Source organism: Micromonospora sp. NPDC004704, from assembly GCF_053601675.1.
The window spans coordinates 56,598-114,268 of the sequence record NZ_JBSGCD010000010.1; the positions used below are offsets into that span (position 1 = coordinate 56,598).

The 57,671-nt window shown below is 71.6% G+C and carries 37 protein-coding genes (2 of these 37 cut by a window edge); 21 read left to right on the forward strand and 16 right to left on the reverse strand.

Annotation, left to right across the window (positions count from 1 at the left end):
* The 3 genes in view from ACWEFB_RS16350 to ACWEFB_RS16360 are tightly spaced (at most 20 nt apart) and all read left to right on the forward strand, a layout consistent with a single transcriptional unit that may run on beyond the window.
* Positions 1–47, forward strand: partial view of an alpha/beta fold hydrolase gene (locus ACWEFB_RS16350; protein WP_452286160.1) — the 3' portion only. 751 nt of this gene lie to the left of the window's left edge; only the last 47 of its 798 coding nucleotides appear in the window; its start codon lies off the left edge, out of view; it ends in the stop codon at positions 45–47.
* A 20-nt stretch (positions 48–67) separates the two neighbouring features.
* The gene (locus ACWEFB_RS16355) at positions 68–2,251 is read left to right on the forward strand and encodes an MMPL family transporter (protein WP_452286162.1); all 2,184 of its coding nucleotides are present in this window, start codon (positions 68–70) and stop codon (positions 2,249–2,251) included.
* Between the two features lie 19 nt (positions 2,252–2,270).
* Positions 2,271–3,893, forward strand: coding sequence for an FAD-dependent oxidoreductase (locus ACWEFB_RS16360; protein WP_452286164.1), 1,623 nt, complete (start codon positions 2,271–2,273; stop codon positions 3,891–3,893).
* A 363-nt stretch (positions 3,894–4,256) separates the two neighbouring features.
* Here ACWEFB_RS16360 and ACWEFB_RS16365 read toward each other — a convergent pair whose 3' ends face one another.
* Together ACWEFB_RS16365 and ACWEFB_RS16370 are read right to left on the reverse strand one after the other, a co-directional pair.
* Complete coding sequence (locus tag ACWEFB_RS16365) at positions 4,257–5,345, reverse strand: FG-GAP repeat domain-containing protein (protein ID WP_452286166.1); 1,089 nt, start codon at positions 5,343–5,345, stop codon at positions 4,257–4,259.
* Between the two features lie 198 nt (positions 5,346–5,543).
* Positions 5,544–5,786, reverse strand: coding sequence for a hypothetical protein (locus ACWEFB_RS16370; protein WP_452286168.1), 243 nt, complete (start codon positions 5,784–5,786; stop codon positions 5,544–5,546).
* 113 nt (positions 5,787–5,899) lie between these two features.
* On the opposite strand from ACWEFB_RS16370, the gene ACWEFB_RS16375 reads away from it, so the two are divergent.
* Positions 5,900–6,124, forward strand: a complete 225-nt coding sequence (locus tag ACWEFB_RS16375) for a hypothetical protein (RefSeq protein ID WP_326557389.1) — start codon at positions 5,900–5,902, stop codon at positions 6,122–6,124.
* 36 nt (positions 6,125–6,160) lie between these two features.
* Here the strand turns inward: ACWEFB_RS16375 and ACWEFB_RS16380 are convergent, their stop codons facing one another.
* Positions 6,161–6,955 (reverse strand): helix-turn-helix domain-containing protein, encoded by a 795-nt coding sequence (locus ACWEFB_RS16380; RefSeq protein WP_452286170.1) that lies wholly within the window; start codon positions 6,953–6,955, stop codon positions 6,161–6,163.
* 136 nt (positions 6,956–7,091) lie between these two features.
* Between ACWEFB_RS16380 and ACWEFB_RS16385 the strand changes: the two genes are divergently transcribed.
* Positions 7,092–7,436, forward strand: coding sequence for a DUF1330 domain-containing protein (locus ACWEFB_RS16385; RefSeq protein ID WP_452286172.1), 345 nt, complete (start codon positions 7,092–7,094; stop codon positions 7,434–7,436).
* Between the two features lie 71 nt (positions 7,437–7,507).
* Here the strand turns inward: ACWEFB_RS16385 and bla are convergent, their stop codons facing one another.
* Positions 7,508–8,458, reverse strand: a complete 951-nt coding sequence (gene bla / locus ACWEFB_RS16390) for a class A beta-lactamase (RefSeq protein WP_452286174.1) — start codon at positions 8,456–8,458, stop codon at positions 7,508–7,510.
* A gap of 132 nt (positions 8,459–8,590) precedes the next feature.
* Between bla and ACWEFB_RS16395 the strand changes: the two genes are divergently transcribed.
* The 3 genes from ACWEFB_RS16395 (at position 8,591) to ACWEFB_RS16405 (ending at position 10,773) form a co-directional block, all read left to right on the forward strand.
* Complete coding sequence (locus tag ACWEFB_RS16395) at positions 8,591–9,484, forward strand: LysR family transcriptional regulator (RefSeq protein ID WP_452286176.1); 894 nt, start codon at positions 8,591–8,593, stop codon at positions 9,482–9,484.
* Positions 9,481–10,383, forward strand: coding sequence for a serine hydrolase (locus tag ACWEFB_RS16400; protein ID WP_452286177.1), 903 nt, complete (start codon positions 9,481–9,483; stop codon positions 10,381–10,383). Before ACWEFB_RS16395 ends, ACWEFB_RS16400 begins: the two co-directional genes overlap by 4 nt.
* Before the next feature lie 84 nt (positions 10,384–10,467).
* Positions 10,468–10,773, forward strand: coding sequence for a hypothetical protein (locus tag ACWEFB_RS16405; RefSeq protein WP_452286179.1), 306 nt, complete (start codon positions 10,468–10,470; stop codon positions 10,771–10,773).
* 54 nt (positions 10,774–10,827) lie between these two features.
* Here ACWEFB_RS16405 and ACWEFB_RS16410 read toward each other — a convergent pair whose 3' ends face one another.
* On the reverse strand, positions 10,828–11,379 hold the full coding sequence (locus tag ACWEFB_RS16410; RefSeq protein WP_452286181.1) for a hypothetical protein: 552 nt from the start codon (positions 11,377–11,379) through the stop codon (positions 10,828–10,830).
* Between the two features lie 212 nt (positions 11,380–11,591).
* Between ACWEFB_RS16410 and ACWEFB_RS16415 the strand changes: the two genes are divergently transcribed.
* Positions 11,592–12,467, forward strand: coding sequence for an RNA polymerase sigma-70 factor (locus tag ACWEFB_RS16415; protein WP_452286183.1), 876 nt, complete (start codon positions 11,592–11,594; stop codon positions 12,465–12,467).
* Positions 12,468–12,585: 118 nt separating this feature from the next.
* A complete protein-coding gene (locus ACWEFB_RS16420) occupies positions 12,586–12,954 on the forward strand; it encodes a siderophore-interacting protein (protein WP_452286185.1) in 369 nt (122 codons plus the stop codon).
* 88 nt (positions 12,955–13,042) lie between these two features.
* Here ACWEFB_RS16420 and ACWEFB_RS16425 read toward each other — a convergent pair whose 3' ends face one another.
* The 3 genes from ACWEFB_RS16425 to ACWEFB_RS16435 all read right to left on the reverse strand — a co-directional run bounded on the left by ACWEFB_RS16425 (position 13,043) and on the right by ACWEFB_RS16435 (position 15,480).
* Positions 13,043–13,777: an SDR family oxidoreductase gene (locus ACWEFB_RS16425; RefSeq protein ID WP_452286187.1), complete on the reverse strand. Its 735-nt coding sequence runs from the start codon at positions 13,775–13,777 to the stop codon at positions 13,043–13,045.
* Positions 13,778–13,874: 97 nt separating this feature from the next.
* Positions 13,875–15,245: a peroxidase family protein gene (locus ACWEFB_RS16430; RefSeq protein ID WP_452286189.1), complete on the reverse strand. Its 1,371-nt coding sequence runs from the start codon at positions 15,243–15,245 to the stop codon at positions 13,875–13,877.
* Entirely contained in the window at positions 15,238–15,480 is a 243-nt protein-coding gene (locus ACWEFB_RS16435) for a hypothetical protein (protein ID WP_452286191.1), read from the reverse strand. The genes ACWEFB_RS16430 and ACWEFB_RS16435 overlap by 8 nt, the downstream gene beginning before the upstream one ends.
* Before the next feature lie 261 nt (positions 15,481–15,741).
* Between ACWEFB_RS16435 and ACWEFB_RS16440 the strand changes: the two genes are divergently transcribed.
* The 7 genes from ACWEFB_RS16440 to ACWEFB_RS16470 all read left to right on the forward strand — a co-directional run bounded on the left by ACWEFB_RS16440 (position 15,742) and on the right by ACWEFB_RS16470 (position 20,881).
* A complete protein-coding gene (locus ACWEFB_RS16440; RefSeq protein ID WP_452286193.1) occupies positions 15,742–16,356 on the forward strand; it encodes a TMEM175 family protein in 615 nt (204 codons plus the stop codon).
* Positions 16,357–16,497: 141 nt separating this feature from the next.
* Positions 16,498–17,478 carry an alpha/beta hydrolase gene (locus ACWEFB_RS16445; RefSeq protein WP_452286195.1) on the forward strand — a complete coding sequence of 327 codons (981 nt, stop codon included), beginning with the start codon at positions 16,498–16,500 and terminating at the stop codon, positions 17,476–17,478.
* Positions 17,479–17,487: 9 nt separating this feature from the next.
* Positions 17,488–18,048: a hypothetical protein gene (locus tag ACWEFB_RS16450; protein WP_452286197.1), complete on the forward strand. Its 561-nt coding sequence runs from the start codon at positions 17,488–17,490 to the stop codon at positions 18,046–18,048.
* Between the two features lie 282 nt (positions 18,049–18,330).
* A complete protein-coding gene (locus tag ACWEFB_RS16455; RefSeq protein WP_326557403.1) occupies positions 18,331–18,693 on the forward strand; it encodes a DUF2089 domain-containing protein in 363 nt (120 codons plus the stop codon).
* Positions 18,690–18,950, forward strand: coding sequence for a hypothetical protein (locus ACWEFB_RS16460; protein ID WP_452286199.1), 261 nt, complete (start codon positions 18,690–18,692; stop codon positions 18,948–18,950). The genes ACWEFB_RS16455 and ACWEFB_RS16460 overlap by 4 nt, the downstream gene beginning before the upstream one ends.
* A 22-nt stretch (positions 18,951–18,972) precedes the next feature.
* Positions 18,973–19,404 (forward strand): SHOCT-like domain-containing protein, encoded by a 432-nt coding sequence (locus ACWEFB_RS16465; RefSeq protein WP_326557405.1) that lies wholly within the window; start codon positions 18,973–18,975, stop codon positions 19,402–19,404.
* A gap of 403 nt (positions 19,405–19,807) precedes the next feature.
* Entirely contained in the window at positions 19,808–20,881 is a 1,074-nt protein-coding gene (locus ACWEFB_RS16470; protein WP_452286201.1) for a serine/threonine-protein kinase, read from the forward strand.
* A 145-nt stretch (positions 20,882–21,026) separates the two neighbouring features.
* Here the strand turns inward: ACWEFB_RS16470 and ACWEFB_RS16475 are convergent, their stop codons facing one another.
* Positions 21,027–21,632: a TetR/AcrR family transcriptional regulator gene (locus tag ACWEFB_RS16475; protein WP_452286203.1), complete on the reverse strand. Its 606-nt coding sequence runs from the start codon at positions 21,630–21,632 to the stop codon at positions 21,027–21,029.
* Positions 21,633–21,678: 46 nt separating this feature from the next.
* Between ACWEFB_RS16475 and ACWEFB_RS16480 the strand changes: the two genes are divergently transcribed.
* Positions 21,679–22,593, forward strand: a complete 915-nt coding sequence (locus ACWEFB_RS16480) for a tautomerase family protein (protein WP_452286205.1) — start codon at positions 21,679–21,681, stop codon at positions 22,591–22,593.
* Between the two features lie 19 nt (positions 22,594–22,612).
* On the opposite strand, the gene ACWEFB_RS16485 is transcribed toward ACWEFB_RS16480, so the two are convergent.
* Together ACWEFB_RS16485 and ACWEFB_RS16490 are read right to left on the reverse strand one after the other, a co-directional pair.
* Positions 22,613–24,094, reverse strand: coding sequence for an AMP-binding protein (locus ACWEFB_RS16485; RefSeq protein WP_452286207.1), 1,482 nt, complete (start codon positions 24,092–24,094; stop codon positions 22,613–22,615).
* 22 nt (positions 24,095–24,116) lie between these two features.
* Positions 24,117–25,358 (reverse strand): hydroxymethylglutaryl-CoA synthase family protein, encoded by a 1,242-nt coding sequence (locus ACWEFB_RS16490; RefSeq protein WP_452286209.1) that lies wholly within the window; start codon positions 25,356–25,358, stop codon positions 24,117–24,119.
* Positions 25,359–25,472: 114 nt separating this feature from the next.
* Between ACWEFB_RS16490 and ACWEFB_RS16495 the strand changes: the two genes are divergently transcribed.
* The gene (locus tag ACWEFB_RS16495) at positions 25,473–26,012 is read left to right on the forward strand and encodes a DUF1697 domain-containing protein (protein ID WP_452286211.1); all 540 of its coding nucleotides are present in this window, start codon (positions 25,473–25,475) and stop codon (positions 26,010–26,012) included.
* A gap of 2 nt (positions 26,013–26,014) precedes the next feature.
* Here the strand turns inward: ACWEFB_RS16495 and ACWEFB_RS16500 are convergent, their stop codons facing one another.
* The 5 genes from ACWEFB_RS16500 to ACWEFB_RS16520 form a co-directional block, all read right to left on the reverse strand.
* Positions 26,015–27,280 (reverse strand): cation:proton antiporter, encoded by a 1,266-nt coding sequence (locus tag ACWEFB_RS16500; protein ID WP_452286212.1) that lies wholly within the window; start codon positions 27,278–27,280, stop codon positions 26,015–26,017.
* A gap of 57 nt (positions 27,281–27,337) precedes the next feature.
* Complete coding sequence (locus tag ACWEFB_RS16505; RefSeq protein ID WP_452286214.1) at positions 27,338–28,252, reverse strand: Crp/Fnr family transcriptional regulator; 915 nt, start codon at positions 28,250–28,252, stop codon at positions 27,338–27,340.
* 943 nt (positions 28,253–29,195) lie between these two features.
* A complete protein-coding gene (gene fabD / locus ACWEFB_RS16510) occupies positions 29,196–31,346 on the reverse strand; it encodes an ACP S-malonyltransferase (protein WP_452286216.1) in 2,151 nt (716 codons plus the stop codon).
* A 5-nt stretch (positions 31,347–31,351) separates the two neighbouring features.
* Positions 31,352–32,113, reverse strand: a complete 762-nt coding sequence (locus tag ACWEFB_RS16515) for an enoyl-CoA hydratase-related protein (protein ID WP_452286218.1) — start codon at positions 32,111–32,113, stop codon at positions 31,352–31,354.
* 26 nt (positions 32,114–32,139) lie between these two features.
* Positions 32,140–33,021, reverse strand: a complete 882-nt coding sequence (locus ACWEFB_RS16520) for a DUF6039 family protein (RefSeq protein WP_452286220.1) — start codon at positions 33,019–33,021, stop codon at positions 32,140–32,142.
* Positions 33,022–33,218: 197 nt separating this feature from the next.
* On the opposite strand from ACWEFB_RS16520, the gene ACWEFB_RS16525 reads away from it, so the two are divergent.
* A complete protein-coding gene (locus ACWEFB_RS16525; protein WP_452286222.1) occupies positions 33,219–39,002 on the forward strand; it encodes an SDR family NAD(P)-dependent oxidoreductase in 5,784 nt (1,927 codons plus the stop codon).
* 25 nt (positions 39,003–39,027) lie between these two features.
* A protein-coding gene (locus ACWEFB_RS16530; protein WP_452286224.1) for an SDR family NAD(P)-dependent oxidoreductase crosses the window boundary here: on the forward strand, positions 39,028–57,671 show its 5' portion. Its footprint extends 2,179 nt past the window's final position; the window shows 18,644 of its 20,823 coding nt (coding positions 1–18,644); it begins with the start codon at positions 39,028–39,030; its stop codon lies off the right edge, out of view.

Consider the following 57,671-nt stretch of genomic DNA (forward strand, 5'->3'; position numbering starts at 1 on the left):
CGCAGCCCGCCGCGACGGCGGACCTCATCAAGCGCGCCGCGCGCTGACGAAGGGGCCGGGGGCAGCGATGTTCGAGCGTCTCGGGCGGACGATGGTCCGTCGACGGTGGTGGGTGATCGCCGTCGCGGTGGCCTTCATCGCGTTCGGCGGCATCTGGGGAACGCAGGTCTTCGGCTCCTTGATCACCGAGGGGTTCGACGACCCGGCCAGTGAGAGTTCCCGTGCGGTCGAGCGCGCGCAGGCGACGCTGGGCCGTGAGGGCAACGACGTGGTGGTGCTCTACCGCAACCCCGAGATGACCGTCGACGACCCGGCTTTCCAGCGGGCCGTCAACGAGACGCTGGACGCACTCCCGGGCGAGGTGGTGACCAGGACGGTCACCTACTGGAGCACGAACAGCCCGGCTCTGGTCGGCGAGGACCGCCGTTCCACCTACGCGGTGCTGACCCTCGCCGGCGACGACGAGACGCAGCGCGGTGAAGCACTGGAGGAGATAGAGGAGGACCTGGCCGCCCCCGGCCTGCAGACCCAGGTCGGGGGCATCACCGCGGTCAGTCGCGACATCCGTGAGCGGGTCGCCGCGGACATCGCCCTCGCCGAGACGATCTCCATACCGGTGCTGCTCGTCCTCCTGGTGCTCGTGTTCGGCAGCGTGGCCGCGGCGAGCCTGCCGCTCGCGATCGGCGTTCTGGCCATCCTGGGGGCGTTCGCCGCGTTGCGTGCCATGAGCTACGTGATGGACGTCTCCGTCTTCTCGATCAACGTGGTGACGATCCTCGGGCTGGGCCTGGCGATCGACTACGGCCTGTTCATGGTCGGTCGGTTCCGGGAGGAGATCGCCCACGGGCGCAGCACCGAGGACGCGGTCGCCCGCACGATGGCCACTGCCGGCCGTACCGTCGCGTTCTCCGGGGTCACCGTCGCGGTCTCGCTGGCCGGATTGCTGATCTTCCCGATGACCTTCCTCCGCTCGATGGGTTTCGGTGGTCTGTCCGCGGTCGTGGTGGCGATGGTGGCGGCGCTGACCGTGCTGCCGGCGCTCCTCGGCGTCCTGGGCCCCCGGGTGGAGGCACTGTCCGTGCGGCGGCTGCTGCGCCGCCCGGCGGCGGCTCCCGTGGTGGGCAGGGTCGAGCACGGGTTCTGGTACCGGCTCGCGCACAGCATCATGCGGCGCCCGGTCATATACGCGGCCGGGGTGTTCGCGGTCCTGCTCCTGGCCGGCGCGCCGTTCCTGCGCGTCGAGTTCGGCGGCATCGACCCCAGGGTGCTTCCGGCGGGTACGGAGAGCCGGGTGGTCTCCGAAACCGTCGACCGTGAGTTCGTCCAGAACAGCCAGTTGCCGATCGAGGCGACCGTGACCTCGTCCGACCGGGCCGGTCTGGAGGGGTACGTTGCCGCCGTCCGGGACGTCGACGGGGTGACCGAAGCCGACGTCACCGGCCAGGCCGGTGACGTCGCCCGGCTCACCATCCACTACCTGGGCGACCCCATCTCGGCGGAGACACGCGACCTCGTGAGCCGGATCCGGGCCGTTCCGGCCCCGCCCGGCGGCGAGGTGCTGGTGGGCGGCCTGACCGCGCGGTTGGCCGACCAGCTCGACGCCGTGGGTGATCGGCTGCCCTGGATGGCGCTGATCATCGTCGGCGCGACGTTCATCCTGCTGTTCCTCGCTTTCGGCTCGGTCGTGCTGCCGATCAAGGCGATCGTGATGAACGTCCTGTCGCTCGGCGCCTCGTTCGGCGCCCTGGTCCTGATTTTCCAGGACGGCCACCTGTCCGGCCTGCTGAACTTCACCTCCACCGGGACCCTGGAGGCGACCCAGCCGATCCTCGTGCTCGCGGTCGTTTTCGGGCTGTCGATGGACTACGAGGTCTTCCTGATGTCCCGGATCCGCGAGGAGTACGACCGGACCGGCGACAACACCACGGCGGTCGCCGTCGGGCTACAACGCAGCGGCCGGATCATCACCAGCGCCGCCCTGCTCATCCTGGTCGTGATCGGGCTGTTCTCCATCTCCGGCATCACGTTCATCAAACTGATCGGGGTGGCGCTGATCATCGCCGTCCTGGTCGACGCGACGATCGTGCGGGCGCTGCTCGTCCCGGCCACCATGCGCCTGCTCGGGGACACGAACTGGTGGGCACCGGCGCCACTGCGGCGCTTCTACGACCGCCACGGCTTCCACGAAGGTGGCGACCCGCCGCCCACGCCTGATCCGCACCCCGCACCGGCCCGTACGCCGGCCGGCTGACTGTCTTGGGGACCCGATGATGAACGACGACCCGGCGCCGCGCGGACCTGTCCTCGACGACGGGCAGTTCCGCCGGCTGGCCGCGTACGGCGAGGAGGAGCACGCCGTGGCCGGCCGGGACCTCTACGCGTCCGGCGACGACTCCTACGACTTCTTCCTGCTCGTCGGCGCGACCGTCGACATCGTCCGGGACGCGACGGCGATCGAGCCGGAGCGTCTGATCTACCAGGGTGGGCCGGGAGATTTCCTCGGCGAGCTCAACCTGCTCACCGGTCAGCACGTCTACCTGACCGCCCGGGTGGTGTCCGCCGGAACGGTCGTCCGGATCGGCGCGGCGATGCTGCGCCGGGCCCTCGCCGAGCAGGTCGACATCGCCGACATCCTGGTCGAGGCGTTCCGGGAGCGGCGCGAGGTCATTGGCGCCGCCGCCGGCAACGCCCTGCAACTCGTCGGCCGCCCCGACGCCGCGGACACGCTGGACCTGCGCACCTACGTGACGCAGATGCTCCTCCCGCATTCCTGGCTCGATGCGGCGTCGGACCCCGGGCGCTCGCTGATGAGACTCGCCGGGCTCGGCGAGGACGAACTTCCGGCCGCGATGGTCAACCGTACGGTGCTCCGGCGGGCGACACCCAGATCCGTTGCCGAGGTGCTCGGTCTGACCTACCGGGCCGACGGACGTCCGGTCGATCTCGTCGTCGTGGGCGCCGGCCCGGCGGGTCTGGCCGCTGCCGTGTACGGGGCGTCCGAGGGTCTCGTCACCGTGCTGCTGGACCGCACCGGGCTCGGCGGCCAGGCCGCCAAGAGCGCCCGCATCGAGAACTACCTGGGCTTCCCGCATGGAATCAGCGGCGAGAGCCTGACCCGACTGGCCATGGTCCAGGCGCTCAAGTTCGGGGTACGGATCCACTCGCCCTGTGCGGTCACCGGTCTGGACCTCTCCGACGACCGACGGCCGGCCGTCCTGCTCGAGGACGGTGCACGCATTCAGTGCCGCGCGGTGATCGCCGCTACCGGTGCGCACTACCGTCGCCTCGACATTCCGCGATGGACCAACTTCGAGAGGACCGGCTGCATCCGGTACGCCGCCACCGAGCTGGACGCCCGAGGCTACGAGAATCAGCCCGTGACCGTCGTCGGGGGCGCGAACTCGGCCGGACAGGCGGCCCTGTCCCTCGCCGCCCACGGTGCGACGGTGAACCTGATCATCCGCGGCGCCAGAATCGGGTCTCGGATGTCGTCCTACCTCACCGACCGGATCCAGGCGCATCCCCGGATCCGGGTCCACACCCGCAGCACGGTCCGCGAACTGGCCGGCGACGACACCCTCACGTCGATCGTCGCCGAGCGGTCCGGCGGGCGCCAGGACCGGCTGGACTGCCGCGCGCTGTTCTGCTTCATCGGCGCGGACCCGGTGTCGGGCTGGCTCACGGGGGTGGCCAAGGACACCGACGGGTTCGTCCTCACCGACAGCCGGCTGCCCGCCGGATCGCCCGGTAAACCCCTGCCGTTCGAGACAACCGCGCCTCGGATCTTCGCGGTCGGCGACCTCCGCTCGGGCTCGACGAAACGAGTGGCCACCGCCGTCGGGGATGGGGCAAGCGCGGTCTCCTCCGTCCACGCGGCCCTGGCCAGCGACTGAACCGGGCGTCCGCGGCGCGTGGTGGCCGCGTCCGGGTCGTCGATCAGCCCTCGGGCGGACGCGAGCCCCGTCGCCGCCCGCCGCTGTCGAGATAGCGCAGTACGGCGACCACCCGCCGGTTGTCTGCTCGGGATCATGCTGATCGGCAGCGCGATCCTGCAGGATCTGGCGGTGCGCGCCCACGAGATGGGCGAGGTCACCCGGTCCGGGACCCGGGGGAGCGGTGCGCCGGATTCCAATCCTGCTGCCGGGAGCCGGCAACGGGACCACCCACTCCGGATCGCCCCCTGAGACGATCCGGAGTGGCAGCCGGGCGTGGGCGGCCCGGTGGTGGACCGTCCGGATGCCGCCCTTGCCGACGGATCAGTCCTTCATGTTGACGGTGACCGTGCCGGTGTCGGTGAGTCCGTCCTGGGTGAGGCGGTAGACGAAGGTGTCCGGCAGCTTGTGGGTCGCGGTGCGCTGGTAGACCACCTCGTACCGGGGGTCGTGGTTGGTCAGGAAGCCGTAACGGGGTGGTACGACGATGGTCAGGGCGGCGCTGGGGCTTGCGATGTCGTTGTCCCGCACCTTGATTACCTTTGCCGCGGCACGGTACGCGTGTGCCAGGTCGTCGTTGGCGATCGGCCCGGTGCCGAACGTGCGGTCACCACGGTTCAGGAAGCTGGTCGCCGCGCCGCCGTTGTTGGTTCGTACGTCGGGGCGGCCGTCCCCGTTGGCGTCGACGACCTCGACGTCCCAGCCGTGGTCCTCGCCCTGTTGCAGCCACACTTTGGTGCCGTCGTCGAAGATGACCGCCACGCCCATGTGCGGTGCGGTTGTGGCCGTGTGGAAGGCGACCACGACGTCCATCGCGCCGTTCCCGTCGAAGTCCGCCACCTGGTGATCGTTGATTTCGCCCTGGTCCTGCTGGATCGGTCCGGGGACCAGTTGTCCGGCCGCCGTGTTCAGGTAGGTGCCGAATCCCGCGCCCTGGTTGGTCCACCAGAAGACGTCGGTCCGGCGGTCGCCGTTGAAGTCCGCCGTCCCGATCTCGTTCAGCTGGATGTTCGACGGCTCAAGTACCTCGGGGACGAAGTTGCGCAGGACGAAGATGGAACCCTGGGCGCCGCTCGGCCTGCCTTCGAACGACCCGACGATCAGTTCCACGCTTCCGTTGCCGCCCAGGTCAGCCGCCACGCCCATGTCGGGGCAGTGCGGGACCGGTACCTGTGCGCCCGGCGGCAGATACGGGTGCTCCTCGAACGTACCGGTACCACCCCACTGGACGTTGATGGCGCACTGCGTACCGTCGCTGGAGGCGTCGGGGTGGACGCGGTCGAGCCGTCGGTCGCCGTTCAGATCGGCCCAGATCGGGTCACCGGATCCTCCGGCCTGGGCGGCTGGTACGGCGACCATCAGTGAGCCGAGCAACGCGACGCTCATCAGCGCGGCGAGCCGTCTTCTCCACATAGGAACTCCCGTCGGTGGTGTGGTGGGTCGTGGTTCGGGGGAACCGATCTGGAATCTATGGTCACTTAGAGCGAACATTTCATTGCTGACAGTGTTCCGACAGGTACTCTCGACCTTGGGATGAACTCGAGTTGGCCTCCTGGCCAGCGTGCGGCGATGGTCGCGGCCCCTTGCCGGACGAACAGGCCCTCATCCTGGCTACCAGGGCAGCGCGACACCCGCGCACCGGCCGGGCCCAGATCGCCCGGAGGACTTCGGGCAGACGTCGGGCACATCCGTGGTGGTGATCTGCCCCATGACGCCGCCCACGGTGATCTGTGCGTTGTCGTTCACGTGCGCCAGCAGCACCGGGAACTGCGAGGCGCCCACGTTGTCGTAGATGGTGTCGATCCCGTCCGGCAGGGCAACCGCGAGCAGCTCCTCGAAGTTGGAGGACTGCACCCGGGTCAGTGGATCGTGGTTGCACGAAGGACAGCCGTACCGGAAGATCGTGAGCCGATCCCGGAGGAGCCATGCGCCTGTCTCGTCGACCACATCCCGCCGATCGTCCGATCATGCCGTTGGCCATGGTCGCCTGCCTCATCGTCGGCGGCTGGTTGTGGGCGACGAGGCACGATGTTGGGGAACTCGGTGACCTCGCAGCCTTCGCGGCAGCCGTGGCGTTGGGATGCTTTCTTGTTCTCCTCGGCACCTGGGGGACCGCCTGGGTGCTTCGCGAACATGAAATCTGGGTCAATGAACAGCGGGAACCACAGGATCCGGACACCGGTCCGGAATGAGGGCTGGGTGGTTTTGGTGCACCTGCCCGAGCCGGTTCATGCCCTGCCGAGGGCGTGGATCGCTTCGGTGGTTGCCGGGTCGGCAGGGAAGAAGGCCTCGATGGCCAGCCCCGAGACGGTGACGTCCAACGGGGTGCCGAACAGGGTGGTGGTGCTGAGGAAGGACAGCACCCGGTCGTGGTGGCGGTACTGCAGCGGGATGACGACGCTCGAGACAGCGTCGCCGATCGGGGCCGCGTGGCCATCGCCGCCGGGATAGCCGCGAAGCTCCTCGTGCAGCGCGTACAGGGCAGGGTCGTTGGTTGTCACGGCCTGGCGGCGTAGCCGGTTGAGCAGGTGGGCGCGCCACTCGGACAGGTTGAGGATTCGCGGGGCCATGCCGTCGGGATGCAGGCTGAGTCGCAGTACGTTGATCGGCGGGGCCAGGAGGCGGGGCTCGGCGCCGGCAGTGAACAGGGCGACGGCAGGGTTGGCTTCGACGAGGTGCCAGTGCCGGTCGACGAGCGCCGCGGGATACGGGCTGTGCCCGTCGAGGATCTGCCGTACGGCGGCGCGTACCGGAGCCAGTTCCGGGTCGCCGAGCTCGTGGCTGGGATAGGCGGGCGCGTGGCCGCCGGCGAGCAGCATCGTGTTGCGCTCCGCCAGCGGTACGTCCAACTGCTCCGCCAGCCGCAGGATCAGTTCCGGGCTCGGCCGGGACCGCCCGGTTTCCACGAAACTCAGGTGCCTGGCCGAGACCCCCGCCTCGATCGACAGGTCGAGCTGACTCATTCGGCGACTGCGGCGCCAGTCGCGCAGCAGTTCCCCGACCGGTTGCCCCGGTCTGGCCATGGTCCTCACGCCACCGACCCTAGTGACCATGCCGGCGCACCCACCATTACCTGCGAGGTAATCGACAGCCCGTCACGGTGCCGGGAAGGATCTCCTCCACAGGCCGCCAACCTGCACCCGTAACGGACGGAGAACCATGACCGCGTACGCCCTTGCCCACCTGCGCAGAGCACCCCTCCACGGCGAGGTGCTGGAGTACCTGGAGCGCATCCAGTCCACGCTCGGCCCCTTCGGCGGGCGGTTCATCGTTCACGGCGGACCCGTCGACGTGCTCGAGGGCGACTGGCCGGGCGACGTGGTGATGATCGAGTTTCCCGACCTGACCAAGGCCCGTTCCTGGTACGGCTCCAGCAGCTACCAGGAGATCAAGCCCTTGCGGACCAGGCACCTCACCGGTGAGGTGATCCTTGTCCAGGGTGTCGAGCCCGGCCACAGCTCATCGCGGTTGGCTGCCGAACTCCGTGCGGCCAATGGTCTGTAGCGTCGGGAAGGGCCGCTGATGTCGCCGGCCGCCCCGCCGGGTGTTCCCGACGAGGCGGCCGGGGTCCCGGATTACCGGCGCAGCGCCTCGGTCACCACCTTCGCCGCCTCCGCGATCAGCGCGTCGTCGTACTCGGCGTCCTGCTTGTCCCGGCTGGACAGGATGGCCAGCACGAGAGGCTGACCGTCGGGCGGCCACACCACGGCAATGTCGTTGCGGGTGCCGTACCCGCCGGAACCGGTCTTGTCGCCGACGGTCCAGTTCGCCGGTACGCCGGCCCGGATCGCCTTGTCGCCGGTAGTGTTGCCGCGCAGCCATCCGGTCAGCACCGTCCGGTCCTCGGCGTCGAGCGCCGAACCGAGGGCGTACGCGCGCAGGTCGGTGCCGAGGGCCCGTGGAGTGCTGGTGTCCCGCCGGTCGCCCGGTGTGGCCTCGTTGAGCGTGGTCTCGGTCCGCTCGGGGTCGGTGACCTGGTCGCCGAGGCCGCGTAGCGCCTGCTCGAGACCGTCGGGACCGCCGAGGTGCCGCAGCAGCAGGTTCCCGGCGGTGTTGTCGCTGTACCGCACCGCGGCGTCGGCAATCGCCCGCAGCGTCATGCCGGTACTGACGTGCTTCTCCGTAACCGGCGAGTAGGTCACCAGGTCCGCGCTGGTATAGCGGACCACCTGGTCGAGTTCGGGCGTCGAGGTCGACGCCAGCACCGCGCCCGCAGCCAGTGCCTTGAAGGTCGAGGCGTACGCGAACCGCTCGTCCGCGCGGTGCTCCACCGTACGACCGGACCCGGTGTCGAGGGCGTAGACGCCGAGCCGGGCGCCGAACCTCGACTCCAGCCGTTCGAACTCGGGGCCGAGCCCGGCAACCGGCGTCGGGATTGTCGCCGCGGACGCGGCAGCGGTGTTGGTGGTGGTCGTTCCGGTCGGCGTTCCGCTCGCCGAGCAGGCGGAGAGCGGGAACAGCGCGAGCGCGGCCGAGACCACGATCGCGACCCGTCTGGTCGGGGGGACCAGGAGGCGGATCAGCATCGTCGACCCTTCCTTTCGTTCGGTGTGGGTTGGTGCCCGGCCAGGACGACCTGAAGCCTCGCATTGCAGGATGGATGCTGTCCAAGACAGAAGTGTGCGGATCAATGCTGATCCGGCATAGACTGCCCCGCCATGGATCTCGTACGGGCCTGTGAGGCATTTGTGGCCGTCAGCGGGCACGGCAGTTTCACCGTCGGCGCCGCCGCGGCCCGGATCCCGCAGTCGGTCGCCAGTCGTCGCGTCGCCGCCCTGGAACAGCACTTCGGGGCCCGGCTGTTCGAGCGGTCGTCGCGCAGCGTCCTGCTCACCCCGTTCGGCCGGGACATGCTGCCGTCGGCGAGGCGGCTGGTCGAACTCGCCGAGACGTTGGCGCACGACGCCGAGCGGGCGAAGCTCCGGCCGTTCCGGCTGGCCGTACCCGTGGTCTGCGCGGCACGGCCGCTGGCCCTCCTGGTCGCCGAGGCCCGACGGCACGACCTGCATCTCGAACCGCATCCGGCCGGACCGGGGGAGCGGGTCGAGCTCGCCCGTGCGCTGGAGGTACGGTCGGCGCTCGTGGCGGTGCCACCGACCGGAAGCACCTGGCGGGTCCCGCTCGGCCTCGCCGGCCGGGACGATGCCGGGGCCACCGCCGTCTACCTCGAGACGCTGCGGGCGGGTCGGGCCGACCGGGGAGCGCGCCGACGACGCGCCTGGATCCAGCCGGAGGACGACGTGCCACACGTACGCGACCGGCTGACCCGGCTGGCCGACACGGTCGGCCTGCAACCCGCGCAGGTCACGGTCTCGACCGCACTCGTCGATGCGGCGGCCGAGGTGCTCGACTCGACCGACCTGCTGCTCTGCTCGCGGAGCCAGGCCGACGACCTCGGACTGCACTGGCGCCCGCTCGGCGAGCTGGACCTGGCACGCGGCTACGACGTCGCGGCGGCGTCGCGTGAGGACGCCCACCGGATCCGGACGCTGCTGCCGGCCGCGATCGGGCGGTGCCTCGGGGTTCCGGACAGTGCCGGGGTACGGGCGTGAGCGCCGTGCGGATCCTGGGCGAGGCCCGCAGGACACTGAGCCACGGCGGCCTGCGCGGCTCGTTCCTGGTACGCGACCTGGACTCCGGCGACGAACTCGGGCTCGACCCCGACCTGGAGTTCCCGGTGGCCTCGCTGGTGAAGGTGCCACTCGCGGTGGCCACGTTGGAACGGGTCCACCGGGGTGAACTGGACGGGGCGACACCGGTTCCGGTGGCACCCGGTCGGATCACCACGGCGGGCCCGACCGGGCTGAGCAAGTTCCGGCACCCGGTCACGGTCGCCATCGACGACCTGCTCTATCTGAGCACCTCGGTGAGCGACAGTGTGGCCGCCGACGCCCTCTTCGACCTCACCCCACCGGCCGAGGTCACCGCCGAGCTGCGGCGTCTCGGCTTCGACGGCATCACGGTACGTCAGTTCGCCAGCGAACTCACCCGGACGCCGGCCGAGCGACTCGGCCCGACGGAGGCCCACCTCGTGCACTCCCTGGCCATCGCGGCGGCGACCCCCGGACACGGCCACCCGGTGCCCCAGCTCGACGTCACCCGCGCCAACGCCGGATCGGCCAGGGCCTTCGTGGAACTGCTCCAGGGCCTGTGGCGACCCTCGTCCGTGCATCCCGCGACCGCCGCCCGGATCCGTGGGTTGATGGCCGACAACGTGCACCGGCAACGGCTCGCGCCCGACTTCGCCTCGGACGCGTCGCGCTGGTCGTCGAAGACCGGCACCCTGCTCAATCTCCGCCACGAGGTCGGGGTGGTCGAGCACGCCGACGGATCGGCGTACGCGGTCGCCGCCCTCACCGAGTCCTGCGTACCGGCCGTTGTCCAACCCGAGGCGGAGGCGCTGATGGCGCAGGTCGCCCGGACCCTGCGTGACCACCTCCGGATCTCCTGACCGCTGGATCATGGTGACTACAGTCGGCCCTGCCCGCAGGAGATCCGAGATCGACGCGGCCGGTGGCGGACGAAGGGGAGGACCATGGACGAGCTGGGCTGGTACGTGATCGTCGAGGAGAACCTGAGCCACGGTGACTACCGCAACTGGCGGGTGTCCGAGGTGAAACCCGCCGGCCACGACCTGGTGGCAGCGCGGGCGGTGGCCATGAACACAGCCCGACAGCACGTGCCCACGCATCCGATGTCACCCCGTCGGCGACAGATCTTCGCCGTCAGCGAGGAGAACCTCCTGGTGATCGTCACCGGTCGAACGACATCCTTCCAGTTCCGGGTCAGCCTCGCCCGGCTCGTCCACGACGAGCCCGAACGGACGATCGCCGTCTGGTAGCCCCCGGATCCGTCGCCGGGTCCCCCGGCGAGGCGGGCACGGTAGCGGCCGTAGTCACGACACCGGGTCGGACGAGCTGGCCCGACGACGCCTGAGGAGTCGTTGCAGTAGTCGGGCCACGATGATGGGCATCAGGTGCAGCACGACAATGAGTTCCACCGTCAGCGAGGCGATCTGCCTGATCGAGAGCCCTTGCAGCGCGAGCACCAGACACGCGGATGCGCTGGTGAGCAGCGCACTGATCGCCACGCGCAGCAGGGTTCCCCGGGTCGAGGTGTCCGTCTCGGCCGGATTGCGCTTGGCGGTGCGCCGCCTCACCGTCGTTACCACCGCGGCTATCGCGATCAGCATGGCGAACTGCAGCGCCCAGAAGGCGGCCGTCCCGACGCCGGCCTCGTTGGTCAGCGGTGGCGCGACGATCGTCGTGACCGCGAACACGATGAAGGCCGGCAGCCAGGTGAGGACCAGGGCGCCCGTCGCCACCTGTGTGATCTTTGTCGGCAGACTGACCTGCGGCTGAACCCGTTGTCCGATCTGGGAGACGACCGCGTCGGAGGCCCACACCAGTTTGCGGGCCGGGCGTGCCTCGGGTGTTGGGAGCGGCATCCGGTGAGCGTAGTCGGGTCGTGCTGGACCGCGAGCACGGGCATCGTGAATCGTGTATGCCTTCACGGTTGCGGCGCGCTGGCTGCCCGACCCATCGCCGAAGCGGACGATGGAGGACGAACCGATCTGTGTCGGGAGCCGGGACGGGGCAGGCTCGGAACCTGTGACAGGGGGTTAGCCTGGGAGTCGGTAATGACCTTGGGGGGACAGTGGTGGGGGATCTCGACGAGGCGCTGTCGATCTTCACGGGCCTGCGCCCACGCTTGTTCGGGATCGCGTACCGCATGCTCGGCAGCGTCAGCGAGGCCGAGGATCTGGTGCAGGAGGTCTGGCTGCGCTGGCAGACGACCGACCGCAGCGTGGTGAACAATCCGGGCGCGTTTCTGGCCACGACCATGACCCGGCTTGCCATCAACGAACTGCAGTCGGCCCGGATGCGCCGCGAGACGTACGTCGGGCCATGGCTGCCGGAGCCGGTCGACACCAGCGCGGACCCGTTCCTGGGCGCCGAACGCGGGGAGGCGCTGGAGTTGGCGGTCCTGATGCTGATGGAGAAGCTCACGCCGCATGAGCGGGCGGCGTACGTGCTGCGGGAGGCGTTCGACTACCCGTACCCGCAGATCGCCGCGATCCTGCAGTCCACCGAGCAGGGCGTCCGCCAGTTGGTCAGCCGGGCACGCAAGCACATCGTCGGCGAGCGAAAGATCCCGGTGCCGGAGGTCGCCCAGCGGAAGTTGTTGGCGATCTTCCTCGATGCCGCCCGCGTCGGTGATCTCGCAACGCTGGAGAAGCTGCTCGCGGCCGATGTGGCGAGCGTCTCCGACGGCAACGGCGCGCACCAGATCTCCCGTGTGGCGGTCGTGGGCGCGGCCCGGGTGGCGAAGTACCTCGCAGCGTTCTCCACCTGGTACTGGGAGGGCGTGGAGGTGCAGTGGGCCACGACGAACGGACAGGCGAGCGCGGTCATGCGTCGCGGCGACGCCCTGCTCGGCCTGGTCACGATCAACGTGTCCGAGGCGGGCATCGACCAGGTGCTGTGGATGATGAATCCCGACAAGCTCGCCGCCGTGGCCGCTGTCACAGAGTAGGTGCCTGCCCTGTCATAGGTGTCGACAGTCAGAGCCAGGGGACAAGAGGGCGGCGCAGCAGGTGCGTGCCCGCCCGTGCCCGTACCGGCGCCAAGGGCCGGGTGGTGTGGAGGCGAGTGTGCTGGCCGGCGATGCCCGCGTGCACGACGACGCCGTACGCCGGCTTGTCGCTGCCTGCCGAACGGGTGAGGTCGACGCGATCCGGACCGTCCTCGATCCGGCCGTCGTCGCGGTGTGCGACGGCGGCGACCGGGTACCGGCTCCGAGCGGTCCCGTGCGCGGCGCGGTCCGGGTCGCCCGGCTGCTCGGTGACCTGCTGCCGGGAACCGAACCGACGATCGGGAGCGTCAACGGGTGCGCCGGCCTGGTGATCCGCCGGGCCGGCACCGCCGTGGCCGTGATCGCCGTCGGCTGCGTCGGGGAACGGGCCACCACCCTCTGGGTCGTCCTGAATCCCGCGAAGCTGCGACCCTGGCACCGCCGTTGAGTCCGGTACTGGAGACCGCCGCCGAGCCGGTCCGGAAGATGATCGGCGGCCAGCATCTCGCCGAGGCACCGGCCGCCGATCTCGGCGGCTAGCGGGTGGCCCAGTCGCCGTAGGTGGTCTGCGCGAGGACTGCGTCCTGCGGGGCCACCAGGACATCGCCGGACACCGCACCGAACATGCCGGCGGCAGGGTCGACGACGACCGTACGCTTGTCGCCCTTGGCAGCCAGCGCGGCGCGGCCCCAGTCGTCGAGGGTGAAGACCTCCGGGCCGGCCACGTTCCGGATGCCCTGAAGCGGCGCTCCCACGGCGACCTCGGCCACCGCCTTCGCGACGTCGGCCGACGCCATCGGTTGCACCGGCGTGCTGGGCAACCGCACCGTGTCGCCGTCGGTGGTCCAGGAGAGGATCGCGCCGGCGAACTCGAAGAACTGGGTGGCGCGGACGATCGAGTACGGCACCGGGCCGGCCTTCAGGATCTCCTCCTGCAGCACCTTGGCGCGGTAGTAGGCGAGTTCCGGTACCTGGTCGACGCCGACGATCGAGAGGATCACGGCGTGGCCGACGCCCTCGCGCTGCGCGGCCGACAACAGGTTGTCCATCGTCGTCCGGAAGAAGTCGGCCGATGCCTCGTCGAAGGTTGGCGAGTTCGTCAGGTTCAGCACGACATCGGCGCCCTTGAGCCCGGCATCGAGGCCCTCACCTGTGAGCAGGTCCACCCCGTTCGACTGGGACAGCGGCACCGCCTCGTGCCCCTCCGCCTGAAGGATCTTGACGACCTGCGACCCGATGAGCCCGGTACCACCCAACACGGCGATCTTCATGTCTCTCACACCTCTGTTTTCGTTCGGAAGGCCGGGCGTTCACCCGGCTACGCCAGCTATGACCGGACAGCACCGCCGGTTGTGACTCGCGCTCACGTCACACCGAGAGCGCATGCCGTTGCAGGGTGAACAGGTCGGTCAGGCCGAAGCCAGGTCCGACGGCGGGCAGGGTCGGCTCCCAGTCCGGTTCCAGGCCCAGGTAGCTGGCCTGGTCGGCGCGGAGCAGCCCGATCAGCACCTCCGCCACGATCCGGCCGCCGACCGGGCCGAGCCGGTCGCCGTTGCCGCGGTGCTGGGCCTCCTTGAGGACGTAGAACCACAGCGGGGTGCCGTGCGGCCAGGTCTGCTCCAGTTCGTCGGGTGTCAGCGGCGCCGCGCCGACGAGCCGGGCGACCGCCTCGCCGCCGGGTAGCCCGGTGGTTTCCCCGCGCAGGAGGTCGCGTACCGCCAGGGAGCGGTAGGCGGCGGTGTCGACCGCACCGGTGACCCGCTCGGGCAGTCCGATGAGGCTGGCGGCGAGCCGGCCGTCGAGGCGTTTGGCGCGTTGCGCGGGTGGGTGGCCGGGCACGTCGAAGATCTGGGTGAGATCCAGACGCCGGTCGGCGGGCAGCGGGCCGAACCCGACCAGGTCGGGGAAGAGCGGCACCGCCGGCCCGCCGTCGACGAGCCGGTAGGTGTGCCGGATCTGACCGTGGCCGTAGCGGAAGGCCGCGTCGGCGAACTCCAGCGGGATGTACGCCCGCAGCGGCGGCGGCGCGAACCACCGCCCGCCCTCGGCGAGCACCTCCTCGACCAGACTCGCCCCGACGAGCCGGGGCAGGAAATCGTGGACCACGATCCACTGGTAGTGCCAGGTGAGGGTGATTCGGGCCTGGTCGAAGACGTCGGCCTCGGGCACCCCGTTGCCGCGCAGCAGATCGACGATGCGGTTGTGCGCGTGCAGCAGGGCGACGTGCAGGGTCAGCGCGAACAGATGTACGTCGTTGCGGGGGTCGCCGATCAGGGCGACGCCCTGGTGGTTGCGCGGCACGTCGGCGCCGTCCGGGCCGAGCAGGAACTTTGCCGGGTCGTCGAGGTCGAACAGGTATGGCGAGCCGATCGGGCCGTCCGAGTAGATCATTTCCAGGTTGAGCTTCGGGGCGCGGGAATTGCGCAGCGCCTCCGGGTCGACGCCGCCGGCGAGGGGTGAACGGTCGGCGGTGATGTCGTGGGCGATCAACTGACCGAAGAACGGCCATCCGGCGGCCTCGGTGGCGTCGTCGTCGGCGCCGAGCCGGTCCAGGGCCGCGGCGGCGTCGCAGATCCCGCCGTCGCCGCCAGCGCGCATCAGCAGTTGGGGATCGGTGCCCAGCGGGTCCAGGCCCGGGAACATGCGTCCGTAGCGGGCCGCCCCGGTGGGCCGGTCGACGGCGCGTACCAGGCTGAGGCAATGGTCGCGGGCGGCCACGTGGGCGCCGCTTTCAGACATCTCGGTCTCCGTCCCGCCCGGCGGCCCGTGAGCCGTCTTCCAGGGCCTCGACCGCACCGAGAAGGCTACGGACGCCCGCCTCCTCGCGCTGGGCATCCGCCGGATCGAACATCCACTCGTCGCTCGGTACGGCGAGGGCGTCCTCGGGCCGGCTGGTCTCGATCGCGGTCAACTCTGCCCTGACGTTGCGCTCCAGCCCGTACAGAAAGGCGTCGTCGCTGGCTGGCAAGCTCATCTTTTCCTCCGTGGGGTACGCGGGTGCGCACCAACCAGGACAGGACAGCCCGCCGACCTGTGACACGCCGGGCGAGCGTCACAGGGACACCTGCCGTACGTCTGTCACAGATCCCACGGCTGCCCGGTCTTGGTCGACGACAGAGAACCGCGACCACGGTCTCCGGTCGGCCACCCGCCGGCACGGCTACCACCAGCAGCGAGGACGGAACATGACAGCGTCGAACAAGGGGACCGCCGACGGGCGAGGGGTGCAGGAACGGTGAGGACCAGTCGACTCGAGGCGTTCAGCGACGGGGTGCTCGCCATCATCATCACGATCATGGTGCTGGAGCTGAAAGTGCCGGAGGATCACGACCTCGCCGGTCTGCTCCACACGAGCGGCGTCGGGCTGCTGACCTATCTCCTGAGCTTCGTCTACGTGAGCATCTACTGGAACAACCACCATCACATGTTCCATCTCGTATGTCAGGTCACCGGCGAGGTGCTGTGGGCGAACCTGGCGCTGCTGTTCTGTCTGTCGCTCCTGCCGTTCACGACGGCGTGGATGGACGAGTCGACGTTCGAACCGACCCCGGTCGTCGTCTACGGCCTGAACCTGCTGGCCGCCGCCATCGCATACTTCGTGCTCCAAACGGTGATCATCCGGCAGCAGGGGCCGGAGTCGCCGCTGCGGCAGGCTGTCGGCAGTGACCTCAAGGGCAAGCTCTCTCCCGTGCTCAACCTCGCCGGGATCCTCGGCGCCCTGGTGATCGACCGCAGCGGTCGCATCGGCATCTGGATCGCCCTGGCGTGTTTCGTCGGCACGGCGATCATGTGGCTCATCCCGGACCGCCGCATCGACCGGGTGGTCCGCCAGCACGAGATTGTGACCTGAGGCGGGAGGTGGGCGGCCGCCCACCCGCCACCTGGCGGGTAATTTCCGCCACGTGGCGCTCGATTCACGCCGATCGTGCCGGCCATGCTGATGGCAGAGGATCACGTCCCGTGATCCTCTGTTCATCCGCGGAGGCGCCGTATGACCACCACCCACGCTCTCCCCCCGCCGTTCGACCCGGAACTCGGCGCCGCACTCGCGGCCATGGCCGACTCGCTCCCACCGGCGATGACGCCGGACATGATTCCGGCCATGCGCGAGCGTGGCGCCGGACCACGGCCCACCGACGACGACCTGCGGCGCGACGGCCGGTTCGAGATCGAGGAGCGGGCCGTACCCGGCCTGGCCGGTGACCCGGACATCTCGCTCCTGATCTGCCGGCCCACCGCCCCCACCGGCACCCTGGGATGCCTGTACCACGTCCACGGCGGCGGCATGTTCCTCGGCGACAACCGCACCGGCGTGCCGGAGATGCTGCTCGACTGGGCGGAGGAGTTCAACCTGGTCGTGGTCTCGGTCGAATACCGGCTCGCCCCGGAGACCCGGCACCCCGGACCGGTCCACGACTGTTACGCCGGCCTGCTCTGGACCGCCGAGCACGCCGACGAGCTCGGTTTCGATCCGGACCGGCTGCTCATCGCCGGGGCCAGCGCGGGTGGCGGACTGGCGGCGGCGGTGGCCCTGATGACCCGCGACCAGAACGGCCCGGCGCTGCTCGGGCAGATGCTGATCTACCCGATGCTGGACGACCGCAACAACACCCCGTCGGCCCTGCAGATGGCCGGTCTGGGGATCTGGGACCACACCGCCAACCAGACAGGCTGGGGAGCGCTGCTCGGCGACGCGGCGGGTGGCCCGGACGTCTCCCCGTACGCCGCACCGGCCCGTGCCGAGGACCTCTCCGGGCTGCCGCCCACCTTCATCGAGGTGGGCAGCGCGGAAACCTTCCGGGACGAGGACGTGACGTACGCGAGCCGGATCTGGCAGGCCGGCGGGCAGGCCGAGCTGCACGTCTGGCCGGGAGCCTTCCACGGTTTCGACATGACGATGCCGACCGCGCAGATCTCCCGGGACGCCAGGGGAGCCCGGGTCGCCTGGCTCAACCGGCTGTTCAACGCATAGCCTCACCTGATGAGAGACCTGGCCGTCCGGCTCGCCGCGCTGGACGCGGACGCGGGTGCCGCGCTCCAGGTCATCGCCTACTTCGACAGCGCCGTCCTGGAGCGCATCCGCGGCCGGGCCCCGGCCACCGACCCGGCGGCGGTCGAGCTGGTCGTCGACGCGTCCGCGCCCGCCGACGTACGCCTGCAGGCCGCCCGCCGACTGGGACTGCCCGTGGACGGCACCGCGTACGCGGTGGCTCTGGCCTCGGGGGAGTCCCGGCTGGCGGCGGCCGGGACACCCCCACCGCGCACTCGGGCCGGGATCGGTCCGACGGTGCCGCTGCTCGACCTGCCGGAGTCCCACCGGGCGGCCCGGACGGCGTTGCGTTTCGCGGCCGAGGGCACCGACGAGGACCCCGGCGAGACGTTGGTGCACTTCGAGGAGCTGGGCGGGTTGGCTGTGCTCGCCGCCGTACCCGACCCGGCCGGGGTCTCCGACGTACGGGCGCTGGAACACGCGGCGGGCGGGGGCCGGTTGCGTCTGCAGTTGGCGCTGGCCCTTCGACGCCTGCACCGCCACCCGTCCTGACGAGGCCTCCCTGGTGTCGGTGCCTGCCCGCTCCGGGTTGTGCCGCCCGCTGCGGGTGGTGTTGGTCGGTGTCGGTCAGGTCGCCGACGAGGACCGCGCCGGAACCCAGCCCGATCTCCAGGCAGTCCAGGGCGTGTACCCACGAGGTCCGCAGCTCACGAGCGCCAGTCACGGCCGAGGAATTGAAGATCAAATTAAGAAAATCAAGATTTGCACGTTGACACCTTCATAAACTCAAGATACAAATGATGCACAGGCGTCATCGAGGGCAAGGAGTCGAGGGTGGACTGGCAGGAGCTGACGGACCTGACGCGCGGACAGCCGTTCGTGGTCGAGCGGGTCCGCCTCGCCGGCAGCGGGGTCGTGGTCGAGGGTCAGTTCGAGCCGCCGCCGTTGGCGCAGCTCGGCGTCGACGACCAGGTGTTCGTCGCCGCGTTCGTACGGTCGCACGGCTCGATCAAGGAGATGGAGCGGATCTTCGGGGTGAGCTACCCGACGATCAAGGCGCGGCTGAACCGGATCACCGAGCACTTCGACTTCGTCGACACCGACCCGGCGCCCACCGGGGCCGACGTCGTCGACCGCCTGCGGCGGGGGGAGATCAGCGTCCAGGAGGCGCTGGACGAGCTGGAGAGGTCCCGATGATCCCGCAGTTGGTGACGGTGCGCCATCGCCGTTCCGACGGCCGCTGGCTGCGGCTCTACGTCCCCGTCCTGCCGGTGCTGCTGGTGCTGTCACCGCTGCTGCTGCTCGCCGTGCTGGCCGGACTGGTCGCCTGCCTCGTCTTCCGGGTGAGCCCGTGGGGCGCGGTGCGCGGCGTCGGGCAACTGCTGTGGGCGCTGCCCGGCACCCGGTTCGAGATCGAGGACGGTCACATGGCCGTGCTGGTAAGCATCAGATGAGATCAGAAGGTGAGGAGCAACAATGAACGAGCAGCGGCGCCAGGTCCTGCAGATGCTGGCCGAGGGCAAGATCTCCGCGGATGAGGCCGAGCGGCTGATCGACGCCCTCGGACGGGAACGACCCGAGTCCCCGCCGGGAACCGCGCCCGGCCCGAAAGCTCGACCCAAGTACCTGCGGGTGGTGGTGAACTCGGAGGACGACCTCGGCGGCGACGGGCCCAGCCGGGTCAACGTCCGGGTTCCGCTGCAACTGCTGCGCGCCGGGGTCCGGCTCACCAGCCTCATTCCTCCGCAGGCACTGGCCCAGGTGAACACGAAGCTGCACGAGTCGGGGGTGCCGATCGACCTCACCCAGCTCAAGCCGCAGCACATCGAGGACCTCATCGAGCAGCTCGACGACGTCACCATCGACGTCGACCAGCCGGACACCAAGGTGCAGGTGTTCTGCGAGTGACACCACCACCCCACCGGCTGTCCACCCCGACGGGGGTCGGCTGGTGGGGCGGTCGCGGCGAAGCCCGACTTCAAGCACACCCGGGATAGCTCCGGCGGCCCGTGACGGACCCAGTCATTCGGGCATGTCGATGTACGCGCATGAACTCATGCGCCGCCGGGTACGGCGTTACGGTGTCACCGCCACAGGCGCACGACCCACTCGTTCGCCTCGGCCGGAGGTTCGGCGTCGCCAGAGTGCCTCTCGACGAGCGGCGCCAACATTTGAAGTCAACCTTGCTCGTCATCGGGCACCTGGGCTCGCGCCGCGAGCCACGTCGCGGTTTGTGCTGGGCGGACCGGGGGTAGCGCTCTTCCTGACCGTCGTCCATCGGGACCGGCGGCGGGCAAGTGTCGGGGGCGGGATGCCGGCGTTGGACGGGCGGTACCGCCTCGATCAGCGGATCGGGGCAGGGGGCATGTCGGAGGTCTGGCATGCCCATGACGAGGTGCTCGATCGGCCGGTCGCGGTCAAGCTCATCACCCTGCCGTACGCCGATCCGGCGGCCGGCCTGGTGGTCGTGGACCAGGCGCGGACGGAGGCCCGCGCCGCAGCCCGGCTGGCTCATCCCAACATCGCGAGCGTGCATGACTTCGGTCTGGTACCCCTGCCGGACGGCCAGCAGGCGCCATACATCGTGATGGAACTCGTGGAGGGTGAGACGCTGGCCGTGCACCTGCGGTCCGGGGCGCTGGACTGGCAGATCGCGGTCCGGGTCTGCGCGGAGGCGGCCGCCGCGTTGGCCGCGGCCCACCAGGGCGGCATCGTGCACCGGGACGTCAAACCGGCCAACATCGTGCTCACCCCGGCCGGGGTGAAGGTCCTCGACTTCGGCATCGCCGCACTGGTCGGCGAGCGTGATTCGGCGGCCGGGGGCGAGGTGGTGGGCACGCCGGCGTTCGTCGCCCCGGAGCGGCTCGACGGGGTCGCCGCCAGCCCGGCCACCGACGTGTACGCCGTCGGCGTGCTGCTCTATCTCAGCCTGGCCGGACGGCTCCCGTGGCCGGTACACACGGAACCCGACCGGCCGTTGTCCCACGTGTCCCGGCCACCGGATCCGCTGCCGCCGGTGGCGGGTCTGCCCGCCGACGTGGCCGAGCTGTGTCTGCGTTGCCTGAGTGCCGATCCCGCCGACCGGCCGACGAGCGTCGCCATGGCACTGCTGCTGGCCGAGGCGGTGCAGACACAGGTGTACGTGCCGATCGGCATCCTGCCGTCACCCTCCCGTCCGCCTGCCCCGGCACCCCGACAGCACGTGCAGGCCGATGATCCGGCGCTGGACGAGGTGACGGACGTGGCGGCCGTCGAGTCGTTCTCGCAGCCGCGATACGACGGCGAGCGCGGTTCGACCGGCGACGGGCCGGGACCCGCGCGGCCCGTACCGGCTTCGGCGAGGTCCGACTCCCAACTCCTGCGTCCGGGTCGGCACCGCGCCTGATTCCGCACGCGCCTGGGCCGTGGCGCAGGTACCGGCGGACCACGGCATCGATCACGTCAGGCCCGAACCCGAGACCCAAGTATGCAGGGCTGCATATCTCGTAGCGAATGGAGAGGGTCGGCGGACCCGCCCGTACGGCGGCGTTCTACCCGTTTTTCCGGCGCGCGACCTTCGGCGACACGTTCGCGGCGAGACTGGTCAGGGCTGCTCGTATCGCGTCGAAGGGAGCCGGGCTGTGCAGCGCACGAGCGGTGATCATTGCTCCTTCGACACCGGCGATCACCGCGTCGGCCAGTACGCGTGCGGCCGTCCGGTCGATGTCGAGGACGACGAAGTGGAACGCGAGCCGGTCGATCATCTGCGTGAACGTTCGGCGGCTCGTCTCACCCACGTCGGTCGACTCCCGGGCGGCTCCGTCGATCACCAGCGGCGCGATTCCGCAGCCCCGGGCGTAGTCGCTGGCTACCATGCCTTCGCGGGCCAGGTCTACGTACCCCTCGACGAGCTCGGCGGCAGAGTCGGCCCGTTCGGCGGCCTGGTCGATGATGACGACCTGGTCGTGGGCATGCGCCTCGGCCGCCGCCATCGCCAACTGGGTCTTGCCGCCGGGGAAGTGGAAGTACACCGAGCCGCGTGGCGCTTCGCTGAGCCTGAGCACGTCGGAGAAGGCCGTCGCTTCGTAACCGCGCTGCCGGATCAGCTGCTTGGCCGCCTCCACCATCCTCTGCTTGGCATCCGATCGGCGCGCCACGGTCGCACCCGCCTCCCCTCATCCGACTCCATGCTCCCACAACACTATGTATGATGACCTGCATAGTTACAAGTGCTTGGCAGGAATTCCAGGAGCCAGGGCGCCGCCCGGGCCACCGGATCGGAGAGGACCGCGCATGTCCTTCGTCAACATTTCCCTGGCCCGAGGCAAGTCGGAGCAGTACCTCGCCACCGTCTCGCGGACGGTGCACGATGCGCTGGTCGCCGAACTGAAGATGAAGCCCGATGACAGCTTCCAGCTCGTCCACCAGCACGACCCCGGCGAGATGATCTTCAACCGCGACTTCCGCGGCGGCCCGCGCTCCGATGACTGGATCGTCTTCACGATCACCGATGGCCTGGATCGTGGTGAGCGGGCCAAGCGCAGGTTCTACGAGACGCTGGTCCGACTGCTCCAGGAGCGCACTGGCATCAGCCCCGCCGACGTGTTCGTGATGATGACCGTCACGGCCCCGGAAAACTTCTCCTTCGCCGATGGGGTGATCGGGACCGACATCCTGGCTGCCGAGGCGCTCGACGCGGCGGCAACGGCCCCGGGCGCCCATGATGCGTACACCAGGGCCGAACTGGCGTACGCCGTCAACCGGCTGTTCCGGAACCGTGACCGCCACATTCTGCCGATGCTGCGCGACGACGTCGTCCTCACCGTGCCCACCACGCTGTCCTACGGCGGTGAGTTCACCGGTCGCGCGGCCTTCGACGACTTCTTCTCGAAGATCCCGGGCGGCGGAACCGTATGGGAGTCGTTTGCCAGCGTCGTCGACGAGGTCATCGCCTCCGACGACCACATCATCGCCCGGCTCACCAACACGGCCGTGCCCAAGGCGACCGGCAGGACGGTGGTTTTCCAGAACCTCTGGTTCTTCGAGGTCGCGGACGGCCGCATCGTCAGCGTCCAGCTCTACGCCGACACCGCCGCGACCAGCGGCGGAGCGAGTTGATCGGACCGCCCGCGCCGGGTCAGCCCAGCAATTGACGCAACTGGTACTTGAGCACCTTGCCGGTGCCACCCCGGGGCAGCACGTCCAGCCGGTGGATCCGTTTCGGCACCTGGTGCGGCTCGAGCCGCTCGGCCAGGAACGCCGTGAGTGCCGCCTTGTCCAGCGACTCGTCCGCGGCGACGACCGCGGTGACGATCTGCCCGAGTTCTGCGTCGGGTAGCCCGATGACACTCGCCTCGCGTACCGCGGGGTAGTCGTAGACCGCCGCCTCGACCTCCAGTGACGACACGAGCCTGCCCCCGGTGGTGATGACATCGGTCATCCGGTCGAACAGGAACAGTTCGCCGTCGGCCGTGGCCCGTCCGAGGTCACGGGTACGGGTCCAACCGCCGGCGTGTACCTGGGCGTTGAGCGTCTCGTCGAGGTACAGCCGTTTCGGCGCCTCGCAGCGCAGCCACACCTCACCGAGCTCGCCGGGCGGCAGCGGCTCCCCCTGCTCGTCCACCACCCGCATCTCGGTGCCGCGACCGGGACGCCCCACCCACATCGGGCGGTCCGGGTCCACGTTGCCCAGCATGATCGCCGGCACCGCCTCGGACTGCGCGTACGCGTTGGCGATCGTCGCGTTGGGCATCGCCGCCAGCAGGTCGCGGGCGATGCGGGGTGGCATGATCGCTGAGGCGTTGCCGATGGTCTTGACCGTGCTGAGGTCGTACCGGTCCTGCGGGCGGATGGCGGCCAGCCGGATCGCGGTCCAGGGCGTCAGGATGAGCGTCGCGCAGCCGTACGCGGCGAGCAACCGCGCGATCTCCTCCGGATCGTCCGGCGAGCACACGATCAGTGGCGAGGGCGTCGTGGTGGCGAGCACGGCGACGGTCGTCGCGCTCGACGTGGTGCCCAGCGGCATGGGCGCGAGCAACGGCGCGGGGTCCACGAGCTGCCCGAGCGCGGCCGACCCCCGGCCGTAGGTCAGGTTGCCGTGCGGGTTGGTGAACGGCTTCGCCAGCCCGGTGGTGCCGGACGTGTAGAGGATGTCGGAGATGTCCTCGGGCGCCACGCCGGTGTCGATGGGGCCGGTGTCGCCGCCGTCCAGCTCCGCCACCGTCACCGACCAGCGCCCGGCGGCATCCGGCCACGGCGGCAGCCCGGAGCCGTGAATCACCCCGACCACCCCGCACTGGTCGAAGCGCCGGTGCAACTCAGCCGTGGACAGGGTGTTGTTGACGTGGACCGCGGTCGCACCGGCCTTGAGCACACCGAGGTACGCGGCGGCGTAGTCGATCCAGTCGTCGCCGCCGAAGAGCAACGCCACCCTGGCCCCACGGCCGCTGCCGCCGAGCCGCTCCAGGATCCCCCGGGCGACGGCGTTGGACCGGCGGTCCCACCGCTCATAGGTCACCGTCGTCTTGCCCCGGACGTTGATCGCCTCCTGCTCCGGCATGAGACCGGCGCGGTGCCGGAGCAGGTCGGGTACGACGACCGCGGACGTTGGCACACTCATGGGTTCTCCTCGGATGACGCGCTCAGCTCCACCGGTACACGCGGTGGAAGTCCTCGATCCTGTCGAGCAGCAGCAGTTCCCGGCCGGCCAGATGACTGTCCAGGACGGACTGGTACGGACCGGTGTCCAGGACCGCGTCGCGGACGCCGAACGCCCGGTCGGCCGTGTGCCGGTTGAGCTCGTCGTACTCCGCGACCGTCAGCTGACGCCGGGCGGCCACCGCCTTGGCGAGCGGCCGGGCCCCGAGCCGGGCGGCGGCCCGCTCCGTGACCACTCCGCTGAAGAACTCGGACCCGCAGCCGGAGCCGTAGGAGAACAGCCCGATGCGCCGTGCCACGGAGAAGTCGGCGTGGTCGATCAGCGAGCACAGCGCGAGGTACAGCGAGCCGGAGTACAGGTTGCCGATCTGGCTGGTGTACGCGAGCGACGGTGCCACCCGTGCCTCGAAGTCCGCGCCGATGCTGGCCGGGGACATGCCCTTGGTCTTGCGCAGCAGCGTCCGGTGGGCCCCCTTGACCATGCCGGCGAAGGGGATGTGGAACAGGAGATGGTCGAAGGTGGTGACGATGTCGGCTCCGGCGACGCGGTCCCGGTAGGCGGCGAAGCACTCCTCGAGGCAGCTGAGGTAGGCCAGGAGGGACAGGTCCGAGTTGACCACGTCGACGTCGGGCCGGGGGCGCAGCGTGTCCATGACCTCCTTGGTGTGGTACCCGCTGGCACCGAGGTCGAGGCGCAGGACGTCGGGGGAGCGGCTCACCAGCATCGCGACCGCACCCGCTCCCTCGGACGGCTCGTAGTAGCTGCCGGCGGCGGCGATGCCGGCGATGTCGGTGGCGACCACCAGCGCACGCGCGTCCGGGATGGGACTCGCGGCGATGATCGCAGCCGCGCTCTGCAGCGCCGCGGTGCCGCCGTAGCAGGCGTGCTTGACCTCGAACGACCGGCAGCGCGGCGACAGACCGAGGTGGTCGTGGACGTACGTGCTGATGGGCTTGCCGAAGTCCAACCCGGACTCGGTCGCGACCACGACCAGCTCGATCGCCGCCCGCTGCGCCGGGGTCAGCGCGTCGACCAGTGGCCGGGCCGCGTTGACCGCGTGGGTGACCTGGTCCTCGCAGGGCAGGCTCACCGACCGTCGGTCCATCATCAGGTTCGCCAGCCGTGACGGGTCCAGGCCGCGTGCCTCGAACAGCGCCCGTACGTCGACGGACGCGCTGCCGGCGTAGACATGAAGATCCTCGATGCCGATGGATGTGGTGACCATCGTTGTCATCTCCCTCGCCATCGCGGTCTCTGACGGTTCTACGGTCGTCCGGGCGGCCGGGTCTGCTCATAGTTGAGCGCCGGGGGTGCGTCGGGCCGGTTAGGATGCCGGGTCATGCAGAGGTATGTCGCATTTCTTCGGGCAGTGAATATCGGCGGCGAGAGCTCGATGGTGATGGCGGACCTGAAGCAGGTCTTCGTCTCCTGCGGGTTCGACGGCGTGGCGACGTACATCCAGAGCGGCAACGTCGTCTTCGGCTCCCCGGCGGACGACGAGGCGGCCATCCTTGCCGAGATCCATCGAGGCATCAAGGACCGGTGGGGCAAGGACGTGCCGGTTCTGCTGCGCAGCCTGCCCGAGCTCGATGCCATGATCGCCGCCAACCCGTACCTCGGCGAAAACTCGGACTACACGAAGCTGCTGGTCACATTGCTGACGCACGATCCCGGGGCGGACAAGCAGGACGCGCTCGCGTCGCCGTCCGGCGAGACGGGCACGGTGGCGCTGGTCGGTCGGGACGTGTTCGTGCACGTCCCGGACGGGTACGGGCGGAGCAAGCTGAGCAACGCCTTCGTGGAGCGCAGGACCGGCGTCGTCGGGACGACCCGCAACTGGCGCTCGGTGTTGAAGCTGCGCGACATGGCGGCGGGCTGACCTCATCCTCGCGGTCCCGGTCCGGTCCGGTCCGCACCGACGCCCGCGGTCGCCTTCTCGACCCGGCCCACCAGGGACAGCAGCGGACCGGTGAGCACCGTCGTGACCAGCGCCATGACGAGCAGCGCGAGGAACAGCGGCGGACTCAGGATGCCGGCCTGGAAGCCGACCTGCAGCACGATCAGCTCGGTGAGCCCACGCGTGTTGAGCAGGATGCCGATCCGTACGGCGAGAGCGGGGGAGCTGCCGCCGACCCGGGCGCCGAGGTACCCACCGCCGATCTTGCCGGCGATGGCGAGACCCAGCACCACGAGAACCAGAGACCACGGCGTGGTACCGATCGCGCCGGTCAGCACGGTGAGCCCGGTGTTGACGAAAAAGACCGGCAGCAGCCAGCCCCCGAGCCGCGACACGGTGGCGGTGGGTACGTCCCACGGTTCGCCGAGCGGGATCGCCAGGCCGACCAGGATCGCACCGAACACCGCCGTCAGTCCCAGGTGGTGCACGCCGAATCCGACCGCGAGCGCGAGGACGCCCAGGGTCACCGTGCTCGCGGCGGGCCAGCGGGCACACCACACCGCCGCCCTGCCACGACTCAGTGCCCACCTGATCCCGGCGGCGAGCAGCAGCGCGCCCGCGAACACCGCCATCGCGTCGCGGAACGTGGCCGCGTCCCCGGCGCCGAGCGCGACGGCCAGTGACAGCAGCAGCCAGCCCACGATGTCGACCGCGACCGCGGCGGCCAGGGCCAGACTCCCCGCGGTGGACTCCTCCAGGCCGCGTTCCTTCAGCAGCCTCGCCAGCACCGGCACCGCGGTGATCGACAGCGTCACCGCGACGCACAGGACGAAGGCCGGCAGCGGTGCGTCACCGCGTACGGTGGCGTCGCCGGACATGAGTACCCAGAGGGCGACGAGGGTGCCGCACGCCAGCGCCGGGACGAGCGCGCCGGCGGTTACCCACGCCAGCCGGCGGTCGTTGCGCGCCGGCCCGACCCGCAGTTCGCGGGCGAGGCTGACCAGGAACAGCACCAGGGCGCCTTCGGCGACCAGGCGCAGGAGCGCCCGTACGTCGTCGGGCAGCACGGCCTCGAGGACCCCGCGCCCGGCCAGCGCGACGAGTACCGGGCCGACGAGCAGGCCGGCGACGATCTCGCCGATCACCGGCGGCTGGCGCAGCAGCCGTGCGGCGGCCCGTCCGGCGGCGGCAACGAGTAGCAGGGCGACGATGAGCACGGCGCCGTGCAGCAGTCCCAGGATCCCGCCCATCTCAGCGACCGCTTCGCTGCGGGCCGCCCGCATCCGGTGGCGCGGCGACGCTGGCGCTCATGCGGTCAGCCCGTGCTCGCCGTGGAGATAGCGGCCGGCGCCGGTGGCCGAGCGGGTCGTGCCGGTGCCCCAGAGGCCGAGTTCCCTCTGCCCGCGCTCCACGTACTCGGTGAGGGCCGCCTCGTTGATCAGGAGGTATCCGCCGGGGAGCTGGTCGACCAGCTTCGCCTTGCGGAAGTGCTTGAGGAACAAGCCGACCCGGGACCGGGTGGTGCCGACCATGCTCGCCAGCTCCTCCTGGGTGATCTTCGCATCGATCTGCATGCCGACGTTCAGCTGGCGCCCCACCTTGCGCGCGAGCCGCAGCAGGGTGGCGGCCAGCCGGTGCTCGCTGTCCATGGTGACCAGCTGCGTGATCGTCTGCTGCTGGTCGAGGAGCTTGGCCATCAGGAACCGGGTGAAGTACCAGTTGAGGTGATCGTCGTTGATGAGCATGTTGAAGAGCTTCGCGGAGTTGATCCGCCGGATGACGCTGTCCTTCATGGCCGTCGCCGTGTCGTGCCGCGGTGCACCGAGCAGTCCCAACTCGCCGAACATGTCGCCCCGGGTGTGGATTGACAGGAGGCACTGCTTGCCGTCCGCTGACGACGCGGTGGTCTTGAACTGGCCGACCTCCACGAGGTACATGCGCAGGTCCTGGTCGCCGGAGTTGTAGATGGCCCCGCCTCTGGGCACATGCGTGCGGACGGCGAACGTCGGGTCGTCGCGGATCATCTGGTGCAGCTGGTTGCGCAAGTCATTGGTAGCGCCGGCGGTTCGCAAGAAGTCCTCCTCGCGCCCGAATTCGGACAGGCGGGTGCGTTGTCCGATTTCTGCTCGTCCGATTTGTGGCGAAGGGTAGGCGGCTGTGGTGAATGCGGCCGGAACCCTTGCCTCTAGTCTGTGTGCCGGACTGATCGTCTTCTGTTCCATTGTGAGCAGACAATGGTTTTGTCCGCTATGAGTTTGACAATCCACCCGAGGACAGGGCGGTATCGATGGGGCGTCGGTGTGCCCCGCACCTGTCCTGTGCAGCAATTTCGTGCAATGTTCATCCGCCTGGATGGGCGGCGACGTGCCGTCCTGCTAACCGGCAGGCGGAATCGCTCGGCACTGCATGTGATTCTCATCGCCCGCTGTGCGGACGGGGCCAACTGGGTGCGTGTGCACCCGCCCGTGGCTCGGCTGCTTCGATGCCCAGATAGTTGTTCCGGCAATAGTTGTGCGCGATTCATAGGGCGGCGCGGGCCGTGTCACGACCAGGCAACTCCCTCGTTTCGGTGGCGTTTCGAGCAGTTGCCGGGAAAGCCTCCAGTGCCTCGGTGTCGCCCGGATGAAGCGCGCTGGATCGGGCATCCATGTCGAGTCCATGATGGGGGATTCGCCACTAATTCGTGGAGTATGGTTCACGTGAAGCGAACGCATTCGAACGACGCCCTTCGACGGAGTGGACAGCGGACGGGCCGGTCGGTGATTCGTGTGCGCATGCGTATGCGGATGTCGGGAGGTGGGCCGACATCGTTGTGGCGCTGCAGAATCGTACGGTCATCAATCTGAACCGGCGTCATGCGCGTAAAACATGTTAACCAATCCAGCGGCACGTGTCCATGTAGCCAATGTCGTGGAACGGACTTATTGGGCCAACCGTCGTGCAGGTTATTCCTGTCGATTGTCTGATAGCGGACGCATTGGACTAACTATTCAGCGGATTCCTGGTCGGGTAGGTATTGATCATGATCGGTCTGGATGATCTTCAAGTGGTGGTCCCGGTCCATCGTCCGTGGCGCGGTCGCCGAGCTCTTCGCGAACGACGCAAAATGAACAGATCAGGGTCATGTGGCACCAGGTGAATGACCGACCATTGTGCCGCCGGGGCTCAGCGGGGCTGCGACATCAGCCGTTCGGCAACCGCGTCCGCGTGCCTGGTACGCCAGTCGGCGAGCGGCTCCGAGTCGACGAGCCGGTTGAACGCCCCGATGTCGGCGGACGCGGGCACCCGGTAGTTCAGCCGCTGGCCGGGCGTACCGCGCAACGCCGCCGCGGTGGCCTCCCGGCAGTACGCGGCGAACACCAGGGCCAGACCGTGCTTCGCATCGCGACCCACCACGCCGAGGCTCTCGCGTACCACCTCCAGCGGGCGCCCGAAGTGGGTGCGTTCCAGCGCCACCCGCTCCTGCGCGCTGAGATCCTCCAACCGATCGTGCCGCAGATACAGCCGGTACAGCTCTTCGGCGCGCGCGGCGAACAGCGTGCCCTTGTGCGCCACCCGGGACCGGGCGCCCAGCTCGAACAGTTCGGGGTCGGGCGCGTCCCGGGTGTCGGTGACGTCGAGCGTGCCGAGCAGATCCTTCGCCGCGTCCGAGGTGGCGGCCTCGGGTGTGCACTGGTTGACGGTCGTCGTGACGACGAAGTCGGCACCGAGCGCGAAGGCGGCCGCGACGGCGGCCGGCGTCCCCACCCCCGCCACACCGATCCGCACCGTCGGGGCCTCGCGGTCGCGCTGGGCGACCAGGGCCGGTACGAGCGCGAGCGCGTCCCCCTCGGCGGCCAGGTCGGTGGCCACGGGAAGACGCGCCGCCGACGCGGCGGCATTGGCGTCGAGGAGCCCCTCGTCGACCAGGGCCCGCACCACCGCCGGATCGGGCGGGCGCAGGAACCGGGTCGCGGTGGCCGGGTCGGTGATCCGGACCAGGACCCGCCGGAGTCCGTCGGCGTACCGGAACCGGACGAGCTGCGGCGACACCGCACCGAGCGGCCCGGAGACCTCCACCTGGCGCACGTCGTGGACGAGATACAGGTCGCAGAGGGAACGCTCGTCCCGGCCGCCCGGCCACGCCATCCCGTACCGGGGGACGCCACGCAACTCGACCAGGGCGGCCCGGATCGCGGCGGTGTCCAGCCCGCCCGCGCCGAAGAACCCGAGCAGCCCGGCATCGGACAGCCGCCGCAGCAGGGCGGGTGAGGTGACACCGTACGGCAACGACCCGGCCAGGCACGCGTACCGGACGTCGTATTCCGCGCGCAGTGCCGCCGAACCCCCCACCCGAGTCCCCGTCGGGTTCGGCGCGACCGCCGGTCGCGAGGGTGTCGGGACGGGGGAGGTGTCGGCAGGGGCGGAGCCGGTGGGAACGCGCGGGGGCGCCACGATCGGCACGGGCGGTGCCGTCGGCGGGACATCGGGAGCGGGGAGTCTCGTGGCGGCCCGGCGCCACATCTTGGTGAGGACGTCACCCGGCCCGACCTCGACCGGCTCCGTCACGCCGGCCCGGGCCAGCCGGCACATGGTGTCCCACCACCGCACCGGCTCGACGAAGTGTCGCAGCAGCGTCGCGGGAAGGTCCGCCGGGAGGTGGGGGGCGGCGGTCACGTTGCTCAGCACCGGGATCACCGGTGGCGCGAACCGGACGTCGCGCAGGACCGACGCGAAGGCGTCCGCGGTGGTGGACATGAGACGCGAGTGCGCCGGAACGCTCACCGCCAACGGTACGCACCGGCCCGTACCGTGGCGGCGCACGGCGTCGATGACCGCCCGGACCCCGTCCGCGCTGCCCGCGACGACGAACTGGTCGGGCAGGTTGTGGTTGGCGAGGTCGACGTCGCCGATCTCGGCCAGCAGCGCGGTCACCCGGGACAGCGGCAGCCCGAGCACGGCCACCATGCCGCCACCGGTGACCTCGCCCATCAGCTCGCCCCGCCGGACCACGAGCCGCAACGCGGTCTCGAAGTCCAGGCAGCCCGCGACGTGCAGCGCCGCGTACTCGCCGAGGCTGTGTCCGGCCAGCACGTCGGGCGCCGGATGGCCGTCCGCCCGCGCTGCGCGGGCGGCCAGGACGCTGACGAGGAACACCGCCGGCTGCACGTACCGGGTCTGGCCGAGGTACTCCCCGCGCTCGTCGCGGCACAACTCGCGCGGGGACACCCCGATGATCCGACCGGCGGCGGCATACTCGTCGGGGAACCGGTCGAGCAACTCCTCGCCCATACCCGGGCGCTGGGAACCCTGTCCCGGGAAGACCCATGCCCGCATGGCGCTCACCGCTCCCACGGGTATCGGCCGAGGGTGACGAAGTCGGTGATCCGCCGACGTACCACCGGCGAGGACATCAACCGACCGAACTCGGCGACGGCGTGGTCCCGTACGCGCTCGTCAACGGCGGAAAGCCCGCGAAAGTACCGCTTGGCGTCGCCGACGACGACCCCGTCCAGCCGGTTGAGGCGGAACACCAACTGCCGCAGCACCGTCTCCGGCTGCTCGGTGACCTCGTCGACGAGATGGATGCGGTGCGCCTCCGACGCCGGGACCGCCTGGGTGCTCAGGGTTGCCGCGTACGCCTTCTGGAAGCCGACCCGACGCACCAGGAACGGCAGCACGCAGCACGGCAGCAGACCCCACAGCGCCTCCGGCAGCGCGAACGTGCTGCGTGCGGTGGCGTGCGCGAAGTCGCTGGCGGCCACCAGCCCGACCCCGCCGCCGGCGACCTGGCCGTCGACCTGGGCGATCACCACCCGTCCGACGGTGGTGAAGCGCTCCAACAGGCCGAAGAACGCGGCGCCGCCGTCGGAGGCGCCACCGCCGTCGTCGGCGGCACTCTCGAGGTTCATCCCGGTGCTGAACACCCCGTCGCGGCCCTCCAGCACCACCGCCCGGCACGTGTCGTCGCCCTCGGCCTCGTCGAGCGCCGCGTGCAACTCGCCGAGCACCACGTCGTCGATGGTGTTGCGCCGATCGGGCCGGGCCAGGGTGACGCGGAGCAGGCCGGGTTCCCGCCGCAGTTCGATCGTCCGGTATGCCATCGGTTCAGCCCCGCACCGCGACGGGTTCACTCATTGCTGCTCGGCACCTGCGGTAGCAGCAGCGTGTCGCGGATGCTCGCCTCGATGAACAGCCGGTCCCAGGCCCCGCCGCCCTTCGACTCGTGCAGCCGGCGGCGCCCGAACACCTCCGTGGCCATCTCCTTGCTGCGTTCCAGTTCGGCGAGCGCCTGGTGGTCCTCGGGGGAGCGCAGGTGGATCAGTTGGAACAGGTGGTCCTGCTGACCCCACGTCTGCTCGTACAGTGTCGCGGTCACCTTGCCGGCGAGCCGCTCGTTGACGAAGTGCTGCCAGTGGGCCGCGTACATCCGGCCCTCCTCGCGGTACTCGTACTTGACGTCCGAGGTCCGCATCACGATCGCGCCCGCCGTCGCCGAGTTGAGCTGCAGTTCCGGTGCCTGGTTCAGCTGCGACGACGCCGGCGGTACGAACGTCGCCGGCTCCTCGTGGTCGTCGCCCTCCTCGGCCATTCCGTGCTGCGGGACCAGCACGTCCTCGTGCAGGCTGCGGTGGATGAACATCCGGTCCCAGTTGCCGCCGCCCTTGTGCGGCAGCCGGTCCTCGTCGGAGATCCGGCGGAACTCCAGGTCGCGGTCGACCATGTTGAGCAGGATGCGGTAGTCCTGCGGCGACTTGAGATGGATGAACCAGTGCATCCGGTCACGGGCACCGAACGTCTCCTCGAAGGCGAACGAGGTGGCCACGCCCTCCTGCGAGGTGTTGATGTACTGCAGGAGGTCGACGCTGAACCGGCGCCCCTCCGCGGCGAACTCGTACGCCAGTTGCCCGACCCGGTGCAGGATGAAGCCTGAGTTGAGACTGTGCAGCACCCGCTCCAGCGGTAGCGACGACTGGTTCAGGGCGCGGTGCGGCACGAGCGTCGTGGTCATCGGTTCGCTCCTCCTCTGATCTCGGTCTGACGGCTCGGTTCTACGCAGCCCGCCACGCCGTGTCTGCTCACGGTTGAGCTACCGACCGAAGCCGTTGGCTTGCTCATTGTTGAGCAGGCGGGCGGGGCGCGGCTGCCTAGCGTTTGGCTCGGGCCCGGACCTCCGGGCCGGAAACCCTTCCCACCCGGGCAGGTGCCGTGACGCAACGAACCGTTCGATCCCATGCCGTTCTCCTCTCGGCGTCCGGCCACGCACAGCTGCGCCGATCCGCCGACCGGCTGCGCGAGCACCTCGCCGTCTCCGGCCAGCGGCCCGACCTCGCGGACGTGGCGTACACCTCGCAGGTCGGCCGGATGCCGTTGCCGCACCGGCTCGCCGTGCGGTGCGAGGACGTCGACGGGCTCGTCGACGGGCTCACCGCCTTCCTGCGGAACGAGACCCGCGACGGTGTCCTGTACGACGTCGCCGTACCGTCGAACGCGCCGTCCGTTCCCGAGCCGCCGACCGACGCGGACGCCGCCGTGGTGTGGGTCGCCGGTGGACGGGTCGACTGGCAGCGGTACTGGCCGCAGCCGCGCCCGCGGGTGCCGCTGCCGGGCTATCCGTTCGGATCCGAACCTCCCGTGCCGCAACCGGTGGAGGCGGCCGGGTCCGCGTCGCTGGAGGGCTATCTCACCGAGCTGTACGCCACCGTCTCGGGACTGCCGGTCGACGCGGTGGACCTTCGGGTGCCGCTCGTCGACCAGGGCCTCTCGTCGTACCTCATCACGCTGCTGAATGCCCGGATCGCGGACGATCTCGGTGAGCGGTCCCGAACCCTGTTCTTCGAGCACGCGTCGCTCGCCGCCGTCGCCGCCGCGCTTGCCGCTGCGGGCCGTACCGCGCCGGGTGAGGCCGCAGGGCCGACCGCCGCCCCGCCCCCGGCCACCCGCACCGCCGCCTCCGAGGCCGCCACCCACGACGCCCCCACCCGCGAGGCCGCCACCTCCGAGGTCGCTGCCCCGACCCGGTCGGCGCAGGGGAGTGTCGGCGAGCAGGAGATCGCCGTCATCGGCCTCGCCGGAAGATACCCCGGCTCCCCCGACCTGGAAGCGTTCTGGGACAACCTCGTCAACGGTCGCGACTGCGTCACCCCGCATCCCGCGCAGCGGGCCCGCCCGGGGTGGCCGACCCACCTGATGGAGGGCGGGTACCTCGACCAGGTCGACTGCTTCGATCCGCTGTTGTTCGGCATCACCCCCCGCGACGCCGCCCTGATGGACCCGCAGGAGCGGTTGTTCCTCGAGGTGACCTGGGCGGCGCTGGAGGACGCCGGGTACACCCGCGCCCGGCTGCGGGAGCGGCACCACTCGTCGGTCGCCGTGTACGCCGGTGCGATGTGGAACGAGTACCCGTTGTTCGGGGCCGAGCAGACGCTCCTGGGCTCCCCGCAGGACTCCGGCGCGACACTCGGCGGCATCGCCAACCGGGTGTCGTACTTCTTCGACCTGCACGGCCCCAGCCTGACCGTCGACACCATGTGCTCCTCGGCGCTCGTCGCGCTCGACCTGGCCGTACGGAGCCTGCGGTACGGCGAGGCCGAGCTGGCGATCACCGGGGGCGTGAGCCTGTCCCTGCACCCGAACAAGTTCATCCAGCAGCAGCGGATGAAGCTCACCGCGAGCGACCGGCGCAGCCGCAGCTTCGGCGCGGGCGGCGACGGTTTCGTGCCGGCCGAGGGGGTTGGTGCGCTGGTGCTCAAGCCCCTGCACCGCGCGCTCGCCGACGGCGACCCGGTGCACGCGGTGATCCGGGGAACCGCGGTCGTGCACGCCGGCCGGACCAACGGGTACATCGTGCCGAGCCCGGTCGCGCAGGCCGACGTGGTACGCCGGGCGCTGCGCGACGCCCGGACCCGGCCCGACGAGATCGGCTACGTCGAGGCACACGGGGCGGGCACCGCTCTCGGCGACCCGGTCGAGATCGAGGGGTTGAGCCGCGCGTACCGGGAAGCGGCCGGCGCCGACCTGCCACCCGGTGGCATCCCGATCGGGTCGGTGAAGTCGACCATCGGGCACACCGAGGCCGCGGCCGGGATGGCCGGCCTCACCAAGGTGATCCTCCAACTCCGCCACGGCACCCTGGCGCCGTCGCTGCACGCCGACGACCTCAACCCGAACATCGCCTGGGACGCCGTGCCGTTCCGGGTCCAGCGGCAACGCGCCGAGTGGAGCGGATCCCGGGTCGCGGGCATCAGCTCGTTCGGCGCGGGTGGGACCATCGCGCACGCGGTCGTCGCCGCACCGCCGGCCCGCGCCCGGGACACGGCACCGGCGGGCCCACAGCTCGTCGTCCTGTCCGCCTACGACGAGAACCGCCTCGACGAGGTCGTCCGGCGGCTCGTCGCACACCTGCGCCGGGACCGGGAGCCGACCTCCGGACAGCTCATCGACGCACTGCGCCGGATCGCGGCGGGCACGCTCGCCGAGCCGGCCGCCGACCACGCCGCCGCCCTGCTCGCAGGCGGCGGACCGGCACTCGCCGACATCGCCCACACCCTGCAGGTCGGCCGGGAACCGTTGCGGCAGCGGCTCGCGGTGGTCGCCGAGGACGTCGACACGCTGTGCGAACGGCTCACCCGGTACCGTACCGACCCCGGCGTGCTGCTCGGCCGGGCACCCGCCGCCCCGGACCCGGCCTCGGTTCTGCCCGCCGGAGCCACGCTCACCGACCTCGGCCGGCACTGGGTCGTGGGCGGGACCGTCGACTGGGCGGCGCTCCACGGGCCGGGCCGGGTCATCGTCGATCTGCCCGCGTACCCGTTCGCCCGTGTTCGCTGCTGGCTGCCGGAGGCCGCGCCGGCCGTCGCGGCTCCGCCCGAGACGCCGCTGTACACCAGGATCTGGCAGCCCGATCCGGGGCCCGACCCGGCCGGGCACCCGGTGTCGGGCGCGATGCTGTGCGTCGGCGGGAGCCCGGACCTCGTCGCACGGCTCGGCGGTGTCGCCGTGCTCGACCCGGCGGACCTGGCCGCGGTGCTGGCGCGCAACCCCGACGTGGGCGGCCTTGTCGGACTCCCCGGCGGCATCGGCTGGGAAACCAGGGTACGGGTGCTGCAACGGCTGCTCGCCGAACGTCCCCGTACGCCGTTGCGCGTGCTGGAGGTGGCGGCCGGGGACGTGCGGACGGCCGGGTTCGTCAAGGCCCTCGGCGCCGAGTACACCCGAGTCACCGCCACCGTCCTGTACACCGACCGACTGTCCGCTGACCATGACGCGCTCGCGGCGCAGGTCCGGGCCGAATGGGGGCGCCCCGATCCGTACGGCGAGGTTCGCTACGTCGAGGGCCGGCGGCACCGGCCGCGGCTGGAGCCCGTGGCGGCCCCCCATGTCCCGCTGCGGTGCGACCCGGCCGGCGCCTACCTGGTGACCGGCGGGACGCGTGGCATCGGTGCCCTCGTCGCCCGGCACCTCAGCGACCACGGAGCCCGCGCGATCGCGCTGGTCGGCGTCCGGGAAGCCGCCGGAACCGTCGACGACCTGCGTGCCCTGGGCGTACGGGTGCTGCTGCACACCGGCGGATTCGACAACATCGACGGGTTCCTCGAACGGGCCCGCGCCGAACTCGGCCCCCTGCGCGGAGTGGTGCACTGCGCGGGCGTGGAGAGTCAGGGCAGCCCGGCGTTCGTGCACAAGGACCTCGCGGACGTACGCGCGGTCATGGCGCCGAAGCTCGACGGGTTCGAGTCCCTGGCCCGACTGCTCGCCGCCGACCGTCTCGACTTCTTCCTGACCTTCTCCTCGGTCTGCGCCACGGTCACCGCGCTGGCCGCCGGGGTCACCGACTACGCCGCCGCGAACATCGCCGTGGACGAACTCGTCCGCGCCGAACTGGCCGCGGGTCGTACCGGGTTCCGCTCGGTGGACTGGCCGCAGTGGGCGCAGACCGGGTCGACCAGTGGCCGCCCGAACCCGTGTGCCCCGGCCGGCATCGCCCCGCTCGATGACGCCGCCGGCCTGCGCGTTCTTGACCGGGTGCTCGCCCTGCCGACCGGTGCGGTGATCCTGCCCTGCCCACCGTTGGGCGCCGCCCCCGACCCGGACGCCCTGCTGCGCCTTCGCCCGGCCGAGCCCGCCCCCGAAGCGGCCACCGAACGTCTTCCCGAGCCCGACGCGCCCGCGCCCGTGCCACCGGCCCTCATGCCACCGGCCCCCGTGCCACCCGTTGCCGTGCCGCCCACGCCCGTGACGGCTGTGCCGGGGTGGCTGGTGACGGTCTTCTCGAACGCGCTCGGCATCCCCGAGCGGGACCTCGACCCGACGATCGAGTTCGGCGACCTCGGCGTCGACTCGGTGCTCCTCGGTGAGCTGCTCGTACGCATCGAGGAGAGGCTGGGTACCCACCTCGATCCCGCGACGCTGCTGCTGCACCCGACCCTCGAGCGGCTCACCGCCCATCTCGGGATCCAGGCCGAGCAGCCCGTGGTCCCGCAGCCCGTGTTGCCGTCGCCTGTGGTGCCGCAGCCCGTGGTCCCGTCGGCTGTGCCGCGGACCGCACCGGCCTCGGTGCGGACGGCCGAGTCGCCCCGGGCCGGTGTGGACGGGCGGATCGCGGTGATCGGGATGGCCTGCCGGTTCCCCGGTGCCACCGACGTCACAGGCCTGTGGGACAACCTGCTGCACGGGCGCTGCGCCGTCGCCGAGGTGCCGCGCGAGCGGTGGGACCATCGCCGCTGGTGGTCGCCGGAGCCGGCGCTCGGTCGCTCGATCAGCAAGTGGGGCGGGTTCGTCGAGGACATCGAGTGGTTCGACCCCGAGTTCTTCGGCATGGGCGACGACGAGGCCCGCTGCCTCGACCCGGCGATCCGGATGTTCCTGGAGGGCACCGCCGAGTGTTTCGCGGAGGCGGGCTACGAACCGGCCGAGCTGCGGGGCCGACGGGTCGCCGTGGTCGCCGGCGCCCGACTGTCCGACTACGGCCGGCGGGTACCGGTCCGTGCCGACGTACTGCGGTCCGACCAGAACTTCATCGCCGCCCGCGTCGCGCACCAGTTCGACCTGCGCGGCCCCAACCTGGTCATCGACAGCGCCTGCTCGTCGTCGCTCCTCGCGGTGCAGGCGGCCTGCCGCAGCCTGCTGGCGGGGGAGTCGGAGCTCGCCGTCGCCGGCGGGGTCGAGGTGCTGCTCGACCAGGAAGCCTATCTCGACCTGAGTGCCGCGCGGGCGCTGTCCCCGACCGGCCGGTGCTGGACGTTCGACGAGCGTGCCGACGGGTTCGTGCCCGGTGAGGGCTGCGGCGTCGTCCTGCTCAAACCGCTCGCGGCCGCACTCGCCGACGGCGATCGGATCCACGCCGTCATCGACGGTGTCGCGGTCAACAACGACGGCCACACGATGGGTGTCACCACCCCGAACCCCGCCGCGCAGGCCGACGTCGTCCGCCAGGCGCTCGCCGCCGCCGGTCGGTCACCGGGCGACATCACGATGCTGGAGGCCCACGGCACCGGCACGCTCATCGGCGACCCGATCGAACTGCGCGCGCTCAACGAGGTCTTCGGTGACCAGCCGACCGGACGGATCGAGATCGGCAGCGTGAAGTCGAACCTCGGCCACCTCCTCAGCGCCGCCGGGATGGCCGGGATGTTGAAGGCGGCGCTCGCCCTGGAGCACGGCATGATCCCGCCGACGCTGTTCTGCGAAACCCCCAACCCCCGGTTCGACTTCGGCAGCTCGCCGCTGCACCCGACAACCGAGGCGGTCGCCTGGCCCGCGGGGCGGGAACGCGTCGCCGGGGTCAGCTCCTTCGGGCTCGGTGGCACCAACGCCCACCTCGTCATGAGCGCGGCCCCGCCCGTGGCGGCCCGCCGCGCGCCGCTGCCCCGCCCGGTGTTCCGCCGCCGGCGGCTGTGGCTCGACGGTGAGGCCGGTGCCCCGCCGTCGGAGCCCGCCAGCGAGCCGCTCACCTCCTCCCTGCTGCACCTGCAGCTCGCGACCCGTGACTGACACCGAGACCCGGAGGAGGGCTGCGATGGCTGGTCTACAGAGCCGGTTCCGGCTCACCCATGACGACTTCGTCATGCGGAACCACCGGTTGCACGGCGTGTCGGTGCTTCCCGGCGTCGTCTTCTTCGACCTCGTCTACCGGACCGCCATCGCGGCGGGCTGGGACCTGCGGCGACTGTGCGTACGCGACACCGTGCTCGCCGAGGCGATCGTCACCACGGAGGGCTTCGACCGCGAGGTCGTACTCACCATCGACGAGCACCACGACGGCGGCCACCCGTTCACGGTCCGGAGCCGGTGGCTGCGGGGCGACGAACCGGTCTCCGGGTGGCACGACAACGCGCACGGGCTGGTCTGCTTCACCGACGAGCCGCTGCCGTCGCCGGTCGACCTCGACGGACTCCGCGCCACCGCCACCCGTCAGAACCAGGTCGAGGTGCTGTACCAGCGGGCGATCCGCGAACACATCCGGCACGGCGCGGCGATGCGCTGCCGAGGCACCCTGCACACCGGCGGCGGTCAACTGCTGGCGGAACTCACGAGGGAGCACTCCGACGCCACGCTCGACGCCGGATTCCATCTGCACCCGGCCTCGCTCGACGCCTCGACCCTTGCCGGGTTCGGGCAGGTCGGCATGCCTACCGACGACCCGTTCGTGCCGATGTTCGTACGGGAACTGCGGGCCCCCGAGGGGCTGCCGCCGACGTGCTACGTACACGTCGCGAGCCCCGAACGGCTCGCCACCTCCGGCGACGTGATCACCACGGACTACACCATTCGCGACGAGCACGGCCGATTCCTGGCCGGCTTCACCGGCCTCACCTGCAAGCGGATCCGTGAACCCGGCGTCGTGCACCGCCTGCTCGCCGAGGTGGCAGGCTCCCCCGCGTCGCCGCCCGCCCCGGCGGTGACCCCCGCCGGGCAGCTGCCGCCCGCCCCGGCGGTGACGCCTCCCGCGCAGCCGGCGGTCGCGGTTCCCGCCGGCAACGGCTTCACCGCGACCCTGCGGGCCGTGGTGGCCGAGGTGCTCGGCCGGTCACCCAGCGAGATCGCGACCGGAACCGGCTTCTACGACCTCGGCCTCGACTCCGTCACCCTGCTACGGCTGACCGAGCGGGTCGAACGGATGGTCGGACAGAGGTTGTACCCCACCCTGCTGTTCGAGCACACCACCGTCGACGCGCTCGCCGCGTACCTGTCCGCCCACCACAGCCTGGCCGCGGCCGGGACCGAGGTGACCGGCTCGACCCTGTCCTTCGCGGACGAATGGGTCCCGGCGGACCCGGAGCCGTCGAGGGTCGACCTTTCGGACGTGCTCGTCGTCGCCGCCGCGCCGCCGGCCGGGCTGGCCGCCGCGTACGTCGAGTCCGTGCAACGGCTCGGAGCGCTGCCGGACGTCCCGACCGTGATCGTCCTGGTGACCGCCGACCCTGCCGCCGACCTTTGGCGGGCCGCCACCGCGCTCGTCGACGCCGGGCCTCGTGACCTGTTCGTCGTGACAACCGGCGAACTGACGCCGAGGCAGGCCGCGACCGCTGCGCTGGCCCGTACCGTGACCGCCGAGGTCCCCGGGCTGCGCTGCCGATTCGTCCACGTCGCCGACCCGGACCGGCTGGCCGACGCGATACGCGCGGAACTCGGCGCCGCGGGCGTCGAGCCCGAGGTCCGCCACGTCGGCGGGCGGCGGCTCGTCCGACGCTGGCGCGAGGTCGTGCTGGCTGCCGAGGGCGACGACCGGGAACCGTTCCGCGACGGCGGGGTGTACCTCATCACCGGCGGCTCCGGCGGGCTCGCCGAACTCCTCGCGACGGACCTCGCCCAGCGGCACCGGGCGCGGATCGCCCTGCTGTCCCGCACCGAGCCCGCGCCGGGACTCGTGCAGCGGTGCCGGGCCGCGGGTGCGCAGGTCCACGTGGTGACCGCCGACGTGACCGACCCCGCCGACGTACGTGCCGCGGTCGCGGACATCCGGCAGCACTTCGGCCGGATCGACGGCGTTTTCCATTGCGCCGGGATAAACCGCGACGGGGTGTTCTTCCGGGGCGACCCGGCCGACCTCGACACCGTCGCCGGGCCGAAACTCGACGGGCTGCGCCACCTCGACGCTGCCACCGCCGACGACGATCTCGACTTCCTGGTCGCGTACTCCTCCGCGTCCGCCGACGTCGCCAACCCGGGCCAGGCCGCGTACGCCTTCGCCAACGCCTGCCTGCGTCACGTCGAGCGGCAGGGCCGTGGGCGTACGGTCGTCATCGGCTGGCCGCTCTGGGCCGAGGGCGGGATGCGGGTCACCCCCGACGTCGTGCGGCGCTCGTACGAGCAGACGGGCCAGGTCCCCATGCCCACGCCCGCCGGGCTCGGTGTGCTGCGCGGGGCGCTGCTCAGCCCGTACGACTCCCTGCTCGTGTTGCACGGGACACCGGAACGCCTGCGCGACCTCGTACCCGTGGCGCCCGACGCCTCGCCGCCCGAGGTCACCGCGCCGGAACCCGTCGCGGAACCGGTCGGCGACGCGATCGCGGTCATCGGTCTGGCCGGTCGGTATCCCGGCGCGGAGGACCTCGACGCCTTCTGGCGCAACCTCTCGGGCGGCGTCGACGGGATCACCGAGGTCCCCGCCGGCCGCTGGAACCACGCGGCCCTGTTCGACCCGGACAAGCACACACCGGGACGCACGTACGGCCGCTGGGGCGGGTTCCTCGACGGGGTCGACCGGTTCGCGCCGGCGTTCTTCGGGGTTTCCCGCCGCGACGCCGAGCGGATGGATCCCCAGGAGCGGCTCTTCCTCACGGCCTGCTGGCAGACCCTGGAGAACGCGGGGTATCCGCCCGAGGGCCTGCGGGGCGAGGTGGTCGGCGTCTACGCGGGCGTCATGTGGAACCACTACCAACTCGTGGATGGTGCGTCGGACGGCGTGGCCCCGACCGCCATGCACTGCGCGATCGCGAACCGGGTGTCGCACACCTTCGACCTGACCGGACCGAGCCTCGCCGTCGACACCGCCTGCTCGTCGTCGCTGACCGCCGTGCACCTCGCGGTCGAGAGCATCCGGCGGGGGGAGTGCACCCTCGCGTTGGCCGGTGGGGTGAACGTCACCGTGCACCCGCAGAAGTACCTGCAGTTGGCGCAGGGGCAGTGGCTCTCCGTCGACGGGCGGTGCCGGGCCTTCGGCAGCGGCGGTACCGGATACGTGCCCGGCGAGGGCGTCGGCGCGGTCCTGCTCAAGCCGCTGTCGCGGGCACTCGCCGACGGCGACCACGTGTACGGCGTCATCCGCGCGACGGCCCTCAACCACACCGGGCGTACCGCGGGCGCCACCGTACCGAGTCCCGGTTCGCAGGCCGCCCTCGTCCGTGGCGCCCTGGACTCGGCCGGTTGGGACCCGGCCACCATCGGCTACGTCGAGGCGCACGGGACCGGCACCGCCCTCGGCGACCCGATCGAGGTCGAGGGGCTCCGGCAGGCGTTCGACGGCGCCGACCTGCCCGCCGGGGCGTGCGCGATCGGCTCGGTCAAGTCGAACATCGGGCACCTGGAGGGCGCCGCAGGCGTGGCCGGACTGACCAAGGTGCTGTTGCAACTGCGGCACCGCGCACTGGTGCCGTCGCTGCACGCCGAGGAACTCAACCCGCACATCGACTTCGCCGCGACGCCGTTGCGGGTGCAGCGGACGCTGGAACCGTGGATCCCGCGACCGGGTGTGCCCCGTCGCGCGGGCGTGAGCGCGTTCGGCGCCGGTGGCACCAACGCCCACGTACTGGTGGAGGAGTTCGTCCCCGGTCCCGCCGCGGCGCCGGACGGCCCGGCGCTGGTGGTGCTCTCCGCGCCCACCGCCGAGACGCTGCGCGCGTACGCGGCGGCCATGGCGGCCGGGCTGCCCGCGTCGGCGGGTGTGACCGGGGCCGTGGCCCAGTTGCTCGGCGTGCCCGAGGAGGCGCTGGAACCGTCGGCGACCCTGGGCGACCTGGGACTCGCGCCGCCGCGCCTGGTGGACCTGGTGGGCGCGGAAGCGGTCGGCGGACTCAGCGTGGCGACCCGGCTCGACGAGCTCACCACGGACGGTGGCGCGGGTGACATCGCCTTCACGACGCAGGTGGGGCGGGCGGCGTTGCCGGTCCGGCTGGCCGTGGTCGCGCGGGGAGTCGCCGGACTGCGCACCGCGCTGCAACGGTTCGCCCGGGGTGCGGACACCGCCGGAGACGTGGTGGTCTCCGGCGCCCCGGTCGACGGCGACGTGGTCGCGCTGTTCCGGGCCGGACGCCTGGATGAGGTGGCACGGCACTGGGTGGGCGGCGGCGAGGTGGACTGGGCGGCCTGCTACCCGGACGCGCGGCCCCGCCGCGTACCGCTGCCGGGTTGCCCGCTCCCCGAGGAGCGGTGCTGGCTCGGTGGTTGGGAGGCGTCACAGGGTGCTGTGGTGTCCCCGCGGGTCGATGCGCCCGCGGCGGCCCTGGAAACCGGTGCTGACCGGCCCGGCCGGCCGGACGCGACGAACCTGCCGGATGCGACGAACGGGCCGGATGCGACGAACCGGCCGGATGCGACGAACGGGCCGGACGCGACGGAGGCGGGGGGCGTGGCGGACGGGCCCGAGCTTGAGTTCCGCATCCTGGACCACGGCGTCGCGTTGCTTTCGATGCGATCGCCGATGTTCACCGCGGGTCTGCTGGACGCGTTGGGGGAGGCGTTCGCGGAGGTCGAGCGGCGCGACGACGTTCGTGCGGTCGTCGTCACCGGTAACGGTTCCGTGTTCAGCATGGGCGGCACCCCCGAGGCATTGCAGACCCTGGCCGAGGGCGGCGGCACGTTCACCGACGCGGCGTTCGTGTACGAGGGAATGCTGCGCTGTACCCGGCCCGTCGTCACCGCGGCGGCCGGGCACGCCTCCGGTGGCGGACTCGCGTTCGCCTGCTACGGCGACGTGGTCGTCCTGAGCGAGGAGTCCGTGTACAGCGCGAACTTCACCCGGTACGGCTTCACCCCCGGCATGGGCGCGACCTACGTCCTCGAGCAGCGCTTCGGTGCGGCTCTCTCCGCCGAGATGCTGCTGACCGGGCGGTCGCTGACCGGCGCGGAACTGCGCCGTCGCGGCGCCAACGTGACCGTCCTGCCGCAGGACGAGGTGCTGGCGGCGGCGCTGGACCTGGCACGGTCGATGGCCGACAAGCCGGCGCCGGTCGTGCGGTTGCTCAAGAGCGAGTTGGCGGGCCGGATGCTCAGCCGGCTGCCGGAGATCATCGCCAGCGAGGTACGCATGCACGAGAGCGTGCTCGGCGCCGAGTCGGCCGCACTCGTACGGGAACATTTCGCCAAGGTCGATGACTTCCGCGCCGGGGTCACGCCGGAGCCGGAGCCGACTGCCGGGCCGGGGCTCGACGGCGACGGGGTCCGCGAAGCGGTGGTGGAGATCGTGGGCGCGTTGCTGTACCTGCGCCCGGACGAGGTCGTGCCGTCACGCAGCTTCGCCGACCTGGGCCTGGACTCCATCGGAGCCGTCGAGCTGGTGCGCGACCTGAACCGCCGGTTCGGCACCGACCTGGACTCGGTCGCCGTCTACGACCATCCCACCGTGCCCGACCTCGCCGAGGCCGTGCTCCGCAACTCCGCCGAGTCCGCCGCGCTGCACATCCAGGCCACCTCGCCACCGCCTGCGCCGGTTCCCGCCACAGCGCCCGTTTCCCCAACGTCGCCGGCTGCGCCCACGGCGGCGCCGGCTTTTTCCACGACGTCCGGTGCGCCCATGGTGCTCGCTGAGCCCGCGGTGGCGCCGGCTTCGTCCACCGGGGCCGGTGGGGTGAGCGCCGGGCCGCCGCCGTTGGTGCTCACACCGCCGTCCCCAGGACCCGGACCCGCGCCGGTCGGGGAGTCGGTGTCGGGGCCACCCCCGTTGACGTTCGCCCCGCAGCCACCGCAGCCGGTGGTGCGACCGCGGCCTGGCGGGACGCGCGCGACCGACCCGCCCGTGCCGATCGCCGTCATCGGCATGGCCGGACGGTTCCCGGGTGCGCCCGACCTGGAGGCGTTCTGGGACAACCTCGCCGCCGGCCGATCCTCGATCCGGGAGGTGTCCGCCGACCGCTGGGACCTGACCGGGATCTTCGACCCCGACCCCACCACGCCCGGCACCACCCGCAGCCGGTGGGCGGCCCTGCTCGACGACGTCGACGCGTTCGACGCCGGGCTGTTCCGTGTCTCGCCGCTCGACGCCGAGGCCATGGACCCCCAACAGCGGCTCTTCCTGGAACAGGCGTGGGCCGCGCTGGAGGACGCCGGGTACGCCGGCCAGGCGATGCGCTGCGGCGTCTTCGTCGGCTGTGGCGCCGGGGACTACCCGCGCCTGCTGGAACGGCACGGGCAGGGCGACACCAGTGAGGCGTTCCTCGGCAGCGCCAGCTCGATCCTGCCCGCCCGGATCGCGTACCTGCTCAACCTGACCGGGCCCACGATGGCGATCGACACCGCCTGCTCGTCGTCCCTGACCGCCGTGCACCTGGCCTGCGAGAGCCTCCGCTCGGGCAGCTGCGACACCGCGCTCGCCGGTGGGGTGGCCGTGATGTGCACACCCCAGATGCAGGTCTGGACCAGCCAGACCGGGATGCTGTCGCCGACCGGGCGGTGCGCGCCGTTCGACACGACCGCCGACGGCATCGTCCTCGGTGAGGGCGTCGGTGCCGTCGTACTGAAGCGGCTGGACCGGGCGCTCGCCGACGGCGACCACGTGCACGGGGTCCTCCTCGCGAGCGGTGTGAACGGCGACGGCCGTACCAACGGGATCACCGCGCCCAGTGCGGTCTCCCAGGCCGCGCTCCTGCGCGAGGTCCACGCCAGGGCCGGCGCCGAGGTCGGTTACGTCGAGGCGCACGGCACCGGCACCGCCCTCGGCGACCCGATCGAGGTCAAGGCGCTCGCCCAGGTCGCCGGTCCGGACCTGGTGATCGGCTCGGTCAAGGCGAACATCGGCCACACCACCATGGCAGCCGGCATCGCCGGCCTGCTCAAGGTCCTGCTCTGCCTGCGTCACCGACAGCTACCGCCGACCCCACACGTCGACGCGCCGATCCCCGGGCTTCCGGTGGTCACCGAACGCGTCGAGTGGCGCGGCGAGCGGCTCGTCGCGGGGGTCAGCTCGTTCGGCTTCAGCGGCACCAACTGCCACGTCGTCGTTGCGGAGGCGCCCAGCCGGCCGGCGGGCACCGGGACCGGGCCGGTCGTGGTGCCCGTGTCCGCCCGGACCGCGACCGCGCTGCGCGAACTCCTCGACCGGCTGGCCCGGCACCTGTCGGACACCGCCGCCGACGTCCACGACGTCGCCACCACGCTCGCGCTGGGCCGGACCAAGCTCGCGGTACGTGCGGCGTACGTCGTCACGGACACCGCCGACCTGGTACGGCAACTACGCGGCGGACCCGTGGCACCCGGCGTGCCGGCCGAGCTGGTAGCGCTCGCCGAGCGTTGGGTCGGCGGCGGCGAGGTCGACTGGGCGGCGCTGCACACCGGCCGGCGGGTGCCCCTGCCCATGTACCCGTTCGCCCGCGACCGGTTCTGGGTCGGCCGCGACCGTACCGTGTCGGCTCTCGCGCCGACCGACCGGCTGGTGGCCGAGCACACCATCGGCGGCGAACCGGTCCTGCCCGGCGCGGCGTTCCTGCGGTCGGCGACCAGCGACGGCACGCCTCGGGTCGCCGCCGTGACCTGGCTGCGGCCGGTTGTCGTCGGCGCGCCACTGACCACGGTAGTCACCCGGAACGACCGGATCACCCTGACCGTCGGCGGCGAACTGTACGCCACCGCCACCCGGCGCGACGCGGCCGTCGAACCGGAGTCGCCGGGCCGTCTGGATCTCGCCGCGGTCGAGGCCCGCTGTCCCACCCCGCTCCGGGTCGACGAGCTGTACGCGGGATTCGCGCGGGCGGGTCTGGCCTACGGACCGTCGTTCCGGGTACTGACCGCGCTGCGGGTGGGTGCCGGCGAGGCGGTCGGGAACCTCGTTGCCCGAGCCGGTGACGAGGTGCAGCTCCTCGACGGGGCGATGCAGGCCATCGCGGGGCTGCTCGAACCGTCCGACCGACCGCTCGTGCCCTTCGGGGTCGAGTCGGCGTTCGTGACCGAGGGCCTTCCGACGCAGGCGCGGGTGCACGTCACCCGCCGGGACGGCCACCGGTTCGACGTCGTGCTCACCGACCCGGCCGGCCAGGTCCGGGCACGGCTCGACGGCGTGGCGCTACGACCCCGGGACAGCGCAGGGACAACACCTGCCGAGCCGGGTTTGTTGTATCTGCCGACCTGGTCGGAGACCGCCCCGCTGACCGGTGAACCGCCCGTTGGCCGGACCGTTGCCGTGCACACCGCCGCCGACGCGTCCCTCGCCGCCGCGCTGGGCGCCGACGTCACGCTCCGACTCGGGGAACTGCCGCATGACCGGTTCGACACGATGTACGTACTGGCGCGGACGGACGACCCGGCCGCGCCGCCCGAGAACGACACCTCCACGCTCGACGCCTTCCGCCTGCTGCGCGGCCTGCTCGACCTCGGCGCGGACCGGTACCCGCTGACGTTGACCTTCGTCGTGGCGGGCGTTGCCGGGCTGGCCGGCGAACCGGTGAACCCGCACGCCGCCGGCCTGGTCGGGCTCGCCAGCGCGATCGCCGCCGAGTATCCGCAGTGGTCGGTCACCTGTGTCGACGCCGGGCCCGGCGACGCCACCCCACTGGCCGCCGCGATCCGCCGGGAACGCGGCGCCGACCGGCTCGTCGCGCTGCGGGGCAACCGTCGCCTCGTCCGTACCCTTGAACCGGTCGCCGAACCGCCGGCGGCGCCGGCACCGTTGCGCGACGGCGGCGTCTACCTCATCCTCGGCGGCACCGGCGGCATCGGGATGGCGGTCAGCCGGCATCTCGCCCGCACCAGGCGTGCCCGCCTGGCGTGGCTCGGCCGTTCACCGGAGGACGACCGCATCCGTGGCCTGGCGACGGAGATCGAGGCGCTCGGTGGCCGGGCCGTGTACCTGCGCGCGGACGCCGGCGATCCCGAAGCGGTCCGGTGGGCGGTGGCCGAGGCGCGACACCGGCTCGGCCCCGTCAACGGTGCGATCCACGCCGCCATAGCACTGCGCGACCGCTCGCTGTCCATGATGGACGACATTGAGTTCGCCGAGGCGCTGCGACCGAAGGTCACCGGCCTCGCCGCGCTGGCCGCCGCGCTCGACGGCGACCCCCTCGACTTCCTCGCCGTTTTCTCCTCGGCACTGTCCTTCGCACCCGCCCCCGGTCAGGCCAACTATGCCGCCGCGAGCACGTTCGAGGACGCGTACGGGCTGGCACTGCACCGGCGTGGCCGGCCGGTCCGCGTGGTCAACTGGGGCTACTGGGGCAGCGTCGGCATCGTCGCCGACGCCGGTCACGCGGCCCGGTTCGCAGCGCTGGGCATCGGCTCCATCGAACCCGCCGAGGGCATCGCCGCGCTGGAACGGATCCTGGCCGGTTCGTACCCGCAGGTCGCCGTCCTCAAGGGCACACCGCAGGGCCTCTCCACCCTCGGCGTCCGCCCGGCCGCCGTGCAGCCACACACGGTGCCGGGCGGCGAGCCCGACCCGATCACGGACCCGGCACTGACCCGCTCCAGCGACGGGTTCCGGGCACTCGACGGGCTGGCCCGCGACCTGCTTCGCGACCGGCCCCTCCCGGCCGTCGCCGGCCCCCTGCGTGCCGCTGTCGCAGCCGCGACGGCGGAGCCGAGGACCGGCCTGTCCGCCACCGACCTGCTGGCCCGGCACCCCGACCTGGCGCCGCACGTGGAGTTGCTCAACCGATGCGTCGACGCCCTGCCCGGCGTCCTGCGGGGAAGCATCCCGCCGACCGAGGTCCTGTTCCCGGGCGGCACCACGGACCTGGTCGCCGCCGTGTACCGGGGGCAGCGGGCGGCGGACTTCTACCACCGGCTGATGGCCGCCGAGGTGTCGGCCGCGCTGAGCCGGGTGCACGGCCGACCGGGTCGGGTACTGGAGATCGGAGCCGGCACCGGAGCGGGCTCGGCGTTCGCCCTCGAAGCCTGCGCCGGCGCACGCTACGACTACACCGACGTCACCGCCGCGTTCTTGCGCGAGGGCGAGGAGCGGTTCGGCGTACGGTTCCCGGGCCTCGCGTTCCGGGTTCTCGACATCGAACGGGACCCGGCCACTCAGGGTTTCGAGACCGGCACGTACGACGTCGTACTGGCCACGAACGTGCTGCACGCCACCGAGGACGTGGTCCGCACCCTGCATCACGCCCGATCACTACTGCGCCCCGGTGGCGTACTGCTCGTCAACGAGGTCACCCGCGCCTCCGACTTCCTCACCGCCACGTTCGGGCTGCTGCCGGGTTGGTGGCGGTTCACCGACGGGCACCGGCGGCTCCCGCACTCGCCGCTGCTGTCGCCCACGGGCTGGCGGGCGGCCCTCTCCGAGGCGGGCCTGACGGTCCGGATCGCCGGTATGCCCGGAGTCGCCGACGACGCGCAGGAGCAGTGCGTCCTCGTCGCGACCGGAGGTGCTCCGTCCGCCGAGCCGGCCCTCGCGACGGTTCCGGCGGCGTCCGTCCGGGAGTACGTCCGGAACGTGTTCGCGGAGATGCTGAAGTACCGCCCGGCGGAGCTCGACGACACCCTCACCTTCGACAACTTCGGCGTCGACTCGCTGGTGAGCCAGCGGATCGTACGCCGGTTCGAGGCCGACCTCGGCGACCTGCCGGCGACGCTGCTGTTCGAGTACCTGACGATCGGGCAACTCGCCGACCACCTGGCCCGGGAGCGGCCGGAGCGACTCGCCGCGACACTCCGTACGGCACCGGTCGAGGCTGTCGTGCCGCAGCCGGTGCCGGCTCCCGCCCGTACCTCCGCCACCGTCACGGCGGGGCCGGAACCGATCGCGGCCGGGCGGGAACCGATCGCGGTCGTCGGGGTCGCGGGCCGCTACCCGGGCGCGCGGAACCTGGACGAGTTCTGGCAGAACCTGGTCTCCGGCAGGACCTCCATCACCGAGGTGCCGGCGGACCGGTGGGACTGGCGCGAGCACTTCGACCCGCGCCGAGGCCGACCCGGGCACACGTACAGTCGATGGGCCGCCTTCATCGACGACGTCGACCGGTTCGATCCCGCGATGTTCGGGATCCTGCCCAGCGACGCGGCCGCGATGGACCCGCAGGAACGGCTGTTCCTGGAGACCGCCTGGCTGCTGCTGGAGGAGGCAGGCGGGCTGGGCGCCGAACTGCGGCACGACACCGGGGTGTTCGTCGGCACGATGTACGGCTCCTACGGCCGGATCGCCGCCGCGCAGGGCTGGCCGGAGGGCCGGTACACCGACGGGCATTCGGCGTACTGGTCGATCGCCAACCGGGTGTCGTACACCCTCGACCTGACCGGGCCCAGCTTCGCCGTCGACTCGGCGTGCTCGTCGTCGCTGACCGCCGTCCACCTGGCCTGCGAGAGTCTCCGCCGGGGCGAGTGCTCCGCCGCGATTGCCGGCGGCGTCAACCTGGTCCTGCACCCGGCGCACCTGATCGCGCTCTCCTCGATGACGATGCTGTCCGCCGACGGTGCCTGCAAGGTGTTCGACGAGCGCGCCGACGGGTTCGTCCCCGGCGAGGGTGTCGGTGCGGTACTGCTCAAGCCGCTGTCCGCGGCGCAGCGCGACGGTGACCGGATCTGGGGTGTCATCGAGGGCGGTTTTGTCAACGCGGGCGGCCGGACCGCCGGCTACACGGTCCCGAATCCCAACGCACAGGCCGACCTGGTCGTCCGGGCCCTCGCCGAGGCCGGCGTCGGGCCCGCCGACGTCGGCTACCTGGAGGCGCACGGCACCGGTACGGCCCTCGGTGACCCGATCGAGATCGCCGGCCTGGCCAAGGCGCTCGGCACGGCCCGGCCGGGGTCCCGGCCCGTCGCCGTCGGATCGGTCAAGGGCAACATCGGCCACCTGGAGGGTGCCGCGGGCATCGCCGGGCTGACGAAGGTACTGCTGCAACTGGCGCACGGCACGATCGCCCCCTGCGCGAACCTCGCCACCGTCAACCCGCGCATCGACCTGTCCGGCACCTTCGTCCTGCCCACCGAGGCGCAGCCGTGGACGGGGCCCAGGCGGGCCGGAATCAGCTCGTTCGGCGCCGGCGGTGCGAACACCCACCTCGTGGTTGCCGGGTGGCCCGCGCCGGAGCCGGCGCCCGTCCAGCCCGGCCCGCACGTCGCGGTGCTGTCGGCGCGGACGCCCGCGCAACTGCGGGCGCTCGCGTCCGCCGTGGCCGACCACGTCGAGCGCGGGCTCCCACGGCTCGACCAGCTCGCGTACACCATGCAGGTCGGGCGCGCGGAGCTCGCCCACCGGTTGGCGGTCGTCGTTTCGGACACCACCGAACTGGTACGGCGGCTGCGCTGCGGTGACGTCGTCACCGGTGTCGTCGGGGCCGACCCGCTGTTCAGTGGGGACGGCGGTGCCGAGATCACCGCAGGGCTGCTCCGGCAGGGCAGGCTCGACAACCTGGCGGAGCTGTGGGTACGCGGCGTACCCGTCGACTGGGCGAGCCGGTGGAGCGTCCGGCCGGGGCGGGTGACCCTGCCGCCGTACCCGTTCGAGCGGCAGCGGCTGTGGCTGCCGTCGCCGACCGGATCACCGTCTGCCGGGAACGGCGACCATCTGGTCGGCGGGCAGGGGGTCATGCCGGGCGCGGCCTCGCTGGAACTGGTCTGCTCCGGTCTCGGGGCGTCGTTCGCCCTGCACGACGTACGGTGGCGGGCGCCGCTGCCCGCCGGTGGGCACAGCCGGCCACGGGTGCGGTTGGACGACGGCAGGTTCACCGTTGCCGACGCCGGAACCACGTACCTCACCGGCGGCTACGACACCTCCGCCCGGCTCGCCGAGACCGTCGACCTGGCCGAGGTCCGGGCCCGCTGCGGCGACGCGGTCGAACCCGCCGACCTGTACGCGACGATGCGCGCGGCCGGCCTGGAGCACGGTGAGCGGATGCGGGTGCTCCGCGACATCCGGGTAGGCGACGGTGTCTGCCTCGCCCGGATCGAGGCCACCGAGCGCCCGCTGGTCCTGGACGGGGCGTTCCAGGCGCTCGCCGCGCTGCCCGGCCCCGACCGGTTGCAGGTGCCGGCCGGTTTCGCGGCGCTCGTGTGCGACGGTCCGCTGCCCACGCGGTCCTGGGTGGTGGCCGAGGACCTCGCCGGCGGGACCGCCGAGCGCCGGTTCCGACTGCGGATCACCGACGACGCCGGGCGGGTCCTGCTGCGCGTCGACGACCTGCGCGTGGTGGCGCCGCCCCCGGGGCCGCCGGTGGAGATCGATCCCTGTGTGTACCTCCGCCCGGAATGGACGGACGAGCCGGTGTCCGTCACCGGAGCACCGCCCGCCCGGATCCGGGTGATCGGGGATGGTCCGACGTTCGGCGGTCGGGCGGACCAGGCCGAACCGGACGCTGTCCTCGTACACCTGCCGGCCGTGACCGGCGGGCTCGCCGACGAGGTTCGCGCGAGCCTGCACACGGTCCTGCGGGCGGCGACCGAGGTCCTCGGCCGCGACCCGGCCGCGCAGCTCCGGGTCGTCGTCGGCTGCCCGGACGAACGGCCGGCGTACACGGCCGTCTCCGCGGCCCTGCGCACCCTGTCGCTGGAGCACAGCGGGTTCTCCGGGGCAGTGGTCCGGGGCGGCGTACCCACCGACGGGGACCTCCGGCACGTGTCCGGCCCGCCGGAGGAGCGTGTCCACGACATCCGGTACGCCGCCGGGGTCCGCCAGGTGCGCCGGATGGTGCCCTTCCGACCCGGCACACCGGTACGGCAAACCGGCGGCGTGTACGTCGTGATCGGTGGTACGGGCGCGATCGGCCGCCATCTCGCCGCGCACCTCGTCGCGACCCGCGCGCCCGCCGCGGTGGTGCTGGTCGGCCGGACCGCTCCGTCGGACCACGACTTCGCCTTCGTACGTGCCGACGTGACCGTGGAAGCCGAGGTGCACCGCGCCGTCACCGAGGTCCGGGACCGTTACGGGCGGATCGACGGGGTGATCCACGCCGCCGGGGTCCACGACGACGCCCGGGCGCTGGCGAAGTCGACCTCGGGCATCGATGCGGTCCTCGCTCCGAAGGTCTTCGGCCTGCGGTACCTCGTGGACGCGCTCGGCGCCGAACCGCCGGAGTTCTTCGCGCTGTGCTCCTCGATCGCGGGTCGTACCGGGAATCTGGGGCAGGTGGACTACGCGTACGCGAACGCGTTCCTGGACGAGTTCGCGGCGGGTCGACCCGGCGTGGTGTCGATCTGCTGGCCGCTGTGGGCCGACGGCGGGATGGCGGTCGACGACGCCACCCGCCGCCTGTTCGCCCGGCGTTGGGGTAGCGAGCCCCTGGGTACCGTCGAGGCGCTGCACGCGTTCGATCGCGCGGTCTCGGGATCCGACCCGGTGGTCGCGGTGCACCGCCCGACGGCGGTCGCACCGCTCGAACCGCCCGCCGACCCTCGTCCTGACCTGGACCTGGACCTGGACCTCGAACTGCGCGGGTTGGCCGCGGGCTTCCTGCTGGTCGACCCCGACGAGGTCGATCCGGACACCGGGCTGCTGGACCTCGGCTTCGATTCGATCTCCCTGACCGGGCTGGTCAACCAGGTCAACGACCGGTTCGGCCTGGATCTGCTCCCGACGGTCCTCTACGAGCGCCCGACGCTGACCGCCCTTGCCGCCCACCTCCGCACCGTGCTCCCGACCCCGGCCGCGTCGACCCCTGCGGTGATGGCCCCGGTCGTGGCGACTCCGGCTGCGTCGACTGTTGTCGCGGCGACCTCGGTCGTGGCGACCTTCGGCGAGTTGGCCGATGTCGAGGTGGAGTCTGGTGCGGCGGATGCCGGCGGTGTGGTCCGCGACGCTGCCGTGGCAGATGTGGGCGACATAGTGGGTGCCCCTGCGGTTGCGGATGCCGGCGCTGTGCCGAGCCTGGACGAGGGGGCCGTGCCGGCCGATGCGGTGGCCGTGGTCGGGATGGCCGGGGTGCTGCCCGGCTCGCCGGATCTGGACGCCTTCTGGCAGCACCTCGTCGATGGCGACGACCTCGTCCGCGCCGTACCGTCCGACCGTACTGACCTGCTGAACGACCCAGCCACCGCCGGGATCCGGGCCGGTTTCCTCGACGACGTGCGCTCCTTCGACGCCGCCAGGTTCGGGATCGCTCCCCGCGAGGCCGCGCTGATGGACCCGCAGCAGCGGCTGTTCCTGCAGACGGCGTGGCAGGCCGTCGCCGATGCCGGGTACCGGCACGCGGACCTCGCCGGCACCGACACCGGGCTGTTCGTCGGGGTGTCCGCGTGTGACTACGACGACCTGTTGCGTGCGCACGACGTGCCGGTCGAGGCACACACCGCCAGCGGCCTCGCGGACTGCATCCTCGCGAACCGGGTCTCCTACCTGCTGGACCTTCGCGGCCCCAGTGAGGCGATCGACACCGCCTGCTCCAGCTCACTGGTCGCGGTGCACCGAGCGGTACGGGCACTGGTGTCCGGCGAGTGCTCGATGGCGCTCGCCGGTGGCGTGAACGTGTTGCTGAGCCCGGGACTGTTCGTGGCGTTCCAGTCCTCGGGCATGCTCAGCCCCGACGGGCGGTGCAAGACGTTCGACGCGTCCGCCGACGGGTACGGACGCGGCGAGGGATGCGGCGTCGTACTGCTGAAGCCGTTGCGGACGGCCCTCGCCGACGGGGACCAGGTGATCGCCGTCATCCGGGGCAGCGCGGTCAACCACGCCGGTCGCGGACCGTCGCTGACCGCGCCCAACCCGGAGGCGCAGGCCAGGGTGATCACGCGGGCGTACCGCGCGGCCGGTGTGGAGCCGGCCCGTGTCAGCTACATCGAGGCGCACGGCACCGGCACCCGTCTCGGTGACCCGATCGAGATCGAAGGTCTCAAGAAGGCGTTCGACGGGGTCGACGGCGCGATCGCGGTCGGTGCGGTGAAGACCAACATCGGCCACCTGGAGGCGGCCGCGGGTATCGCCGGGCTGCTGAAGGTCCTGCTGTCCATCCGGTACGGGCAACTGCCGCCGACCCTGCACCAGCACAGCCGCAACCCGTACCTCCGGTTGGACGGCACACCGTTCACCATCCTGGACCGGGGGATGCCCTGGACCGGCGACCGGGTCGCGGGAGTCAGCTCGTTCGGGTTCGGCGGCACCAACGCCCACCTGGTCCTGGAGTCACCGCCGCCCGTCGAGCCTCGCCCGGCGCCCGGCCCGTGGCGGCTGGTCCTGTCGGCGGACACTCCCGGGGCGCTGGAGGCGTACCGGAGGCGGCTGGCGCGGTACCTCGTGAGCGGATCGGACCGTCCGGACCTGGCACGTGTCGCGTACACCCTGCAGACCGGACGCGAGGCGCTCCGGCACCGGTTCGCCGCTGTCGTCGCCGACGTCGCCGAGGCGACCGCGGTGCTGCTCGGCGGCGCGCCGTCCCGCCTGGACGACCTCACCAGCGCCTGGCTCGCTGGCGCCGACGTCGACTGGGCCGCGCTGTGGGACGTGCACCCGGCCCGGATCTCCGTGCCCGCACCGCCGCTCGACCCGCAGCCGTTCTGGTTCGACGAGCGCACCCGCCGGACCGACGTGGACCGGCCGGCGGCTCCGGAGCCGCCCGCGCCGGCCGTCCGCACCGCCGCGGGCCGGATCGTGCTGCGGGACCCGTCGCGCTCACGGGCGAACGGCAACGTCACGCCGAGCGCCACTGTCAACGGCACCACGACCGGCAACGGCCCGGCGAGCGGCAAGGGCACGGCCAACGACAACGGCATGGCGATCGGTACGGCGAGCGGCCACCCCAGCGGCGCGGCGAGCGGGAACGGCATCCCCAGCGGCACGGCGAACGGCGTCCGTGTGGCGCGCGATGCGGGGTCGGCGCTGACCGTCCCGCCGCCACCGCACACCGTCCGGGTCGTGCACGTCCCCACGGAACCGGTACACACCCCACCGGCACCGGCACCGGCACCGGCACCGGCACCGGCACCGGCACCGGCAGCCGTGCTGACGGCCGCCGCTCCGACGGCCGCCGCTCCGACGGCCGCCGCTCCGACGGCCGCCGCTCCGACGGCCGCCGCTCCGGTGGGCGCGCCGGTGGCGACCGCTCCGGTGGGCGTGGTCGCCGGGCCGCCCGGCGAGGTGGCCGAGGTGGTCCGCGAGTGCGTGGCCAGGGTGCTCGGCACCGACGCCGCGCAGATCACCGCCGACCGGGCCTTCGCCGACCTCGGCCTCGACTCCATCTTCCGGATGGAGTTGGCGCGGCTCGTCATGGCGACGTTCGACGTCGAGCTTACCGCCGCCGACCTGTACGAGCACGACACCGTCGAGGCCGTCGCCGCGCTCGTCGCGCGTGGTGCGCAGGGGAAACGCCCCACGGTGGACGCCGATCCGGTCGAGGGGATCGTGACCGAGGCGCTCGGACATCCGGTGGAGCACGGGCGGTCGTTCGCGGACAACGGGCTCACCTCGTTCGACATGCTGCGGGTGGTCGGCGCACTGGAACGGCGGTACGGCGCGCTCCCCAAGACCCTGCTGTTCGACCAGCCGACGATGGCCGACCTCACCGGGTTCCTCGCCGGGCGCGCCGAGGCCACGACCAGGACGGCGACGGCGCCCGCCACCAGGACCGTCGAGAGCGACGCCGAGGTCGACGGCGAGCCGGTCGTGGTCCGCAAGCGAGCGCTTCCCGGACGACCAGCGCTCCGGGGACTCATGGCGGACCTCGACCGCCGGTACGCCAAGGAGGGCGGGCTCGCCGGCCGGGACATCGCGCCGTACGCGTTCGTCGACTCGGCGCGAGCCGGCTACGTGAACTTCTCCGTACGCGGCGACGATCTGTTCGCCTGGAGCTTCGTCGGGCATCCCGACCACTTCCACGACCTGGTCGCCGAGTGGATGGCGTGGGCACGCCGTGGCGCCCTGCGCCCGAACTTCCTGTCGCTCGCGCACCTGAGCGAGGTCGCCGGGGAGCCGGTCACCGCGACCCCGTTCGGAGCGGTGCAGCGGCTGACCGACCTGTCGACATTCACCACCACCGGCGGCAGGATGCAGCGGCTGCGGAACCTGCTCCGCCGTTTCGAACGCGCCGGGGCGTGCCGCACCGAGGAGTACCGCACCGGGGCGTCCCCGGACGTCGACCGGCGCATCGTCGAGCTGATGGACTCCTGGGGTCGCCAGAAGCAGATGGTGAACCCGTACGTCGGTGTGGTCCGGGAGGAGATCCGTACGGGCGCACTCGATCCACGGCACCGCGTGTTCCTCACGTACGTCGACGACACCCTGGTCAACGCCGTCATCGTGACCCGGATCCCGTCGGAGAACGGCTACCTGCTGGATCTTGAGTTCTATCCCGACTCCATGCCGAACGGCGGCCTGGAATGGGCGATCACGCAGATCATCGAGCGCACCGCCGCCGAGGGGTGCACCTCGTTCAGCTTCGGGGCGAGCTTCGGTGTCGCGATCACCGAGTCGCCGAACGCGGACCCGGACGTGGCCGGTGCGCTCGAGGAGCTGCACTCGATCGGTGTGTTCGGCACGGGCAACTTCCAGTTCAAGAACAAGTTCCGGCCGGAGAACACGCCGATCTACCTGTGCCAGCCGGCGACCGGCGACCGGACGTCGGTCACCGACATCATTCTGATGATCGG

Excerpts from the sequence above, each read along its gene's own strand:
- ACWEFB_RS16355 (WP_452286162.1), top strand. The coding sequence starts at position 68 with ATGTTCGAGCGTCTCGGGCGGACGATGGTCCGTCGACGGTGGTGGGTG.
- ACWEFB_RS16360 (WP_452286164.1), top strand. The coding sequence starts at position 2,271 with ATGAACGACGACCCGGCGCCGCGCGGACCTGTCCTCGACGACGGGCAG.
- ACWEFB_RS16365 (WP_452286166.1), bottom strand. The coding sequence starts at position 5,345 with ATGTGGAGAAGACGGCTCGCCGCGCTGATGAGCGTCGCGTTGCTCGGC.
- ACWEFB_RS16375 (WP_326557389.1), top strand. The coding sequence starts at position 5,900 with ATGCCGTTGGCCATGGTCGCCTGCCTCATCGTCGGCGGCTGGTTGTGG.
- ACWEFB_RS16380 (WP_452286170.1), bottom strand. The coding sequence starts at position 6,955 with ATGGCCAGACCGGGGCAACCGGTCGGGGAACTGCTGCGCGACTGGCGC.
- ACWEFB_RS16385 (WP_452286172.1), top strand. The coding sequence starts at position 7,092 with ATGACCGCGTACGCCCTTGCCCACCTGCGCAGAGCACCCCTCCACGGC.
- bla (WP_452286174.1), bottom strand. The coding sequence starts at position 8,458 with ATGCTGATCCGCCTCCTGGTCCCCCCGACCAGACGGGTCGCGATCGTG.
- ACWEFB_RS16395 (WP_452286176.1), top strand. The coding sequence starts at position 8,591 with ATGGATCTCGTACGGGCCTGTGAGGCATTTGTGGCCGTCAGCGGGCAC.
- ACWEFB_RS16405 (WP_452286179.1), top strand. The coding sequence starts at position 10,468 with ATGGACGAGCTGGGCTGGTACGTGATCGTCGAGGAGAACCTGAGCCAC.
- ACWEFB_RS16410 (WP_452286181.1), bottom strand. The coding sequence starts at position 11,379 with ATGCCGCTCCCAACACCCGAGGCACGCCCGGCCCGCAAACTGGTGTGG.
- ACWEFB_RS16425 (WP_452286187.1), bottom strand. The coding sequence starts at position 13,777 with ATGAAGATCGCCGTGTTGGGTGGTACCGGGCTCATCGGGTCGCAGGTC.
- ACWEFB_RS16430 (WP_452286189.1), bottom strand. The coding sequence starts at position 15,245 with ATGTCTGAAAGCGGCGCCCACGTGGCCGCCCGCGACCATTGCCTCAGC.
- ACWEFB_RS16435 (WP_452286191.1), bottom strand. The coding sequence starts at position 15,480 with ATGAGCTTGCCAGCCAGCGACGACGCCTTTCTGTACGGGCTGGAGCGC.
- ACWEFB_RS16445 (WP_452286195.1), top strand. The coding sequence starts at position 16,498 with ATGACCACCACCCACGCTCTCCCCCCGCCGTTCGACCCGGAACTCGGC.
- ACWEFB_RS16450 (WP_452286197.1), top strand. The coding sequence starts at position 17,488 with ATGAGAGACCTGGCCGTCCGGCTCGCCGCGCTGGACGCGGACGCGGGT.
- ACWEFB_RS16460 (WP_452286199.1), top strand. The coding sequence starts at position 18,690 with ATGATCCCGCAGTTGGTGACGGTGCGCCATCGCCGTTCCGACGGCCGC.
- ACWEFB_RS16465 (WP_326557405.1), top strand. The coding sequence starts at position 18,973 with ATGAACGAGCAGCGGCGCCAGGTCCTGCAGATGCTGGCCGAGGGCAAG.
- ACWEFB_RS16470 (WP_452286201.1), top strand. The coding sequence starts at position 19,808 with ATGCCGGCGTTGGACGGGCGGTACCGCCTCGATCAGCGGATCGGGGCA.
- ACWEFB_RS16480 (WP_452286205.1), top strand. The coding sequence starts at position 21,679 with ATGTATGATGACCTGCATAGTTACAAGTGCTTGGCAGGAATTCCAGGA.
- ACWEFB_RS16485 (WP_452286207.1), bottom strand. The coding sequence starts at position 24,094 with ATGAGTGTGCCAACGTCCGCGGTCGTCGTACCCGACCTGCTCCGGCAC.
- ACWEFB_RS16490 (WP_452286209.1), bottom strand. The coding sequence starts at position 25,358 with ATGGTCACCACATCCATCGGCATCGAGGATCTTCATGTCTACGCCGGC.
- ACWEFB_RS16495 (WP_452286211.1), top strand. The coding sequence starts at position 25,473 with ATGCAGAGGTATGTCGCATTTCTTCGGGCAGTGAATATCGGCGGCGAG.
- ACWEFB_RS16500 (WP_452286212.1), bottom strand. The coding sequence starts at position 27,280 with ATGGGCGGGATCCTGGGACTGCTGCACGGCGCCGTGCTCATCGTCGCC.
- ACWEFB_RS16505 (WP_452286214.1), bottom strand. The coding sequence starts at position 28,252 with ATGGAACAGAAGACGATCAGTCCGGCACACAGACTAGAGGCAAGGGTT.
- fabD (WP_452286216.1), bottom strand. The coding sequence starts at position 31,346 with ATGCGGGCATGGGTCTTCCCGGGACAGGGTTCCCAGCGCCCGGGTATG.
- ACWEFB_RS16515 (WP_452286218.1), bottom strand. The coding sequence starts at position 32,113 with ATGGCATACCGGACGATCGAACTGCGGCGGGAACCCGGCCTGCTCCGC.
- ACWEFB_RS16520 (WP_452286220.1), bottom strand. The coding sequence starts at position 33,021 with ATGACCACGACGCTCGTGCCGCACCGCGCCCTGAACCAGTCGTCGCTA.